The following is a 47,325-nucleotide window of genomic DNA, read 5'->3' as shown; positions in this document are numbered from 1 at the left end:
GAAACGTCTTACGCTGATGAGCGCGCGTCAGAAATTCGATGTGTTCTGTGCTGACCCGCTGGCTTGGAGAGGGCAGACGCAACCTGCCAGCATGATCGCCATGACGCAGCCGACGCCGATCGTCCAGTGGGTCGCGCAGTCCATCGAGTGTGCGGACCCAGAGTCGATGGCGGAGTTCTACATCGGGTTGATGGGCGGACGAGTCACCCATCGAAAGCCCGACTGGACCGGCGTGGAAGCCGGCGGACTGCGGTTGAACTTCCACCGGGCGGAGGGGCACCGGGCACCGACGTGGCCGTCGATGGAGGTGCCCATGCAGCATCACTTCGACTTCATCGTCGAAGATCTCGACACGGCGATCGGCCAAGCGCAGCGCCTTGGAGCGCGGCTCGCGGAATTCCAGGACGAGGACGATCCCGCGTACGCGGTGCTCCTGGACCCCTCCGGCCACCCCTTCTGTCTCATCAGCGCCAGCGTCGCAGCCAGGCCCTGACGCCTGCGATCCCGGGGCACGTGCCGCTCTCGTTGCCGATCACCTGCAACGACTCGAGTCGGAGCTGGACCGGACGCGCGCCGCGGTGATGTCGCTGCGCCGGCTGCTCCGGCCGGACCCGGCTCCGTTGGGTGTCGAGCTCCGCACGGTCCCGGCGACGACGGTGGCCGCGGTCGAGGACGACGTGGCGCACGAGGAGGTACTCGGCTGGTACGCCGGCGCCATGGCCGAGCTGGACGCCGTGGTCCGCCAGCCGACCGGTGCTCCGGGTGGGCTCTACGACAACGCGCTGTTCGAGGACGGCGGCGGGCACCTCCTCGTATACCGGCCGACGGCGGAACCGCCGCGCAGCGGCCGGGTGCACCCGGTCACTCTGCCGGCCGTCGAGCTCGCGGTCACCACCCACGTCGGCGAGCACGACGACATCGACGTCACCTACGGCGAACTGGGCGCCTGGGTGGTGGCCAATGCTCTGGCGGTGGCCGGGTCGGTGCGGGAGATCTACCTGGTGGGCCCGCGCGACACGGCCGACCCGTCCGCTTGGCGGACGGAGATCGGCTGGCCGGTCTTGCGCGTGGCCCCGCGTTGAGCCTAGAGGCCGGGCTTCTGCCCCCAGCAGTAGTCGCGGCTCGCCGGTAGCAGCAGCGCCACCACGAGCAGCATCCCGATCACGATCCCGATGACGGCGAAGATCCACCCACCGTTCGGGTCGTCGCCGACGAGGAACGCCAGCCCAGTGAGCAGAAGCCGGATGACGCCGATCGCCAGCGCGACGATCCATCCCACCCGGGTGCCTTGCCACAGCGCCACGCCGAGTACGAATGCGAGAAAGGTCGTGATGATATTCGCGCCGCTTCCCCCGGAGTCATTCAGGACAGCCAGGACGGCACCGATCACCGAGTAGACCACCAACAAACCGATCATCAGTACCGCGACGACAATCGACGCCGGACGGCGGCGCACTGTCGGAAGTGGAGGGGAAGTCACGGGCGGCTCAGTAAGTAGAGCGCTCGGTTGAGCCGCCAGGGCCGGGCTGGGCCGAGCCGGGCCAGGTCGGGTCGAGCGGGCCGGAATTGGGCGTCGTGGCCGTCCGCGCTGCCTGTAGCCGCAGTTTGTGGCGGCCTCGACGCAACCCGGTCACCAAGGCGAGAACGAAGCAGATGGTGAGGCCGAGGCAGGGCAAGCCCAGCAGCGCCGCCACGCCGCTGCCAAGTTGGAGCCGGTACCGGTTGTACGGCGGCGGGTCGCCGAACCCGAAGGTCGGGGCCTCACACTGCACGGAGTAGGTGCCCGAAACGCGGGAGACCATGGTCTCCACATGGACCCATCGCTGGCCATCGCGCGTGAACTCCAAGGGTTCCTCGTCGAGGGGCTTCACGGTTTCCGAATCAATGGTGCAGATCCAGGAAGCGTTTTCGGGCACGTATAGGGCATATTCCCGACGGGGCGCAATCTCTATTAAAGATGGCTCTTTGCCGGAGTAGGTCTGGAAATCCGGGTAGGTATTCTCCGTCCTGAGGTAAGCGATGGTCATGCCGCCGATGCCGAGAGCGATGAACAGGACCGCGATGAAGATCGCGACGCCGTACCAGCGGCGTCGCGGACGGAGCTGACGGGGGTCAATCGGCTGCGCCATCGAGCTACTTCCTTCGCGGTCCAAGTCCAGTCTGGTGTAGAGGGTCGCAGTCGGTGCCGACAGCGCGGACGGCGGCCCGCCCGGCCGCGGCCGGGCGCTGTCGACCGATGCCCAGGATCGCTGCGCGCTACCCACCCGCCACACGCACGACCACTACTTCTGAAGGAGGTTCAGCACGCAGGGTTGGCGCTACCTATCGGGAGAGGTCCACGCGTCGGCCCATGCCAAATTCCCCGGCCTCGGTGTCAGTGATCATCGCGAAAGCCCCTGCGGGCACACCCTCGAGCGCGGCGGTCCGGCGCGCTGCGGCCAGCAAAGCGTCCTCAGTCGCCCCCGCAAGGAAGAACACGTACACCTCCCCGAACTGCTCGCCGTCGTCGAAGACCTCGAGATCGTCGGCCTCCTCCAGCTGAAACAAGAAATCCTCGACCTCGTCAATCCAGTCGAACGGCTCTGACCCGGCCGGGAGCGGAACGTGAACCTCGACGAGAAGGGCCATGCGATCAGTCTTTCACGATGATCCCGACGTCCGTCCGCGAGGCCGCCCGTCCGAGCGGAGCACCGTTCGTGTCAACCAGGCGCCAGGCCACCCACCACATAGTCGCACCTCCGGGAACAGGCAGAGCATGGGCCACGGTTGGGTCGGCGCCGACCGATCTAACTGCCGTCCCGCCGACAGCGGTCGTCGGCGTGCTGCTCTGCTGCATGGCGGGGTCCCATCAGTTCGTCGGTTCTCCCTCAGCGTCGGTGTCGACCGGTCTGAACCCCCCGGCATGTCTGGAGGCTCTGATAGAGCCGATGGCCAGTGCGACGCCCGGCTGCCGGAGCGGACGGGAGTCGTGACGACCGTCGACTCATGAATCCTCGAGCCGGAACCCGATTTCAACGTGACCTGGAAGTGAGCTACCTCGCCGTTCTCGATGTGACCGCGGATCTGGCCGACTTCGAACCATTCGAGGTTCCGCACGGTTTGGTTGGCTCTGCGGATCGCCACTCGGATCGCGTCGTCCACGCTGGTTCCGCTACTGCCGACGATCTCGCTGAGCCGATACACGTGCTCGCTCATGGGGCTCCTCACGCTGACTTCGGTAACGCCCGGGTCGCAGTGCTCATCATTTGATTGCCCCAGGGCTCTTGAGTTAAGCGACCGAACTCGGCTCCGCCATCGAGTCCGCCTGCAGGGTGCACGCGAGCGCGGGCCCGCGGTCATGGATGTGGAGCGAGCGACGGCAGCGCGGTAGAGCACCTGGTCAGTACAGTCTCGTGACCTGCAAGACCCCTTTTTCGGGCAGTATTGTGTCTGTCTCTTCGCGATCCGATGGTCTCGAAGAGGGCTTACGGGAGGCTCGGCGTGATGCGCTGATCGCTCGCCATCGCGCTCGTGACGGGGCGCAGGCGATCGGTGAGATGGGAGCGTTTCGGGCGTCACTCCCAGGGGTGACTCGGACCGTCAAGACAGCTCTCCGGTGTGACGCGCCGCGGGCAGTTGCTGGGCGACCCTCCGGGTATGACTACTTCAGATATCCCCAGCAGGAACCGGGCTCGCTCCAGCCGGGCCCCGACCAGCCCTTCCGGTGTGCCGGCCTGGCGCCTGTCGCGCGTCGTGGCGGGGACGGCCGGCGGCCTGGCGCTGGCCGGCAGCGTGTTCGGAGGGGCGATATACCTCTACCGCGGACCCGAGCTCGGGCCGGTGCCCGGCACCTACGCATGGCTTCCCCACCTGTTCCTGACGGCCGTCGGCGCCCTGGTGCTTCTCCTCGTGGTCCGACGCAGGGGTGCGAGCACCCTGGTCGCCCCGCTGGGCCGCCGGGCCGCCGCGCGGCTGGCGGTCACCTTCCGCGCCGGTGGGCGCGGCCGGATGCTGCGTCGCGTCGCCGCCGTCCCGCTCGTCGCGATCATGCTCTTCAGCTGCTGGCGGGCGGGTGTCCAGGTCACGGCCGGGCTCGACCCCAACTTCACGGGCAACGCGTGGGGCGGGCCGACGTACATCGGTGCGATGTTCTGCCACTACGTCGACCTCGCCTGGATAGTCGGCGTCTCGGCCGCCCTGCTCAACCTCCTGCTCGTACCCACCGCCCCGCGTGCAGGCTTAGAGGTCTGAATTGCCACCGGTGTGTGGGGAGACTCAACGGGTCGGGTGCCGCGGCCTCGCCCGATGGCGGGCGCGATGCTCGGATCCGTCTCCACCGAGGCCTCCGCGCACGCCCTGTGCCCGGTCGTGGTGGCCCACGCGGACGACCTCCTCCACGCGGCCACCGCTGGTCGAAGCGCAGCTCACCGACCGGGTGGCGGGCGAGGTATCCGGCCGTGGCCGTACGCGTCGAGGTAGGCCACGACCGACCCGCGGCGCTACTGCTGGCATCCGCGCGGAACGCCGGCCTGGTCGTCGTCCATCGCGCGGACTGCCCGGTTCAGACGGTTCCGACCCCTCAGGAAGAACCGGCTGCCGAAATCCTGGGCGTAGGAGGCGAACGGCACACGCTCGACGCCGAGCGCGCTCCAGATCGGACGAAAGCTCGCGTCCAGATCGGACGCGCGGTTTACGCTAACCCGGCTTAGCAGGCTCAGGCCGCCGCGCGACTGACCCACAGCTCTCGGGCGAGCCACAGTTCAAGGAGTCGGAATGACCATGCGCAAGCGCGTCGCCGTGGCGGCGGCCGTCCTCGCACTGGGAGGCGGCCTCGCCGTGCTTCCCTCGAGCCCGGCGGCCGCGGCCTACACGTGCCGCTACTCGGAGCGGGGCATCTACGCCTACGCCGGCTACTACTCGGGTAACACCGTGCAGCCGTCGTCGACCGGCGTGTCCAACGCCGGCATCGAGGCCCAGTGCCTGCTCAAGGCGTACGGCTACTCGCCCGGCACGATCGACGGCATCTTCGGCACCAACTCGCGGGCCAAAGCGAAGGCGTTCCAGAGGCACATGAACCTGGCGTTCGACGCGGGCCTCGTCGAGGACGGAAAGGTCGGCCCGGCGACCTGGCCGTGGCTGCGCGAGATGGTCGCCATCACCACCTCACCCTGACCCAGGGTCCCTGACGCTGCCGCCGGTCCCCGCCGACCGTGGTGCGCCGCAAGCCCGGCGTGTGGTCGCACCAGATCTGCCGCCACACGCCGGGCACATGATTGACGAGTAGATGAGCTACCCCCGCTTTCCCGGACATGATGGTTGAGGGACACGGGTTCTCGAGCACCAAGGCCCGGCGGGAACTGGGTTGGACGCCGCGTTACCCGTCGTGACGCGAAAGGTCTCGACACGGCCTCATGGGAGCCGTGTCCATCCGCACGGCCAGCACCGCGAGATACAGCTCCAACAGCGCTCGTGTGCTGGTCAGCTTCCTGCCGGTCAACGCCTCGATGCGGTGTGCCCGTTTGAGCACGGTGTTTCGATGGCAGTACAGCTTGCGGGCTGCGGCGGCGAACGAGCCGTCGGCGTCCACCAGCGCCTCGAGCGTGGCGAGGTAGATCTCCAGGTCTCCGGCGCGCATCGTGAGCAGGCCGCCGAGCGTGTGCCGCACCAGGACGTCGGACACCTCCGGCGCCGCGGCGATCATCGTGTGCGGCAGCCGGTCGGTCACCCGGGTTATGCCCTGGTGCCCGGAGGGCAGCGTGCGAAGTGCCAGCGCCGTCAACCGGTACGCGGTGGCGACGTCCTCGAAACCGTCGATCAGCGGTGAGACGGTCACCGATCCGGGCAGGCATCTTTCCAGGATCGCCGTGAGGTCCGGCAGGTCGTCGGCCGCCCCGCAGGCGATCAGCCCGACGTCCCGCGCGCCCTGGGTGACCCACGCGGAGGTGTAGCCGGCCGACCGCAGGGCGGTCGTCGGGTGGCCGGAGCCGACGGACGACACGACGACGACGCGCGGCCCGCGCGGCGGGATTCCCAGCACCTCGGCGGCCTCCTCGTCGGCGCCGTGCGCGGTGGGTGCTCGTTCGAGCAACGCGGAGAGCACCTGCTCGCGGCGGCGCTGTTCGGTGCGTCGCAGGCGCTTCCGCTCGATGCGGTAGGCCCTGGTCACGACCGTGGACACCCGATCGAGCGCGTCCCAGACGACGGCTGCCTCCTCCAGCAGCTGGTGGGCGCCGCCGTCGCCGGAGCAGGCTGCCTCCCTGACCAGTCCGTGCCAGATCGTGCGGGCGCACAGCCGGAAGTTGTGCAGCATCCACTCCACCGGCACACGCTGCTGCGCGCGGCGGCGGCCGGTATCGATCAGCGAGATCCGTTGGTCCTCACCGGTCAGCTCGCAGAGCATCTGCTCGATGCTCAGCGAGCACGCCTCGCGCATCTCGGCGACGGTGACGACCTCGGAGCCGGGTAGCTCGGGCAACGCCGCGAGGACCTGCTGGGACACCTCCGCCGTGAGGGCCGTGAGGCGTCGTTTCCGGAGACGGACGGCCAGCGCCGACACGCTCGAGCCCGCAGGCGCTGCCATAACCGCGCACGATACGCGTCGCCGACCGCCGGGACGGTGATTCGCCTGCCCGGCCGAGTGACGGGTGTGCACTCCGCACACCGAGTGGGTGACGGCGGGGTGCTGTCGTCACCCTTCACGCCACATGCGACGAATGACGAGCGATCCCCGCGCACACACTGTCGCAACCCCGCACCCAGGAGGTTTCTGTGGCACTGACCGTTGACGACCTCCATGTCTCCTATGGCGGCGCGGTGCGGGCCCTGCGCGGGATCTCACTCGCGGTGCCGGACGGCGCGATCGCGGCGGTGCTGGGCAGCAACGGCGCGGGCAAGAGCACGCTGTTGCGGGCCGTCTCGGGCGCGCTGCGCAGCCGCGGCGGACGGATCGACAGCGGCACCGTCCGCCTCGACGACACCGACCTGAGCAGGCTGGACCCCGCAGCCATCGTCCGCAGAGGAGTGGCGCACGTCCCGGAGGGCCGGCGGATCTTCGGCCGGCTGACCGTTGAGGAGAACCTCCGCGCCGGCGGCCTGGGCAACCCGTCCCGGGCCGCCCGCGCCGCCGCCCGCGAGCGCGTCCACGAGTTGTTTCCCATCCTCGCCCAGCGACGGACGCAACGGGGCGGACTGCTGTCGGGCGGTGAGCAGCAGATGCTCGCGATCGGCCGTGCGCTGATGGCCGGACCGCGGCTGCTGCTGCTCGACGAGCCGTCGCTGGGGCTGGCGCCGAAGGTCATCGGACAGATCGGAGAGGTCATCACCGAGATCAACCGGCAGGGCACGTCGGTCCTGCTGATCGAACAGAACGCGACGATGGCGCTGCGCGTGGCGTCGGACGCGTTCGTCTTGGACGTCGGGACCGTGTCGCTGTCCGGCAGCGCCGACGAGCTTTCCCGCAACGACGACGTCAAGCGGCTCTACCTCGGCGTCCGGCCGGAGAGCACCGAGGAACAGCCGGTTCTCTCCCGGTGGTCGGAATGATCGACCGCCTCGAGGTCGACGACGTCAGCGTGCGGTTCGGCGCGGTCGTCGCACTCCAAGGGGTTTCGTTCACGGTCGAGCCCAGCACCATCCATGCGGTCATCGGCCCGAACGGCGCGGGCAAATCCACGCTGTTCAACGTCTTGTCCGGGGTGTACCGGGTGGCCGCCGGGCAGGTCCGGTTCGGCGAGGTGCGCCTGGACCGCATGCGCCCCTTCCAGGTCGCCGGCATCGGCGTCGCCCGGACGTTCCAGAACATCGCGCTCTCGGCACACCGAACCGTCGCCCAGAACCTGATGCTCGGCCGTCACCACCTCACCCGGACCGGGTTCCTCGGCGGCGGCCTCGGCCTGCCCAGCGAACGCCGGGAGCGCCGCGAGCACGCGGCCCGGGTCGCCGAAATCGCCGAGTTCCTGGACTTGGGTGACGTGTTCACCACACCGGTCGGGGAGCTGCCCTACGGCGTGCAGAAGCGGGTCGAGGCCGCCAGGGCGCTCTGCGCCGAGCCGCGTCTGCTGCTGCTCGACGAGCCGGTGGCCGGCATGAACGCCGACGAGACCCATCGGATGGCCGACGCGATCCGATCCATCCGCGGGGCGCTGGACATCACGATCGTGCTGGTCGAGCACGACATGGGGATGGTCATGGCGCTGGCCGACCGGGTCACCGTGCTCGATTTCGGCCGCCGGATCGCCGATGGCACCCCGGACGAGGTGCAGTCCGACCCGGACGTGATCCGGGCCTACTTGGGGGCGACATGACGCAGTTCTTCTCGCTACTGCTGAACGGCGTCTCGCTCGGCGCCATGTACGCGCTGATCGCGCTGGGCTTCGTGATCATTTTCAAGTCCAGCGGCGTGGTGAACTTCGCCCACGGGTCGTTCCTGCTGCTCGGCGCCTACGCGGCGGTTCGGTTGTCGGGGCCACTCGGGTTCTGGGTGGGCGCTCTCGCCGGGGTGGCGCTCACCGCCGCGACGGCGTGGCTCATCGAGCGGCTCGTGCTCGCCCGCCTGCGGGGATCGTCCGACATCAGCCTCGCGGTGGTCACGATCGGCATCGACATCCTGCTGCTCACCGACCTGGTCCGGCGGATCGGCTCGGACATCCTCAACGTCCCGCACCCCTGGGGCGGCGACGTCGTCCGGCTGGGCGACGTCGGGATCAGCACCAACCGTGCGTTGGCGATCGGCCTGGCCGCGCTGCTGATCGGCGGGTTCTTCACCGCGTTCAAGTTCTCCAGCTGGGGCGTGGCGATGCGTGCGGTGGCCGAGGACGGCGACACCGCAGCGCTGATGGGCATCCGGCAGGGCCGGGTCTCGGCGATCGCCTGGCTGCTCGCCGGCGCACTCGCCGCGGTGGCGGCGCTGTTCCTGGTCGGCTCGCCGACGCCCGGCGTCAGCCCGGCCGTCTACACGGTCGCGCTCGGCGCGATCCCGGCCGCGGTCCTCGGCGGTCTGGACTCCACCGGTGGCGCACTCGCCGGCGGACTGCTCATCGGCGTCGCCGAGGCGCTCGCCGCCGGCTACCAGGACCAGTTGCTCTTCCTCGGACGCGGCTTCGGCGCGGTGGTGCCGTACCTGGTGATGATCGTCGTCCTGCTGGTCCGCCCGTCGGGGCTGTTCGGCACCCGGGAGATGACTCGTGTCTAGGCTGCGCTGGATCCTGCCGGCGATCGTGCTGCTGCTTCTCCCGTTCTACGTGGACGAGTTCTGGCTCCGGACAGGCTTCGCGATCTGCGGCGCCGCGGTCGGCGCGATCGGGCTGAACCTGCTGCTGGGGACCACCGGTCAGCTGTCGCTCGCGCACTCGTTCTTCCTCGCGGTCGGCGCGATCGGCTACACGTACCTCGCCGGCAGCCTGGGCTGGTCACCGGTGCTCGCGATGGTCGTCGCGGTGGGGCTGGCCGGATTCGCCGGGCTGATGTTCAGCCCGCTGGCGGCCCGTCTACGAGGTATCTACCTCGGTGTCGCGTCGCTGGCGCTCGTGTTCGGAGGCCAGCACGTCCTCAACAGCTGGACGTCGGTGACCGGTGGCTTCAACGGACGTTCGGTGCCGGACTTCGCGGTGTTCGGCTTCCCGTTCGCGGACACCCCGCGGATGGTGCTGCTCGGCGTCCCGTTCCACGAGGCCGAACGGCTCTGGTACCTCGGTCTCGTCCTCCTCGTCGGCGCGTTCCTGTTCGCACGCAACCTCGTCCGCAGCCGCCCCGGCACCGCGCTGCAGGCCGTCCGCGACAGCGAGATCGCCGCGTCGGTCATGGGTGTCGACGTTCAGCGGTACAAGGCCGGCGCCTTTCTGGTCAGCTCCGNCAGCCGCCCCGGCACCGCGCTGCAGGCCGTCCGCGACAGCGAGATCGCCGCGTCGGTCATGGGTGTCGACGTTCAGCGGTACAAGGCCGGCGCCTTTCTGGTCAGCTCCGCCTTCGCCGGGCTCTCCGGCGTGCTGTACGCGCTGTCGATCGGCAGCGTCGCACCCGAGTCCTTCGGACTCTTCGTCTCCATCCAGTACCTCGCGATGGTCATCCTGGGCGGCCTCGGGTCGCTGGGTGGCGCGGTCCTGGGTGCGGCGTTCGTGACGGCCCTGCCACTGGTTCTCCAGCGTTATGCGGACGAGTTGCCGCTGGTCACCGGCGCTGGTGGGGACGGTCTGGCCGCCGGAGAGGCCGCTCGCTACCTCTACGGCCTCGCGATCGTCCTGGTCGTCCTGTTCCAGCCGGCGGGCCTTGCCGGACTCGCCCACCGCTTCCGATTCCGTTCCGCTCACGTGCGAAGGGGCACACCTGATGAGAAGACCAGCCTTGATCCGAGTGGCGGCGATCGCGGCCGCGCTCTCGATGATCGTCACCGGGTGCAGCAGTAAGGCCGAGAACGGCTCCGACGGAGGGTCCGGGGACGTCGCCACCGATGTCGGCGTCGAGGGCGACACGATCACCCTCGGTGTGCTCACCGACCTGACCGGCGTCTTCGCCTCGATCGGTAAGGACATGACCAACGGCAACTCGCTGTACTGGAAGACCGCGAAGGTCTGCGACAAGTACACCGTGAAGCTCGACGTGCAGGACACCCAGTACGTGCCCCAGCAGGGCGTCCAGCTCTACAGCTCGATGAAGTCGGACGTCCTGGCCATGCAGCAGACGATCGGCTCCCCGATCAACGCGGCGCTGGCCAAGGACTTCGTGGCCGACAAGATCGTCAACTTCCCGTCGGCGCTGGGGGAGGGGCTCACCGAGATCCCCGGCACCGCGGTGCTCGGCCCGACCTACGACGTCGAGATGTCCAACGGGCTCGACTACCTCTTCCGGAAGAACATGCTGAAGGAGGGCGACACGGTCGGCCATATCTACTTCGAGGGCGAGTACGGCGAGACCGGCCTGGAGGGCACCACCCACGTCGCCAAGGTGAAGAAGCTGCAGGTCGTCGAAGCCCAGATCAAGCCCACCGACCAGGACATGAGCGCCCAGATCAGCCAGTTCAAGGCCCGCGGCGTCGACGCGATCGCGCTGACCGTCGCACCGACCCAGCTCGCATCCGTCGCGGCGGCCTCCCAGGCCCAGGGGCTCGACGTGCCGATCGTCTCCAGCGCCCCGGTGTTCGCGCCGGGTCTGCTCGCCGGGCCGACCGCCCCCTGGCTGAAGTCACACCTCTACGTGGCGGCGCAGACGTCCACCTTCGAGGCTCACCCCGACCTCTACGAGCAGTACACCAAGGCCTACCCCAAGGAGAAGAGCGCCAGCGCCGGCGTGATCTTCGGCTACGGCATGGGTGAGGTCATGAAGCAGGTGCTCGACGCGGCCTGCAAGAAAGGTGACCTGACCCGCCAGGGCGTGCTCGACGCGTTCGAGGGTCTGAAGATGGTCGACACCGGTGGGCTGCTGGTGCCGATCGACGGGTTCACGCTGGGCCGCTCGCCCAGCCTGTACAGCTTCATCTACCGTCCAGCCGACGTGCCCGGTGGCGCGACGATCGTCCAGGACGCGTTCCTCGGTCAGTTCGCCGAGGCGCTCGCCGGGAGCTGACTGAACACCCGCGCACCTGGCCGGGCCGACGGGATATGACGCCTGTCGGCCCGTCGCCATGGTGCGTGCCAGGCAGTGTGGCTACGAGGACACCTGGAACGCCTGGAACGTCACCCGTACCCTTTCGTCGCTGGCCGCGTTGGCCTGCTTGATTCGGGACCGCCGCCATTAGCCGCCAGCCGGAGAGCGGGCCGTCGCGCAGGCTCGTCTGCATGGACGGCGTGCATGCCTTCCTCGACCCTCTTACCGGTCGCGGCTCCGGCCTCCTCGTTCCCGGTCGCCGTGACCACACCTAGATCCATTGGATGACCTCGTCCGGAGCGGGTCGCCGAGCCGGGTGGAAATCCGTACCTTTCGTGTAGGCCACCGGCGTGAGCACCGCCTGTGCGACCGTTTCGTAGTCGAGTCCCAGGATTTCCGCCACGTCCCGCTCGCGGGCGAGGTGCATCGACGTCCACGCGGTGCCCAGCGCGCGGGCCCGGGCGGCCAGCATGAAGCTCCACGTGGCAGGGATGACGTTGCTCATGCCGGCCTCCGCCCACGCCCGGTTGGGGCCTTCGTTGCAGGCCAGCACCAATACGGGTGCGTCGCCCATGTGCTCGCCCAGGTAGTCGGCCGAGGTCGCCACCCGCCGCTGCACCGCGTCGCGGGCCTCGTCACCGGTGGGATTGCCGGGGTAACCCGGTGAGGCCTTGTAGCCCGCGTACACCTCGCGGTAGACGTCGCCGACCGCCCGCCGCTTCGCCTCGTCGCGGATCACGACGAACCGCATGGTCACGATGTTCGACCCCGACGGGGCCTGAAGGGCCATCGCCACGCACTCGCGGATCGTGTCGTCGGGCACCGGCCGGGTGAAGTCGAGACGTTTGCGGACCGCCCGCGTGGTGGAGAGCAACTGGTCCGGGGTGAGATCGAGCAAGGTCGTTCCCGTCATTGAGCAGCCAGCCGACAACGTGCGACTGGCGGGGTATGGGGGGCACAGGTTCTCGGGCCGATGATCACGGTCCAGTAGTGGCGTCGAGTGATCGGTCCATGGCGGCGATGTACTGGGTGAGGGCGTGGCGATGGTGCTCCAGCAGGGCGATGCGCTCGACCATCCGGTCGCGCTCACGCACGAGCATCGCGCGTAGCTCGGGGTCCGGATCGGCGACCACGATCTCCTGCGGCTGGTTGAGGCACGGCAGCATGTCGCCGATGATGCGGGTGGGAATTCCGGAGTCGAGCAGACCGCGGATTTTCTTCACCCGATCCACCAGGTACTCGTCGTACTCTCGGTAACCGTTCTGCTGCCGCCGCGGCGTGATCAGCCCTTGCTCCTCGTAGTAGCGCAGCATGCGCGTCGGGACCTCGGTGCGTTTCGCCAGCTCACCGATCTTCATGATCACCCCCGGCTGGACGTTACCACCATGTCAAGGTTTCCGGATGTGAGCGATGGCTCGTCGCACAGAGTTGACATTCACACCATGTGAAGGTTGCAGCATGGTCGCATGGCTTGGACCCACAACCTCGCACGATGCTGCCCGCAGAGCGTGATCCCGCAGATGATGCGGCGGGTACGCACATGACCGCCCCAGCGGAATTCGACGTCGCCGCTCCGGCACCGACGGTCCACTCCGGCAACCGGCTCCCCCGGGGCGTCGCCCTGGTCATCGGGATCCTGATCGTCTCGACGTTCATCGTCTTCCTCAACGAGTTGCTCCTGGGAGTCGCACTCCCGACGCTGATCGAGGACTTCGGGGTCACCCCGAGCACCGGGCAGTGGGTCACGACCGGTTTCCTGCTGACCATGGCCGTGCTGATCCCGGCCAGCAGTTTCGTGATGCGGCGGTTCCGCATGCGAACGGTCTTCCTGGTCGCGCTGTCGCTGTTCATCGCCGGGACGACGCTCGCTGCGATCGCGCCGACGTTCGGTGTCCTGGTGGCCGGCCGGATCGTCCAGGCGTCCGGCACCGCCGTCTTCTTGCCTCTGTTGATGACCACGACCATGCGCCTGGTCCCGGTCGGTCGCCGCGGCCAGATGATGGCAATCACCACGGCCGTCCCGGCCGTGGCGCCGGCGGTCGGGCCGGCGCTGTCGGGCCTCGTGCTGTCCACACTGAACTGGCGCTGGCTGTTCATCATGATGCTGCCGTTCGCGGTTGCTGCCCTGGCACTGGGCGCGTGGAAGCTGCGCGACACCACCACCCCGGAGCCGGCGGCCCTGGACGTGCCGTCGCTGCTGCTGTCCGCGTTCGGGTTCGGCGGCTTGGTCTACGGGCTCTCCCTGATCGGCGAGGCGTCCTCCGGGCACACCTCGATCTCGCCGTACCTGCCGCTCGCGGTGGGTCTAGTAGGCCTGGTGGCGTTCGTCCTGCGGCAGATTCCCCTGCAGCGTCGCGACAGCGCGTTCCTGGACATGCGGATCTTCCTGCGGAGGTCGTTCACCGCGCCTCTCCTGGTGATGCTCTTCGTCGCGGGCAATGGGATCGGCCTGCTGGTCGTGCTCCCGCTGGTGCTGACCGATGTCACCGGCCTGAGCACCCTGCAGCTCGGCCTCTTCCTGATCCCTGGCGGGGCGGCGATCTCGATCGTGGCGGCTGCGAGCGGACGGGTGTACGACCGCTTCGGCCCACGCCCGTTGATGATCCCCGCTGCGATCGTCTGGCTGGCCGTCCTGTGGTTCCTCAGCCGGGTGGACGAGAGCACGAGCGTGGTCGCGCTGATCGTGGCATGGCTGGTCTTCACCAGCGCGCAGGCCGCGATGTGGGCGACGCTCACGACCAGTGCGATGGGCGGCCTGCGCCCCGAGCTCTACCCGCACGGTGCCTCGGCGTTCGCCACCGCCCAGCAGCTCGCCGGTGCCGCATTCGGTGCGGTGTTCATCTCCGCCTACACCATCGGTTCCGGTGTCCGGGACGCCGGCGTGCTCAGCACCGACCAGGCCACGTCCGCCGGACACGCGGCCTTCCTGACCGCCGGGGTCGTCGGCCTGATCGTGTTGTTGGGAGCGTTCTTCGTCCGTCGGACACCGATTCCGGCCGCCGAAGGGACAGTCGTCGACGCGCCGGTCGCCTTTGCGCCGCTCACCGTCGAGACGGTGGCCGACACGACCGCCACCGACGGAGCGGTCGGGGAGAAGGTGGCCCGGTGACCATGACGGACAAGAAGCTCGTCCTCGGTATGGCGCTGATCGACGGATACGGTGGCCTGCACGGCGCCTGGCGCGCCCCGCACGTGGACCCCGGGACCTACGCCGACGTCGACGCCACCGTGCGTCATGCGAAAGCTGCCGAGCGTGGCAGGTTCACCTTCCTCTTCACCCCAGACTTCCCCGCTGTGCGCGGCAACGTCGAACACTCGACGATCAGCAACCTCATGGACCCGCTGATCCAGTTGTCCGCCGTTGCGCGCGAGACGACGAACATCGGCTTCGTCGTGACCGGGTCGACGACCTTCCAGGAGTCGTTCAACACCGCACGCCAGTTCAAGGCCCTCGACGTCCTGAGCCACGGCCGTATGGGCTGGAACGCCGTCACGACGAGCGATCCTGCCGTCGCCGCCAACTACGGCAGACCCATCGCCGACCGCAACGAGCGGTACCAGCGCGCACACGAGGCCATCCAGATCGTCCAGGCGCTCTGGGGCAGCTGGCAGGAGGACGCGTGGGTCAAGGACCAGGCAGCGGACCGCTTCATCGACCCGTCGAAGCTGCAACCGATCAACCTGCAGGGCCAGTACGTCGCGTCGCGAGGCCCCCTGGCGATCCCACCCTCGGAGCAGGGCCAGCCCGTCGTCTTCACCTCCGGTGGCCCCAGCCCGCACCTGCTGTCGATCGCGGGCCGCTACGCCAGCGGCTTCATCGCCGAGGTGTGGACGATCGAGGAGGCCCGCGCCCAACGCCAGCTCGTGCGGAACGCGGCACGCCGAGCTGGCCGCGACCCCGACGAGATCAAGTACTTTCCCGGCGTCATGACCACCGTCGCCACGGTCGTGGGCCCGGGGGAGCTGCACGCCGACCATCTGCAGGAGTGGTTCGAGGCGGGAGCCGCCGACGGCTTCTGGGTCACGCCCGACATCTACGAGGACGGCGTCGACGCCTTCGTCGACGAGGTCGTGCCGATCCTGCAGGAACGCGGCATCTACCCCACCGAGTACCCGGGCACGACCTTGCGCGCGAACCTCGGCGTGCCCTACCAGTACGGACTCGACCCACGCAGCACCAGCGCTGAGCAGTGACAAGCAGAACATCACGCAGAGGAGAGTTGATGAAGATCGGCATCTTGGGAGCAGGCAGTATCGGCGGCGTGGTGGCCCAGCGGCTGAGCGCCTCCGGCCACCAGGTCAAGATCGCGAATTCCCGCGGGCCTGAGACGATCCCGGCCGAGGTTCTCGCCACCGGCGCCCGAGCGGTGTCGGCGGGCGAGGTGGCCGCGGACGTGGACGTCCTCATCACCTCGGTCCCCCTGGTCCGGGTGCCCGACCTCAAGCCGCTGCTGGAAGACCTGCCCGCCGGCGCCGTCGTCATCGACACCTCGAACTACTACCCGGCTCGCGACGGGCACATCGAGGCCCTCGATCGCGGACAGGTGGAGAGCCGCTGGGTCGAGGAGCACCTCGGCCGTCGCGTCGTCAAGGCCTGGAACGCCATCACGGCACAGTCCTTCGTTGCCTACGCCGGCCCGAGCGGTACCCCCGGCCGGATCGCGATCCCCGTCGCCGCGGACGATGATGACGAGCGGGCCCTGGGCATGTCGCTGGTCGAGCAGACGGGCTTCGAGGGCTTCGACGCCGGCAGCATCACCGACTCATGGCGCCAGCAGCCCGGCACTCCCGTCTACTGCACCGACCTCACCGCCGAGGAGATGCCCAGCGCCCTCGGGAAGGCCATCGCCGAACGCTCCCCGAAGCGCCGGGACCTGGCGATGCACGTCATCGCCGAACTGATGGGGGACCCCACCAGCGAGCTCGGCAAGGACTTCCTGGTCCGCGTCAACCGCCTCATCTACGTGTAGTACGCAGCCGCGGCGACCGAGCGATCTACCGGAAGAAGTCAGCCGTGACGCGATCGTCGGCGCGACCTACTACCTCAGCACCGAAGCCGGCAACGAGGATGACATAGCGCGGATGATGTCGAAGGAACCGTAACGACCCATCGCTACGGAACCGTCGCCCTCGACGATCTTCTCTCCCAGCCGAAGAAGGCGGAGCGGAGCCGGCATATGCACCCTGGTGAACAACGCCGGCTACGGGGTCTTCGGCTCCATCGAAGAGACCCCGGGCGAACGGGTCCGGGCCTTGTTCGACACCAACGTCCTGGGTCTGCTGAACCTCACCCGGGCGGCGCTCCCGGTTCTGCGCAGACAACGCGCCGGGCACATCGTCACCATGGGCTCCAGCGCCGACTACCTCGATACGGTCGGGACATTGATACAGGCGGCCTCCACGTTCGACGGTCACGAGCCCGGGATCCCCAGCGGGCCGTCGAAGCGTCCGCGGCCTCGTCGACTCACCCAACCCCCACGGTGCCGGCCGCTGGGGCGCGACAGCGTCGAGCTCGTGGCGTACAAGTTGGCTCACGTCGCCGGCGAACTCGCGAGCTGGCGCGAGGTATCACTGTCCACGGACTACCCGAGCGGCAGCTCGTGACCGTATCGGAGTCATCCGCGCGGACGCCGATCCCCTTCCACCTCGACGTTCAACACGACGATCACTCTTCGGTTGACCCCTCCACCTGGCGGCGACGACACCAAGCCCATCGGCGAGGCCTGCCGACGAGCCTATCCGGACGGCCCAGGCCTGAAAGAAGCCTGGCGTCGACGCTGTCCGGCCACCGGTATCCCGGTGAAGGCGTGGGAGGGCTCGTGGGGCGGTCGCTGCGGCAGTCGGCGTTCCGGCACTCCCGCCGCGACCGGACCCGGGCACGTCTAGCTGCGGGGAGAGCTGCTGGGGTCGCCGCCGCGAGGGACGCCGCGCCGTTCGGCTGACGGCCATCAAGGCGGTGAATCCCAGGGCATACGGCAGCCGACCCGGACCGGTGGCTGACCGGCGTCCCCCGCCTGGGGCGGAAAACGGCGCCGTAACCCCACGCTCGACAGTGTATTCCCGGTGCGGATAACAGCTATTGGTAAGACGAATAGCGATTCATGTTGCAGTAGGTGCGGTAAGGGCTAGCCTAGGCCCTCGTTCATGCCGCGTTTCGCCAATTCGGAATAGTGCGTCGACGTCTTGGTCGAGCCTTGCCCTGGCGACGGATATGCCGAATCGAGCAGGAGGCGACCGTGCGCAATGATGCGTGGGGTATTCATGGTCAAGAATCGAATTCGAGCGGCAGGTCGGGCCCCCACTTCCCGTCCGCGACGCAAAGAGCGATGTCCACCCACGGGAATCCCGAAAGACGCCATAGAGCCGCGACGTCCGCCGCGGCGCTGAGCGGGAGGCAGCTACTCTGCATTGTCATCGCATCGCACGGGCCAGTCGTGCTCATGCTGGGTGCGATTCCCACGGGCTACCAGTTCTCCGGCTCCCAGGGCGTGCCTTTGGTCATGGCTATCGCCGGATTGTGTCTCTGCGCTTTCGCGGTCGGCAATACGGGCATCGCCGGTCGAATTCGACACCGTGGTGGACACTACGCCCTCGTTTCCCAGGCGTTAGGCCCGATTCCCGGACTCGGAGTGGCAACCCTGTCCCTTGCGGGATATGTCGGACTGGTGGCTGCTTTTCTCGTTGTGCTGGCGGGCGGTCTGACCGGGCAGCTTTCCGATGCGATCGGCCTCGACGCCCCGATTTCGTTACTCGTCGTGGTTCTCGTCGTCGTGCTGATCGCCTTGGAATTTGTTCCCCTGCGCGTTTTCACGAGATGTGTGGTCGTAGTCGTCATCCTCCAAGCTGCGGTGGTGCTCGCATTCGGTGCGCTGGCCGTCCTCCACCCTGCGGACGACACTGCCGCCGCCGCAGCGCTGGATCCCGCGGGCCTTCTGACCGGATCGTTCTCGCTGGCTCTCTGCGTGGCGGTCACGAACTTCGTCGGATCGGAGATCGGCCCCAACTTCTCCGAGGAGGTGGCCACACCGAGCCGAACCGTTCCCCGGGCGACGCTCGCGGGCTACGCCCTCACCACGGCGACGCTGGTGATCAGTGCGTGGGCGACCAGCGTCGTCGTCGGACCGGACAAAATCGTCGCCGCAGCCCAGGGGCAGCTGGAAGGCAGCACCGGGGGATCCGGGGAGCCGTTCACGGTCACTGTGGCGAGGCAGGCAGTCGGGGGAGACCACCTCGACGCCGTCGTGAACGCTCTGACCAGGGTGCTGATCCTCGGTGGCCTGGCCAGCGCCGTGATCTTCTGTCAGGTCGTCGCCCGTCAGCTCAGCGGCCTGTCCCGAGACAGAGTGATGACAGCGCGGCTACAGCCACGGCTCGACGGGGGCGCTCCGCTGTCCGCTGGGTTGATCGCGCCGCTGGCCGCGGGCGCCGTCGCCTTGCTAGCTGCCGCCGGTCGGCCCTCGCAGGTCGTCCTCTATCTGTTGGTCGGGGGTGGGTTGGCCATCACCGCAGTGCTCACCATCAGTTCGTTGGCAACAGTCGTTTGGCTCTTACGCACTGATGAAGGAGAGGCCGGCTTCTTCGGCTGGGAGGGCAGGCTCGTCGCGGCGATGTTCGCCTTTCTGACCACGGGGTTCGTCGTGGTCGTGGGAACCGTTCGGCTGCCCGCCCAGCTGCCAGCAGGCCAAACCTACGGTTGGCTGATTCCGGTGGGCATCGCCGGCGGCTTTCTCATCGGCCTCGTCTGGGCCGGCATGGTGCGCATCTCTCGCCCGGAGGCGCTGGCTGGCTTGGGTCGGCAGGTGCGCGCCGACTGATGGCCCGCACCGCGCCACCACGGCCCGGGGGAGGGTCGGCCACTGCTGCACCTGGCGGCCAGGACGTAGACCGGGAACGTTGGCCAGAGGGTGACGCCGAGCGCGTCGAGCAGGGGCATGAGCGCGTGGAGTTGGTGGCCGGCGAAGGCGCGTTCGTATTCGCCGACGACGATCGCGTCGAACGGCCGGTCGGGTGCGGATCCCTGACGCGTCGAGGACGCGAGGTGACGGCATCACGTGTTCCCGGACCAGCCAGCGTTCCTACACCCTGGCCATCTACTACCTCGACCGGATCACCCGGCGCCTAACCATCACCGACCCCCACACGAAGGCCTGATCGTCCCGACCGTGGGGTTACCGCCTGCAGGTTGAAACCCTTGTTGACCCTCGCGGGGGTACGGCGTCGCCTGCCGTCCGCTCTAAATGCTGCCTTCGGGTGCTGTTTTGGGACGGCTGGTTCGGGCACCTCATAGGTAGGTCGCCGCAGCACCGCGGCGCATGAAGAAGGAGTACGCCGCCGTGACCGTCACCGGCATCATCACCGCGCTCATCGTGGGTCTCATCATTGGCGCTCTCGGGCGGCTGGTCGTGCCCGGGAAGCAGAATCTCCCGATCTGGCTCACGATCGTCGTCGGCATCGTCGCGGCGCTGCTGGGCACTGCGATCGCCCGCGGCCTGGGGGTGGCCGATACCAAGGGCTTCGACTGGATCGAGCTGATCTTCCAGATCGCGCTCGCCGCCGTCGGCGTCGCGCTGGTCGCTGGTCTCTACGGGCGCCGTACGCACCGCACACGTACGCACTGATCCGGAGTTTTGGGTCGCCACGAATCCCCTGGAGGGGTTGGCGCGAAGGGTCGGCCGCATCTGCGGCCGGCCCTTCGGTCTGTTCGTGCCCAGGCTGGGTCGGACGTCCCGGTCGATGCTGTGCCGGTGGGCTACGGCGGCCGGCCACCGCAGCGTCCTGGGGCGCTGCCTTCCGCAGCTCCTGGACTCCTATCCACTTCGAGCCGGGCCGCCGTGACGCGTGGGAAGCGGCTACATGAGAGGCCGTCTGCGGGCGGCGAGAACGAGAGCCGTGGTCGGGCGTCGGTGCCCTCAGCTGCTCGTGCTCATGTGGACGCTGTTGTGTCGCTTCCGGCACTCGGAATCAGCAGTCCCGCCGCCGAATTGCTCTGTGGACCGTCGGGCATTCGTTCGGCCAACCGCTGCGCCAGGGCTTGTCGGCCGGCCACCAGATGACGCTCATGTCGTCGCCGTCGTTCAACTGGGAAGACCACCATCTGAATTCGTGTCGGACTCTCCGACTCATCTCGTATCAGGGTCAGGTTCGCAAGTGCGGGCAGCCGTTGGCCGTCGGCACCGGCCACATCGATCGCGAGTTCGCGAACCTCGCCCTCCAGGAACAACTGGGGACAGATGTGTGTGGTGTAGAAATATGCGCTAGCCCGAGCCAGCAGGGCCACGAAATGGCATTTCCGTAGCATCTGCCGTCCTCGGCGCCGAGCCATCCATCGCTCTCAAACCGCCGGCGCTGCCTGGCTGCGTCGCGAACGCCGTACCAGTTTGGCCTAGTCAGGCCCGCCTATACATCGAATCGGCACAGCATGTCCAGATCCGATTCCCGAATCGGCCGAAGCGCGACAGCATCGATTTCCATGCTGACGAGGCCAACGAGCGCCATCGGATGGGGGCATTCTCTTCTCGGTTCGCCACGCGGCTGGCATGTGCGTATGGTTCGCAACGGGAAGTGGGCCGGGCGGCGCCGGCATCAGGGGACTCACCGTTCGAACGGTCGAGGAATCAGCGTGTCCTGGTCGAACCCGTCCAATTTTTCCGGATCGTGGCCCGGTCTCCACAGGTAGAGCTGCTCGTTGGACGTGAACACCATTGTGTCGTCGTCCCAGAGCGGAGCCCGGTCCGGCACGGGGCCGCGCCGCCAGACGGCGCTCGTGAGTTTCTCGCCCACCGTGAACAGCACACCGTAGGGCGCGTCGGTCGGCCCGGCGGCGTCACCGAAGTACCGGCCGCTCGGGGAGAGCGACCAGCGTTGCAGGTCCAGACGCAGGTTCAAGTCGCACCGCTGCTGCGTCGGCGCCGACGCCGGGGCTACCGAGTAGGTCAGGCAACCGGTCCGGGCCGACTGATCCCCGGTCGTTCGCATCTGCTCCAGCACGTATGTGTCGTTCAGCACGGAACCGAATACGGCGGCCAGGTCGGTCGGCCAGATCGAGGTGCCACCGTCCCACGGGACGAATCCGAAGCTCGGCGCGACGTAGCCTTCCTGTCCGAACGTCCCCGTCCCGGGTCGGCGCAGTACCAACTCGGCGCCGGTGAGGAGATACGGCTGGGCGTCTTCCGGGATCTCGTTGATCGGTCTCCGCTCTCTGACGAGGCGGCCGTTCCGCAGCTCTGCCCGGCCGATCGACGGGCCGGCACGCCACGCGACTCGGGTGCCGGTGTTGTCGACGACGTAGGTCCGCACCTCGTCGGCGACCACCTCGGTCGACGCGTCCGGCCTGATCCAGGTGAGTGTGGCGAACTGCAAGCCGAGGAAGCCGCCCCGGAACTCGGTGACAGTGGCGTCGGTGACGTTCTCCGGCACGGTGATCGTGGTGTCGGCGGTACGGATCTGCTGGCCGTCCTTGACCGCGAGATCGATCGGCCCGCCGTGACCGCCCGGGGTGACGCCGACCGGCTCGATGCCGGAGATGAACGGCGCGAGCAGGAACCCGGTGAGCACGATCGCGAGGGTCACCGCGACGCCAGCCACGGCGCTCCGGAGGGAATCAGTGGTCACCCCGCATTTCTACTTACCCGGTTCAACGAGATGGTGGGCGGGCCCTCTGGTGTCGCCGTATGTGGCCGACTCGGCCCAGGACAGCGACCGGCTGACGACGCTCGCGGCTCACGCTCCGACGAGCAGCGAGCGGGCGTCCGACCGCGCCTCGTCGATCGCCGCTTCGGAGCAGCCGCACAGCCGCAGGCAGGAGGAGGCGACGGCGTCGGCATCGGCGGCGTCCGGACTGCGCGTGCGGCGGATCTGGATGACCACCTCGGCGACTTGGATGAGGAGCTCGCCGAGGCGCGGTTCGGCGATGGCGGCACGGACCTCCGCCCGCGCTGCCCGGAACCCCAGGCGACCGTAGATTTCCTGCAGCTCCTGGCGTTCGGTGCGGAAGGAGTCGTATCGCTCCTGCTGCACCTCGGGGAGCAGGTACAGCGTCCCGATATTGTGCGGCGTGCGGCCGAGGGTCTCGACGTCGACGCTGGCCAGAAGGTAGAGCGCCGCGGCCGCGCTCGCAGTGTCCGGGACCAGCGACTCGATGCCCCGGACGGCTTCCAGGCTCGGCCGCACCGACGTGGTGAGCAGCTCGATGAGCAACTCGTCCTTGCCGGCGAAGTGGTAGTAGAGCGAGGCCTGGCGGACGCCGACCCGTTCGGCGATCATGCGCGTCGTGGTGGCGGCGAAGCCGTGCTCGGCGAAGAGCGCCGCAGCGGCGTCGAGGATCTGCTCGCGCGCCGTGCCGGCCGGGGAGGCATCGGCCGAGGCGGTCGACGCCGACGTGTGCCTCGGCCGTCCCGGTCGGGCGTGCTGCGCCATGGGCGTCATCCTTCCACGGCGCGCCGCCGTCACTGGGTGGCGGTCGCGAGGTAGTCGCGCCACCCGCCGAGGTGGCTGATGTCGGGCGCATTCTGCAGCGCCGCGGGTTCGGCGACGAAGCCGCTGACCGAGGATCCGTCGGCGAGGACGACCGTGCCGATCGCCAGCGGCGCCGGAACCGCCGCGACGAACGCTCCGAATCCGCTCGCTGGCAGCCGCCACAGCTCACCCTTGATGCTGCTCCCGCCGCTGCCGACCCGAACCAGGCCGGGCTTGGGCGGTTCGGTGGCCAGCGCGTGCAGCGCGTACGCCGGGGCGGTGTTGGTCGACGCGACGAAGGTCCCGCCGGCGGTGACCAGCTCGACGTTGAGGGGCTGACCGGCGAGGTGGGCGCCGACGACGAAAACGTCGATGCCGGGGTTGGCGAACCGGCCGGCGAGCTCGGCCAACGCGCGGTCGCTGAACGCGGGACCGGTGAGCATCACGCCGAACGGCAACCCGTCGACGAAGCCCGCAGGGACGGCCAGTGACGCCATGTCCAGGAGATTGGCGTAGTTCGTGTAGCGACCCATGCGCGCGTTGGCGCCGATCGGATCCGCGGCGACGTCGGCCAGTGTCGGGTGCCCGGTCGTCGTCGGCGTGAGAAGGCCGACGCAGCCCGCGAGCGCGGCCCGGCCGGCACTGCCGAGCGCGGCCAGCCGTGCGGTGTCGTCGGCCCAGTCGGCAGCCGTCTTGTCCTTTCCGCCGAGAACGATGCCCGCGACGATCGGGTCCAGGTCGGTCCCGATCAACTCCGGATGTTTCTCGAGGTGCGCGCCCACCGCGGCGTAGCGCTCGGCGACGAACGCGCCACCGTAGAGCAGAGCCGCCGCTTCGAGCAGCGGTGCGATGTCGACCTCGACGATCTCGGCGCCGACGCTCGCGAAGCGCCGGACGGCCGCCGCGAAAGCGTCCTTCCACCCTGGCGCGAGCCCGTCGAGGTGCTCGGCCGCGGGTACGGCGAGGCGCGGGCGGGCCGGTGCCGCGGCCGTAGGCTGCGCGACGCGCGACAGCGGGTCGGCGGGGTCGACTCCCTCCATCAGCTCGGCCACGGCACGGCCCAGCGCGAGGTCGCGCGCGAAGACCGTGACGCAGTCGAGGCTGTAACAGGCGGGAACCACGCCGGTGACCGGGACGAGTCCCTTGGTGGGCTTGATCCCGACGATGCCGTTTAGGGCTGCGGGGACGCGTCCGGAGCCGGCGGTGTCGGTGCCGAGGGCGAAGTCGACCAGGCCGAGCGCCACGGCGACCCCGGAGCCGGACGACGATCCGCCGGAGATCCGCGCCGGGTCCCACGCGTTGCGTACCGCGCCGTAAGGGCTGCGGGTGCCGACCAGACCGGTGGCGAACTGGTCGAGGTTCGTCTTGCCGACGACGAGGGCGCCGGCGTCGCGGAGCCGCCGGACCGCGGTCGCATCGGCGGCCGGCCAGTAGGCGTAGGACGCGGACGCGGCGGTGGTCGGCAGGCCGGCGACGTCGATGTTGTCCTTGACCGCGAACACCAGACCGGCCAGCGGGAGTTCGGGGTCGACCGAGGCGGCTTCGCGGAGCACCTCGTCGCGGTCGCGTACCGAGATCCACACCTCGGGCCGGTCGGCGGCCTCGATCCGGTCGAACGCGGCCGCGACCCGCTCGGCGACGGTGCCGTTCACGACCGCACCGCCGCGACGATCTGGCCGGGCGCCACCTGCTCCCCGGAGCGGACGTACAGCTCGACGAGGGTGCCGGTGATTGGTGCGGTCACGGTCATCTCCATCTTCATCGCCTCCAAGGACATGATCGTGTCGCCGGCCGCGACGCTATCGCCCGGAGAGGCGGCCAACTGCCACACCGTCGCCGGGAAGGACGCGATGACAGCGGTCGCGTCCGTCGGCACGGTGACGGCATCGGCCGCGACGGGGTCGGGATCGTCGCGCCGGTCGAACTCGCCCGAGGCGCGCCAGCGTTCCTTCTCGGCCTCGAAGGCGGCCGACTGGCGGGTCCGGAACTCCGCGATCGAGTCCGCGTTCTCAGTCAGGAACGCCTGGTAGTCGGCGAGGGAGAACGTGCCGTCGGCCGTCGCGAAGTTCCCCCGGCCGGCGTCGGTCTCGGCGCGCAACTCCAGCAGTTCGTCCGCGGTGACGGGGTACCACTCGATGCGGTCGAAGAATCGCAGCGCCCACGGGTTCCCGCCGAAGAGCCCTCCTCGGCGGAACCGGTTCCAGATCTGCACGGTGCGGCCGACGAACTGGTAGCCGCCGGGGCCCTCCATGCCGTAGATGCAGAGGTAGGCGCCGCCGATGCCGACGGAGTTCTCGGCCGTCCAGGTCCGGGCCGGGTTGTACTTGGTGGTGACCAGGCGGTGCCGCGGATCCAGCGGCGTGGCGACGGGCGCGCCCAGGTAGACGTCGCCGAGTCCGAGCACGAGGTAGCTGGCGTCGAAGACCGTGCGGTAGACGTCGTCGGCGGTGTCCAGGCCATTGATCCGGCGGATGAACTCGATGTTCCACGGGCACCAGGGAGCGTCGTCGCGAACGCCGGCCACGTACCGCTCGATGGCCAGCCGCGTGGCGGGATCATCCCAGCTCAACGGGAGCCGGACTGTGCGGGAGGGCACGACCAGCTCGTGCGTCGGGGGCACCTCCGCCTCGAGGTCCTGCAGCAGGCCTGCGATGTCCCGGGCCTTGAGCTTGCGCGCGTCGGTGTGGATCTGCAGCGAGCGGATGCCGGGGGTGACGTCGACGATGCCGTCCGGCGCGTGCCGGGCGAGCGTCTCCTGCAGCGCGTGCACCCGCATACGCAGGGCCAGATCGAGCGCCATCGGCCCGTACTCGACGAGCACGTTGTCGTCGCCGTCGCGTCGGTAGGTCACCGACGGCCGGTCGTCGCCGGGCCCGATCCGCGCCAGAACTCCGTCGTCGCCGTCCCCGCCGGACGAGAGCAAGGCCGGTGCGCTGCGCGCGTCGACGAGCGTGGCGGCGTCGACCTCCTTGACGGGCACGAACCGGACGCTGTCGCCGGGCCGCAACTGTCCGAGTTTCCAGAGTTCGCCGCTGGCCACGACCGCGGGGCAGACGAAACCGCCGAGCGAGGGCCCGTCCGGGCCCAGGATGATCGGCGTGTCCCCGGTGAAGTCCAGCGCGCCGATCGCGTACGGGGTGTCGTGGATGTTGGACGGGTGCAGGCCCGCCTCGCCGCCGTCCGGCCTGGCCCAGGTCGGTTTCGGACCGATCAGCCGGATGCCGGTGCGAGCGGAGTTGTGGTGCACCTCGTAGGCCGTGGCGTACAGCGTGTCGATGTCGTCGCGGGTGAAGAACTCCGGTGCCGCGTGCGGACCCTCGGTGACGCCGATCTGCCAGGTGGACGTGAGGAACGGGCGTCGGTCGGCCGGCGTCGGTCCGGGTACCCGGCCCAGTGCGGCGTTGTCGGCGGAGTCCGGCGAACCTGGCCGCAGGACGTCGCCGGCGAGCAGCGCCCGGCCCCCGTGGCCGCCGAAGGCGCCGAGCGTGAACGTCGAGGCGCTGCCGAGGTAGGTGGGGACGTCGATGCCGCCGCGGACGGCGACGTAGCTTCGTAGGCCGGGGCCGTTCGCGGTGCCCAGAGTGAGGGTGCCGCCCGCCGGCACGTCGATCGCGGTCCAGAGCTCGACCTCCGCGCCGTCGAGGGTGACCGGAAGGTCCGAACCGGTGACGCTGACGACCGACGGCGTGGAGAACCGGAGCGTGAGGCCTCCCGCGGTGACCTCGAGCGCGGGCGCCTCCGCGGGGTTGCCGACCGCGAGGTTCGCCTCGGCGAACGAGACCGGGTCGAACGGACCGCTCGGCGGGACGCCGACGTGCCAGTACCCCAGGCGTCCGGGGAGATCCTGGACGGTGGTGAGGGGGCCGGGCGCCAGCACGTCGATCCGCGGGTCGGGATCGGTGGTGTGCGTCAGCGTGCTGGTCGAGTGGATGGCGGCGCGCAAGTCGACCTCGTCGGTGAGCGCGCGCAGCAACCCCAGGTTGGTGACGATCCCGTCGACGCGGGTGGCGTCCAGCGCCTCGCCGAGCAGGTCGAGGGCGTCATCGCGGGTGTCGCCGACCGCAATGACCTTGGCGAGCATGGGGTCGTAGAACGGCGACACGTCCAGGCCGGTCTCGACGTAGCCGTCCACCCGCACGCCGGGCAGGGCAGGGAACACCGCCCGGGTGACCAGGCCCGAGGACGGCAGCGAGTCCTTCGCGGGATCCTCGGCGTAGACCCGTGCCTCGACGGCGAAGCCGCGGGGCGTCCAGGGCCGCGTGAAAACGTCCTCGTCCACCACCCCGTCGCGGGCCAGGAGAAGCATCAACGCGACTAGGTCGACGCCGAAGACCTCCTCGGTGACCGGGTGCTCGACCTGCAGCCGGGTGTTGACCTCGAGGAACGAGGCTTCCTCGCGAACCGGGTCGTAGACGAACTCGACGGTGCCCGCGCTGCGGTAGTCGACGGTGGCCAACAGGTCGCGTGCCGCGGTGTGCAGTGACGCGCGGACGTGCGCGGGCAGGGCAGGTGCGGGCGCCTCTTCGATGACCTTCTGGTTGCGCCGTTGGAGCGAGCAGTCCCGGTCCCCGAGGATCGCGATGCGCCCGTGGCCGTCGCCGAAGACCTGGACCTCGACGTGGCGCGCCGGCCGGACGAGTCGCTCGAGGAAGACGCCGGCGGAGCCGAAGTTGGCCGCGGCGAGCGCGGCGACCCGTGCGTATGCGTCCCGGACGTCATCCACTGTGGCGCACGCCTGCATGCCGATGCCACCGCCTCCGCCGGTGGCCTTCAGCATGACCGGGAGCCCGATCGCCTCCGCGGCGGCTGCCGCCTCGTCGGCGGAGGAAAGCAGGCCGGTACCCGCGAGCAGCGGGACGCCGGCGGCCTCGGCCAGTGCCCGCGCCGTGTGCTTCGTGCCGAACGCGGTGATCTGGTCCGGGGCCGGGCCGGCGAACCGGATCCCGGCCGCCTCCACCGCGTGCGCGAAGTCGACGTTCTCCGAGAGGAATCCGTATCCCGGGTGGATGATGTCGGCGTTCGTCTTCCGGGCAGCCTCGAGGATCACGTCGTGGCGCAGGTAGGACTCGCGCGCCGGTGCCGGGCCGAGGTGGACCGCGGCGTCGGCCTCCCGGACGTGCGGCGCCGCGCGATCGGCGTCGGAGAAGACCGCCACGGACCGCATGCCGAGTTCGCGGGCCGTCCGAATGATCCGGCGGGCGATCTCGCCGCGGTTGGCGACCAGGACGGTGTTCACGGCTCCACCACGATCATCCGCAGCGGCGTCGGATCGAAGTCGTTGCACGGGTTGTTCATCTGCGGGCAGTTGGAGACGAGCACGAGCACGTCCATCTCGGCGCGCACGGCGACGCGCTTGCCGGGCGCGGACATGCCGTCGACGATGCCGAGGGCGCCGTCCGCCTCGACCGGAACGTTCATGAACCAGTTGAGGTTCGACACCAGGTCGCGGGCGTCGAGACCGCGCCGGGACCCCTCGGCGAGGAAGTTCTCCCGGCAGCCGTGCTGGTATCCGACGTGGTGGCCGTACCGCAGTGTGTTGGACTCCTTGCCGCAGGCGCCGCCGATCGTGTCCTGGCGGTCGATCTCGTTGGCCACGACGGTCATCAGTGGACGGCCTTCGTTGCTGCGCAGCACGGTGCCGGTGCGCACGTAGGCGTTGCCCTGCCAGGCGACGGTGTCCGGGACGCTGTAGCGCTCGGCGAAGTCGTGCGCGTTGTAGATCAGGCAGTCGGCGGACTGATTCCCGCCGACGTCGACGATCGTCAGCACCTGCCCCCGCGTCACGACGCCCGACCAGGGCGCGTTCGGGGCGATCCGGTCGTCGAGCACGACGGTGCCCGGGACGAGCGGTGCACTCCAGTCGAAGGGGGAATCCGGTGCGGCGGTTTCCACGGTCACAGGCCTCGTGCCTCCGCGTAGTCGATCGAGTTGAGGTACGCGCGGTTCCGCTCGGGCGTGGCGGTGAACCGCTCGTCGCCCGGGCCGGTGGCCGGGCCGCGCCACGCGTGCACGCGTAGCGGACCGACGACGTACTCCGGGCGGGGGTCGAGCGGGTGGGCGACGTTCGCGAGCAGCACCAGCAGCGGCAGCTCGGCCACCAGCTCGACCGAGGTGCCGGGCCCGGCCGAGCCGAGCCACGTAAAGCTGCCGTCGGCCCCCACCCGGACGCCCTGGAAGAACGAGACGCTCGGCGGCAGGTCCCGCCGGCTCAGGCCGTGCTTGGCCGCGGCCTTGACGAACAGGCTCCGCCCGGCCGGGGACGGTCCCTCCGGGCGGGCGTCGCCGTACTTGCGGTCGTTCCACGCCTCGGTGGTCGTGCCGCAGAACGCGTCGTGGTGCGCCGAGGTATCGGCCACGATCGTGGCGAGCACCCGTCCCTCGCCCGACAGCAACGGGTGTCCGGCGCCGAGGTAGGCCTGCCACGGGATCTTCAGGGTGTCGGCCACGTTGAGCCGTTCGACGGGTTCGAGCGCGTTGTGGACGACGAGGTGCGCGCACGCGTCGCCGGTCGGGTCGTCGAGGCGCAGGCGGGTTCCCCTGGCGAGGACCTTGTGGGTGTAGCCGCCCGGCGCCACGGTCTCGGCCCACACCAGGTCGGCCGGGTCCACGCCGGCCGGCGCGAACGGGCTGCCGGACGCCGGCAGGTAGGGCATCCACTCGCTGGTCAGACCGGTTTGCGCGCGGGCGTCGGCGCGGGCGTTGCGGACGCTGTCGGTCAGGTGCTCGCCGCGGGTCGTCACGCGTCCGCCCCCTCGGTGGCGACGTGCGTGTGCGGAACGTGGACCAGGTCGATGCGGGTGTGCAGTCGCCGGTAGCCGAAGTAGCCGGCGCCGATGGCTACGGTCAGGCCGACCAGCAACAGCGCGCTGTACTGGAGCGCCCAGTTCCCGTTCGTCGAGAGGTCGTAGATCTCCGGCCGGGGCCACATCAGGTTGACCACCATGATCGCGCCATAGACGACGGCGAGGACGTTGACGGCGATGCCGAATCGGCCCATCGAGAACAGCGGCGCGCCGTCCTCGTCGTGCCCGGCCGGGAAGTGGTCGGTCGCGCGGTGCTTGATCCGCACGACGAGCAGCGGCAGCGTGACGCCCAGGTAGGCGATGTAGAGCATGGCGATGCAGATGCTGGACAGGGCCGTGAAGATCGTCGTCGAGTTGATGTTGACCGCGAGGGCCAGCGCGGCGCCGACACCGACCACGATCGAGGTGACGACCGGCGTGCCGGTGCGCGGCGAGACTCTCCCGAGCGCGGAGGAGAAGGGGAACGCGCGCTCCCGGGACATCGAGTAGATCATCCGCGCGCCGGACGTCTGGACCGCGAGCGTGCAGGCGAAGACCGCGACCGCGACGCAGCACAGCATCAGCCGGCCCAGTACGTCGCCGAGGCGCTCGGTGATGACCCACGAGAGGCCGAACGTCGACAGGTTGCCGTCGGTCAGGCTCGGTGCCGCCATCAGCGCACCCAGGATGAGCAGGGCGCCGCCGATACCCGAGATGACCAGGGCGCGGATGATCGTCTTGGGCGTCGTCTTGCGAGGGGCGTAGGTCTCCTCGGCGAGCTCCCCGGCGGAGTCGAAGCCCACCATCACGTATGCGGCCATGAGCGAGGACGCCAGCCAGGCGAAGAAGTAGTGGCCGGTGCCCTCCCAGCCGGTGTTGTGCAGCACCACGGACGGGCCGCGCTCGGAGAGCGCGAACAGCACGCCGATGAGCACGACGACGCCGACGATCTCGATGGCGACGCCGACGCTCGTCGTCGCGGCCATCTGGCGGATGCCGACGATGTTCACCAGGGTGGTGAAGACGAGCACGATGATGCCGAGGATGACGGCGTTCTTCGCGCCGGTCGGCGACAGAATCGACGGGTCGGCGCCGGAGCCGCCCACGAGTTGGAAACCCGACCAGATGGCGGGCAGCACGGCTTGCATGGCGATCGCGGCCACCGCCACCGTCAAGATCTGGCCGATGACCATTATCCAGCCGGTGAACCAGCCCCAGGTCGTGCCGGCCAGGCGGCTGGACCACTGGAAGATCGCGCCCGACACCGGCCAGCGGCCGGCGAGCTCGGCGAAGCAGAAGGCGACGCAGAGCTGGCCGGCGAAGACCACCGGCCAGGTCCAGAAGAACGACGCGCCCCCGAGGAGGAAGCCCAGCCCGAACAGCTGGAACACGGTCGTGAGGATCGAAACGAACGAGAAGCCGGCGGCGAAGGAAGCGAAGGTCCCCACCCCGCGGTGCAACTCCTGCTTGTAGCCGATGGGACCGCGGACCGTGCTGTGTTCCGTCCCCAAGATGGGCGCGGACTCGGCTGCGCTCATGACTCCACCCTCCAGAGCGGCCAGGTTTACCTGTCAATCGATAGGTAATGGCGTAGAGGGTGGTGTCCATGTGTTCCGGAAGCGGTCCCGGCGGGTTAAATCCTGATGACCTGAGTGGCCGCGTCGGGGCTGCGGGCAAACGGCCTCAGTGCGCGTCGGTTCGGCCAGGCGATTCAGCCGGAGAGGTTGGTCGGCTGGGAGGCTGTGGCTCGTAGTCGCTGACCGATCCGCCCCAACGCGGCCACGAGTTCCGGTGGCTCGACATCGCTCAGGCCCGTGTCGAACGTGATGAAGAGGCCGGCGACCCCGGTCCAGGACCAACCGCAGAGGGTGAGCCGACTGTGGTGGGGGTCGAGCGGTTGAACGACGGAGCCGCCGGGTGCCCAGCGGGCGACGACGCCGGCGGGTAGCTCGAGGGTCGCTGACCCGACGCACTGCCAGGGACCGGGAGTGTCGCCGCGGTCGGGATTCTGCACGACGAGTCGGGTGAGGTCGTCGTCGGTGAGGGGGTGGGGCGTGAAGGCCACGCCGGCGGGGGAGCGGTGGTGGATCCGGTCGACGCGGTAGGTGTGCCAGGTCCGGTGCCGGTGCTCGCGGGCGATGAGGTACCAACGGCCGGCCCAGACGACCAGGTGGTGGGGCTCGACCTCTCGGGGTGGGCGGAAGCCGGGCTGACCGGGCGCGGGGATCGCGCCGGTCGGGTCGCGGTAGTCGAAGCGTAGGACGCGGCTGGTGCGGATCGCGGCGCCGACGGTCTGCAGGGTGGCGATGTCGATGGGTGGGGCCGAGAACTCCCAGTAGTTGCGCAGGCTGGTCACCTCGAAGGCTTCGCTCGCGGCTCGCAGCCGGGTGGGCATGACCTGACGCAGCGTGGTCAGCGCGCGGGTGACGGCGTCGTCGATTCCGGTGACGGTCGCCGGCGCGGTCTGCAGAGCCAAGGCGATGGCGATGGCCTGGTCGTCGTCGAGGACGAGCGGGGGGAGCTTTCCTCCACGCCCGAGCCGGTACCCGCCGCCGGGGCCCTTGGCGGCGTCGACGGGGTAGCCGAGCTCCCGCAGCGTGTCGACGTCGCGCCGCAAGGTGCGAGCCGACACGTCGAGCCGCTCGGCGAGCTCGGCTCCGGGCCACTCCACCCGCGCCTCGAGTAGGGACAGCAGACGCAAGATCCGTGCGGAGGTGTCGGCCACGAGTTCCACCGTCGCAGAAATGGCGGCCATTCCGTGGCCGCTATCGATGTCACGGTGCGGTCATGACGCAGATTTCCTCACCTCCCGCTTCGTCTGATCAGTCCGCGCCGGTCGCGGGCCGACGCGCGTCGCTGGCGCTGCTCGTCGTGCTGTTCGCCTCGTTCATGGACCTGCTCGACGTCACGATCGTCACCGTCGCCGCCCCCGACATCGCCACCGATCTGCACGCCACGCAAGCGCAGTTGCAGTGGACGCTCGCGGCCTACACCCTGGCCCTGGGATCGGGCCTGATCATCGGCGGACGGATCGGGGACGACTACGGCCGCCGCAAGGTGTTCCTCGTCTCCCTGGCGTGCTTCGCGGTCGCGTCCGCGGCGTGCGCTCTCGCCCCGTCGGCCGAGGCGTTGATCGCGGTCCGGGTGGTGCAGGGCCTGGCGGGCGGGTTCATGGTCCCGCAGGTGTTCGGGATCATCCGGTCCTCGTTCGAGCCGGCCGCGATGGCCAAGGCGTTCGGCGCGTTCGGCGCCGTGCAAGGCTTGGCCGCGGTCGCCGGGCCACTGCTCGGCGGCGCGCTCGTCGACGCCGACCTGTGGGGCCTGGGCTGGCGCACGATCTTCTGGATCAACGTCCCCGTCGCCGCCGTCGCCCTGCTGCTGGGAGCGCGGGTGCTGCCGGAGTCCACCGCACCGGTGCGGGCACGCCTGGACTTCACCGGTGCGGTCCTCGCCGCAGCCGCGGTCGTGCTGGTCCTGCTGCCGCTGGTGCAGGGCCGGGACTGGGGCTGGCCGTGGTGGGGGTGGGCCCTCCTCGCGGCCGGGGTGGTCCTGCTCGCCGTCTTCGTGGCTCACGAGCGGCGCGTCACGTCGCGCGGCGGGCAACCGGTCCTGGAGCCCGCGCTGCTGGCCGTGCGCCCGTTCACCGCCGGCCTCGCGGCGTCGGTGCTGTTCTTCGGGGCACTGGCCGCGTTCTTCCTGGTCCTGTCGATCTACCTGCAAGCCGGTACCGGACGTTCGGCCTGGGACACCGGCCTGGTGCTCCTGCCGTACGCGCTCGGGTCGATGATCACCTCCGGGGCCGGAGTCGCCCTCGCGGGCAAGGCCGGCCGCGCCCTGCTCGTCACCGGGTCCCTCATCCTGGCCGCATCGCAGGGCCTGCTGTGGCTCCTCGTCCGCGACGGCGGCACTCCGGGCTACTGGTCCCTGGCCGGGGTCATGCTCCTCGGCGGACTCGGGCTGGGGCTGGGCGCTCCGATCCTGGTCAACGTCGTCCTCGCCGGCGTCCCCGATCGGCACGCCGGCGCCGCAGGCGGGGTGCTGTCCACCGTCAACCAGATCGGCGGAGCCGTCGGCGTCGCCGTCTTGGGAACCGTCTTCTTCAACGCCCTCGTCCCCACCGACAGCTCGACGGCGGGGGACACCGCCGTGGTGTTCGGGCACGCCCTCGCGCAGGTTCTGCCCTGGCAGGTCGCCGCCTACCTCCTGGCCGCAGCCGTGATGCTCGCGCTTCCCAAGACCGCCGCCACCCACCAGCACTGACCAGCGTCCACGAGGAGCTCACGATGGCTCAAGACCACATCAGGGTGCGTGGCGCCCGTACGAACAACCTGCGCGGCGCGGACGTCGACATCCCCAAACGCCGGCTGACTGTGCTCAGCGGGGTGTCCGGGTCGGGGAAGTCGTCGCTGGCGTTCGACACGGTCGCCGCGGAGTCCCAGCGGCTGCTCAACGCGACCTACCCGGCGTTCGTGCAGAACCTCCTGCCGCACCTTCCCCGCCCCGACGTCGACACCCTCGAAGGGCTGTCCGCGTCGATCGTCGTGGACCAGGCGCCGATGGGCGCCAACCCGCGCTCCACCGTAGGCACCGCCACCGACGCGTGGTCCCTGCTGCGCCAGCTCTACGCCACTCACGGCAGCCCACCCGTTCCCGGACCGCATGCCCTGTCGTTCAACGCCGCCGCCGGAATGTGTCCCGACTGCGAGGGCACCGGGCGGCACGCCGCCCTCGACGTCGACGCCGTCATCGATCGGAGCCGGTCGTTGAACGAGGCCGGGCGGACGCCTTCGTCCTGACCGGCCACGCCACACCCGGGCTTCAACGTGTCACGGGCGGTCTGAGCAGTTCCTCGGTGGTTGCCCAGAGCCGCGTGCCGAGATCGGCATCGCGCGCTTGCGCCGACGTCGAGGCGTCTGGCTTGAGCTTGTTGAAGTACTGGCCGTTGACCGTGCGGGGGTCCGTGTCGGCGGCGAGATGGACCAGTGGGCGGGCGCCTTCGTCGTTGTCGATCGTGAAGAGACGTCGCCCGAGCGCGGTGTTGTACACGAGTCCGGCGGGGCCGGTCGCGCCGCGACCGAAGTCGGAGGCTACGGCGCCTGGGTGGAACGCGACCGACGTGATGCCGGTCTGTTCTGCGTGTCGTGCGATCTCACGGCTGAAGAGCAGGTCGGCGAGTTTCGCCGCGCCGTACGCGGCGCCGGCGGAGTAGCGGCGCTCCCGGAATTCGAGGTCGTCGAGTCGGATCTTCCCGGCCCGGTGCGCGACGCTGCTGGTGACGATCGTGTGGGCCCGGGATTCGGCCAGCCTGTCGTGGAGGAGGGACTGCAGGAGGAACGGCGCGAGGTAGTTGGTCTGAAGGGTTGTCTCGTGGCCATCCGTGGTGTCCGAGCGCACCGGCACCATGCCGCCGGCGTTGTGGACGAGGACGTCGATGCGCGGACAGCGGTCGAGGATTCGCTCGGCCAGTGCCCGGACGTCGGCGAACCGAGCGAAGTCGGCGGTCAGTACCTCCAAGCCGAGCTCTTCGGACAGCGCGGCGGCCCGCTGGGGTGAACGTCCGGTCGGGACGACCGTCGCGCCCCGCTGCGTCAGGGTGTGCGCCGCGGACGCTCCGATTCCTGACGTGGCGCCGGTGATCACGATCGTCTTGCCGGTGAGGTCACCGGTCATGGTCAACGCCTCCGAGGCTTGAGTGCATTCGAACGCCACCGTATTCGGGCCCGGGGGGTCAGGCGTGCGAGCCGTAGGTGAACGCGTCGTGTCGCCTCGCATCAGCCGACGCCGGACGGCTCCGGCTCCGGCGTCAACGCCTTCGCCGAGGTCAGCCGGTGCATGGGCAGGAGCAGCAGGACCAGTGCGACGGCCGCGGGATACAGCGCGGGCACTGCTCTGGGCTCGCCGGTCAGACCGCGCCAGAACGGCTCCTGGACGTAGTTGTGCGCGGTGGTGACCCCGTCCGGCAGCATCCGGTAGAGCGTCCAGGCCAGGCCCGGGACCAGCAGGACGACCGTGGTGCCGAGGAGCACGAGAAGGGCACCGCGCCACAGCAGGTGTCCGCGCGTGCGACGGGCCCCCCATCTCACCAGTGCCAGCCCGAGTGCGGCACCGGCGAGCGCGCCGCCGAGCCCGGCGGCCTTCACCAGCGGTGTCTGCTCCCGGAGCACCTTGGCCGTGAGGCCGCCGCCGCCCTCGCCCGCACTGGACCAGTACTCGTCGATCACGAACACCCGCAGATGGCCCTTCCTCGCCACGAAGTACGTCTCGGTCGAGCGGTACCTCGACTCCACGACGACGTGCGTGTGGTCGGCCTCCTCGACGATCTCCCAGCCAGCCGCCCTCATCCGGTCCCGGATCGGATCGATCGACCGGTTCGGGTCCGGCGCGCTGGTGCCGTACCTCACGATCGGCACCAGCGTCCCGGTGTCGGCGATGTCGTCGCGTACCGGGTCGGCGCCTGCGAACGGTGCCGCGTCGTCGGGGCTCACCAGCCGCCCGAGCTCGGTGAGCTCCGCGGCCGTCGGCAGTGGGCTCGCGGCCTCCCAAGCACGCCAGGACGCCAGCGCGCCACCGATCACGGCGAGGATCGTCGCGACGAGGACTCCCAGGACGATGGGGAACTGACCGGGCCAGGTGGACGTCATCGGCAGATATTACGACCGCCACCTGGATGGCCTCCGGCACGTAGCGCGAACGCGCGCCCGTCCCGCGGGCGTACTCGTCCAAAAAGGATTTTGACGGCGCGGGTAGGTTGCCGACGACTACCACGGGGGCCAGGAGGACGGATGATCCAAGAGTTTCGCCAGTTATCGGCCGTCGTGGGACGCCGGACCGCGCTCAAGTACGCCGGGCTGGGCCTGATCGCCGCGACGCTCAGCGCGTGCGGCGGCGACGGATCGGACTCGGACGGCAGCCCGAAGAAGGCCATGCTGACGGCGTTCGCCAAGGGGAAGTGGAAGGTGGGCGCCGAGGGCGGCACCGGCGTGCTGGCCGTGGAGGACGGCAAGTGGACGCTGGAAGGCAATTCGCCCCCCGGCCAGGACAGCGGCCTGCTCAACGATTCGCTCTACGGCACGTACCAGTTCGACGCCGGTGTGCTGACCGTCTCGGTGCAACGGGACGAGTCCGACGAGCCGAACATCGGTACCGCCACCTCGGTTCCGAACGAGGTGTCCGACAAGGAGAACTTCAGCGCGTCGTGGAGCTACGACCAGGACGGCTTCACGGTGCCGGTCACGTGGGACGGGAAGAAGATGGTCGTCCAGGTCACCCACCAGCAGTACGGCGGACTGATCGTCTTCACCGCCGAACGGATGTGACGCGGGACCTCACCCCAGCCGGCTGAGCAGCGTCCGGGCGATCGCCGCGACCGCGAACTCACCCGGGATCGGCTCGTCGACTGCTGTTCCGGCACTTCCGGCCGTGCAGGTGCGCTCAGTTCGGACGCGCGGCTGCCGATGCGGGGTGCACGACGCCTTGAGGGGAGCTGGTAGGACGACCATGTGGCCGCAACTGATGACGCTCGCCTACGGGTTGGTTGCGTCCATCGGCGCACACACGGTGGTGGCGGCGTGGCACATGCGCGCACACCGCACGGGCGCACGGCCCCTTGCCGGCCTCGCCGCCGGCATCGGGCTGTGGGCCGTTCTCGCCTGCGCGTCCACGCTGACCACCGACGTTTCGACGCTGCGGATCCTCGCGATCGCCGGCATCCTCCCGCAGGGCGCGCTGATCGCGTCGTACGCCGCACTGGTCTGGACGATCGGCGACCCGTCGTGGCCGACTCGGCGGCGGATCGCGCTGCTGTCGGTCGAACCGGTCGTCTCCACCGCGCTGGCGGCCACCGACGGATGGCACCATCTGTTCTTCGGTGAGGTCACGCTGAGCCCGCTCGACGTGTGGGTCGTCCAGCTCGGCCCGCTCTACTGGGCGCACATGATGTTCCTGTACTTCCTGACGATCTGGAGCACGCTGCAGTTCGGGTTGGCCGACCCCGCGGCGCCGCAGAAGAAGAACCGGCACCTGGGCTGGATGCTCGCGATCGCGCTACCGCCGATCGCCGTGAACCTCCTCGCGTTGGAGGTGTTCGCGCTCGGTGTCGAGTTGACGCTGATCGGGATGGCGTCCACGGTCGTGGTGCTCCGGATCGCGCTGGACCGCCACTCGTTCGACCTGCTTCCGGTGGCAAGGGAACAGGTGATCGACGAACTCTCCGACTACTTCTGCATCGTCGACCGGGCCGGCTACGTCCGGGACCTCAACCGGGCGGCCCGGCAGCTGCTGGCGCGCCTCGCCCCAGGTTCGGACCGGCGGCACGACGTCCGGATCGAGGACTTCGGGCTGGGCCTGCACCCGGACCCGGAGCGCGACACCACCAGGCTGGTCGAGGACGCCACCGTCCTCGGGATCGATCTCGAGACCCGGCTGATCGTCCTTCGCGACCGTGCGGGCTCCTGCGTCGGGTGGGCGATGGTCAGCCGCGACGTCACAACGGCCAACCGGCAGCAGCGGAGCCTGGAGGCCGCGAACGACCGGCTGCGTACTCAGCTCGACACGATCGAGGCGCTCCGGGCCGAACTCGCCGAGCAGGCCGTCCGCGATCCGCTGACCGGGCTGCACAACCGCCGCTACCTCACCGACGCGCTGGCCATGCGCTCGGCGGACACCACGGGGGAACCGATCTGCCTCGCTTTGGTGGACGTCGACCACTTCAAGCGCGTCAACGACACGTACGGCCATGCGGTCGGCGACGACGTGCTGGTGGGCGTCGCCCAGGAGCTGGCCGAGGGACAGCCGCCGGGTGTCGTAGTGGCGCGGAACGGCGGCGAGGAGTTCGTGCTGGTGTTTCCGGGCGCCACGGCGGATGAGGGCCGTGCGCGGGTCGAGGCGCTGCGGGAGCGAGTGGCCGCGCGCCGGTTCACGGCCGACGACGGAACGCTGCGGGTCACGTTCAGCGCGGGCATCGCCGCGGGCAGCGGACGCTTCGACGCGGAGACCCTGCTCGAAGGCGCCGACCGGGCGCTCTACCGGGCGAAGGACGGCGGCCGGAATCGGAGCGAGACGGCGTCGGCGGCGGAGCTCGTAAACGCGATCTGACCGAGATCCGGCCCAGTGGTCGTGGCGGCGAGCCGCGCGCCGCCCGGTTCTGCCGAGAGGATCAGGCTGCGTGACCCGTTCGGCACGCGTTAGCAGCGTAGGTCCATGGCGAGGAGGACTGCGAGGATGCCGAGCATTGCCAGGTACCGCAGCGCGCGTGTCCCGACGCCTCGTGGTCGGCATTGACCCACGTCGTCTAATGTTCGTCTCTGCGAAAGGGCGTGCTCGTGACCGACTCCGATGAGGTCCTGCTCGAGGTCGAGAGCGGGGTGGCGGTGGTGACGCTCAATGCGCCGGACCGCCGCAACGCGCTCACGCCGGCGATGGCGACGGAGCTGATCGCGACGTTCGACGAGGTCGACGGCCGGTCCGACGTCGGCGCGCTGGTCATCACGGCGGTCGGCAAGTCATTCTGCGCCGGCGGTGACATCGCGACGCTGACCTCGGCCGGCCAGGACCCGGCAGCGCCAGCGGCATACGAGGGCATGGGCACGATCTACGACTCTTTCTACCGGCTCGGACAGGTGCGGGTACCGACGGTCGCGGCGGTCCGCGGCTCGGCGGTCGGGGCCGGCATGAACATGCTGCTGGCCGCCGACCTCCGGATCGTCGCCTCGAATGCGCGGTTGCTGTGCGGGTTCCTCAAGCGTGGGTTGCACCCGGGTGGTGGGCACTTCGTGATCTTGTCGCGGCTGATCGGCCGCGAAGCGGCGGCCGCGATGGCGCTGTTCGGCGAGGAGATCAACGGCACGCGCGCCGCCCAGCTGGGGCTGGCGTGGGAGGCGGTGGACGACGAGATGGTGGAGTCCCGCGCGCGAGAGCTGGCCGGTCGTGTCGCGGCTGATCCGGACCTGGCCCGAACGGCCGTGGGCAACTTCCGCAAGGAGGTCGTCAACGGCGCGGTGGGCTGGGATGTCGCGATGCAGTACGAGCGGCCGGCCCAGATGTGGTCGATGCGCCGGTCCGCCGGGACTCCGTAAGCACTGGACGGACTGAACGACCTCCGTTCGGCCGCTCGGCCGACACGAGCTGTTCGGCCGTGGCCGGCGCCGCCCGCGTAGCGCTGCTCGGCACCCGCCCGGCCGGGAAGACAATTGCGCCGCTAGCGATAAAGACCAGGCAACGTAATGGCCACCATGTCCCTCTCTGGGCCTCATCTCGGGACACCACGTCGGTCTCACGCGCGCGCCGCAAATGGTGCACTCAATGCGCACCAAAGGCGGCGAATGCCGTCGAACGAGCGAGCTCCCGGATCCTCCCCAGATCGGAGACCCATGTTACGGAGAGCAATTGTTTGGTTGTTCGCGACGACCCTGGTGGCTGGCGGCCTGGCTATCGCCGCGCCGGCGCCCGCCTCGGCCACGGGTTCGGCCGCGGTTTCGGCGTCCGTGCCCGAGGCGGCGGCCGTGGCACCCGGCCTCCGGATTTACACACCCAAAGCGCCCCGCTACCAGGCGAACTGCTTCGGTCGCATCGGGACCTTCCGTCCGGGTTCCCGGGTCTTCATCGTCGACTGGGAGCGTAACGGCAGCGAGGACGAGTGCTTCGGGATCGGTACGGACCGCAAGGTCTTCCACATTTGGTCCACGTGGACGGCCTGGAGGCAGATGGATACCGCCAGCGCCGGCCCCGGCATCGCTGACGACATCTACAAGATCCGTACCCGGCAGGACGGTTGGCACGAGGTCATAGTGCGGATCGGCGCCAACGACCTCTGGATCACGTCGGGCGCTACCGGCCTCGGCTGGAGCGCTTGGATCCGCTGCCCGACCGGCTACTGCTGACCTACCGCGACCCCACGATCCAGGCCCCCGGTCGGCGACGGCACCCCGTGGCCGGCCGGGGGAGCAGGGCTGGTCACCGCACGGAGTCCGAGACGCGGTGACGGAGGCCGCCGACGACGAGGGCTCGCGCTGGTTCTACGCGGCTGTCGCACGCAAGTCCTGAAGCGAGCGGGGGAGCGCCGCGACGGCCAGCAGGAGCACGAGGGCCAGGCCGACGATGACGACCGCGATGTGCTGGACGACGTCGGTGAGCGCCTCGGGAGTGCGGTGGCCACTTCCGAGGGCGGCGTTGGCCAGCGCACCGAAGACCGCGACTCCGACCGCGCTGCCCATCGAACGCAGGAACATGTTGTTCGCGGTGACCACCCCACGCTCTCCCCACCCGACGCTGGACTGCGCCGCGATCAGCGTCGGGCTGTTCGTGAGCCCCATGCCGACGCCGATCAGGAGGCACGTGCCGGCCACCTGCCAGACGCTCGTGTGCTCGTCCAGCAGGAGCAGCAGCAGCGATCCGCCGAACGCGATCGACGTGCCGATCAGGGCGCAGACGCGGAAGCCGAACCGCAGGTAGATCCGGCCGGACTGGGAGGCCGCGACCGGCCACCCGATCGACAGCGTGGCCAGCGCGAATCCGGCGACCAGCGGTCCGTACCCGAGGACCTCCTGCACGTACGTCGGAATGTAGGACGTGAGCCCCAGCACCACCGCGCCGATCGCGGCGGAGGCCACCCCACTGCTGACCAACAGGCGACGCCGGAACACCCAGAGCGGCAGCACCGGCTCGGCCGCACTCCGCTCCACGAACGCGAACGCCACCAAGAGGACGAGGCCCCCGGTCGCGATCCCCAACCCGGCCGGCGACGTCCACGGCCACAACTGCCCACCTTCGAGCAGGGCCAGGATCACCAGCGTGAGTCCGCCGGTGAGCAGCGTGGCCCCGGTGTAGTCGATCCTCGGGTGGACGCGTTCGACCCGCTCGGCGAAGTTGCGCATCACCATCGCCGCCGCGAGCAGGCACAGCGGGACGTTGACCAGGAAGATCCACCGCCACGAGGTGTATTCGCTGAACACACCGCCGAGCGTCGGTCCGACGACCGAGGCGACGCCCCACATGCTCGCGAGGTAACCCTGGGCCTTCGCGCGCTCCTCGGTCGTGTAGATGTCGCCGGCGATCGTCATCGTCATCGGGGCGATCGCGCCGGCGCCGAGGCCCTGGATCACCCGGAACCCGATCAGGGTGCCCATGTTCCACGCCAGTCCGCAGAGGACGGAGCCGAGCAAGAACAACCCGATGCCCACGAGCATGATCGGCTTGCGTCCGAACTGGTCGGCCAGCTTGCCGTAGAGCGGCACGGTCACCGCCTGCGCCAGCAGGTAGACCGAGAACAGCCAGGGGAACTCGGCGAAGCCACCGACGTCGGCGACGATCGACGGGACCGCGGTCGCGAGAATCGTCGAGTCGAGCGCGATCAGCGCCGTGGAGAGCATCATCGCGAGCAGGACCGGCCCACGGTCCGAGCGCAGCCCGACGCGGGCCCGGACCGACGACGTCGTCCCGCTCACCGGAGGCTCATGCGTGGTCCCGTCGTACCGTCCGGTGGCGTCATGGGAACCTCCGCGCTCGTCTCGGTGCCGACCGTAGGTCAGTCGCGGGTGCCCGATCCGACGCCTGGGGAATCAGTGCGGCGCCCGGAAGAAATCGAGCGCTCGCCGCACTGCGCTCGGGCCCCATTCGTCGGCGGCCGACCGGGTCAGCGAGTCGAGCCGGGAATCGGTGGGCGGCAGCCGGAGGATCTCCGGTAGCCAGCCCAGGCTCCGCAGGAACGCGATGAGCGACCGTTCGTGGGCGGTCGGGTCACCCGCTTCCGCACGGAGCAGGTCGGTCCGGACGCCGTCGGCCGACCGGCGAACCGTCGTGTAGCGCGTGGCCCGCAGGAAGCCGCCCGGCTGCACGGTGAGCGTCCCGGTCTCGACGAGGTGGCCGAAGACCGCTCGGCGAGCAGTGCCGGCCACCGTGGCGATCGCTCGCTCGATGCGGACGTTCGGACCCGGCCGCCCCAGCCGGCGCACGGCCTCGTCCAGCACCGGGTGTCCGGTCGGCTCGACGTCCCATCCGCGGAGCGTGCGATCGTCGGCCTGCACCCGGTTCTGGTGGCGCAGCTCGGCGAGCGCCGCTCCGGCGAGATGGAAGTCGAACTTGGTGCGCTGTACGTTGAGCCGCCCGGATTCGTCCAGTGCGACCACGGCGATCTCCTCGCCGACCACGAGCTCGCCGTTCATGTCGATCGGGCCGTGCGACCGGCGATCTTGAGCAGCGCGTCCATGTGGGCGCGGAAGGCGTTCCGGCCGGCCGGTGTCATCGACAGGTAGGTCTTGCCCCGGCGCCCCACGAACGTCTTGCGTACCGCGACGTAGCCCGCCGCCTCCAACGCCGCGACCTGCTTGGACAGCGTCGAGTCCGACACCAGGACCAGATCGCGGACGGTGGCGAAGTCGGCTTCGTCGACGGCGTCCAGGGCCGCGACGATCGACAGCGCGACCGGTCGGTGGATGAGCGGATCCAGCGAGTGCCGTGGGTGCGCCTCGGTCATGACCGCGCCCGGCCGTCGTCCCCCACGGCCGAACGGTTCCGGACGAAGGCGCCCAGCGCCACCATCGGGACACCGCTGAGTACCGCGCCCGCGATCCACCAGGCCGCCGAGTCCGGCAGCGCGGTCTCGCCGACGGTCACGGTGAGTGCGACGATCGCCGCCGTGACCCCGGCGGTGATGCCGAAGGCGGCTCGACCGTGACGCGGTGTGCTGGGCCGGCTTCCGCCGTAGACGCCGGCGACGACCAGCACCATGACCGCGAGTGTGGGGATCAGCCCCGGCAGGACGTCGATGTCGGCGATCCGCCGCCACAGGTAGGGCTGCACGACCACGAGCATCTCGACGACGCCCAGGAGGACGAACGGGGCCGCGCGGTAGTGGCGTTGCGCGCGGGCGCGCTGGGCGGCACCGGTGGCGGCATCGAGCATCTGACGGGGGCTGGCCTCGGTCATGTCCTCACCTTCCTCGTCGATCCTAGACACGGGCGCCGTCGTCCCAGCGGAACGTGACCAGGGTCGCGACGGCGAACGCGACCGTGGTACCGACCAGCACAAGCACCGACACCCAGGCAGGATGACTCGGACTGCCGGCGGGCACCAGGTGGAGCAAGAGGTCGCCGAGCGAGCTGGACGGAATCCACTCGAAGAACGTCCGCACCCCGGACGGCAGGATCTGGGGCGGCAACGCGAGCCCGCTCATGAACAGCGCCCCGAGCTGGATCAGCGTCCCGACGTTGGCGGCGACCTCGGGAGAGCGCAGGCGTCCGCCGATCAGGTAGCCGATCGCGCCGAACAGCACGGTTCCGAGCAGCGACACCCCCAGCAACGCCGGGAGCTGTGTCACCCGGATGGACCCGAACGCCATCGCGACGGCGAGCAGCGCACAGATCTGAACGATCACGAAGGCGAGTCGCACCGACACGTGCGTCACGAGGAACCGGCCGACGCCGAGCGGTGTGGTGCCCAGCAGGCGGAGGGTGCCGCGGCTGCGGAGCCCGGCGAGTGGCCCGGCGGTGATCGTGAGTCCGACGCTGCTGGCCGCGAGGAACAACGCGATCGGTACGACGACCGGCTTGAGGTCGGGGCCGCCCGGGTTGCTCGGCACCACGCTGCTGAGGAACAGGAACAGGCCCAGCATGAAGAAGGGGAAGATCAGCGCGAACCAGAAGTACCGGCTGTCGCGAAGCAGCTCCCGCGCTTGCAGGCGGACCATCTCTCGGTTGAACAGCGGGCGGTTCACGACATGCTCCCCTCGAGAACGGGCGATTCGACGGTGTATTCGTGGCCGGTGAGGCGCCGGAACACTCCGTCCAGCCCTCCGCTGCGGACGTCGATGTCCCGGGCCCCGAGGGTTCCGGCCAGCATCGCGATCGTGGCGTCGGAGTCGAGCGAGTCGACGTGGACGCGAGTGGCCCCACCGGCGGCCGGTTCGGTGTCGACGACGGTGGCGATGCCGTCCAGCCGGGACAGCCCGGTCACCGAGTCGACCGTGAACGACAGGGTGCGGCTGGGAGCGTGGGCGTGCACGAGTTCGGTCGGCGTACCCGTCGCCACGACTCGACCACCGAACATGATCGCGATGCGGCTGCACAGCTGCTCGGCCTCCTCCATCGCATGGGTGGAGAGCAGCACCGTGCCTCCGTTGCGTCGGTACTCGCGGAGCAAGCGCCACAGATCGGCGCGGGCGTTGGGATCCATGCCGGTGGACGGCTCGTCGAGCACCAGCAGTTCCGGATTGCCCACCAGCGCGAGCCCGACCAGGACACGCTGCTGCTGGCCACCGGAGAGCTTGCCCACGCGCATGTCGCGGCTCTCGCGCAACCCCAGATCGGTCAGCAGCTGCTCCGGGTCCCGCGGAGCCCGGTAGAACGAGGCCCAGGTACGGAGCAGCTCGGCCACCGTCTGCTGCTGGAACACCGAAGCGTGCTGGGGCTGGATCGAGACCCGCTCGCGCAGCCGCGGGCCGTCGGCGAGCGGGTCCATGGCGAGGACGTCGACGGTCCCGGAGGTCGGCCGGCGGAGGCCGACCAGGATTTCGATGCTCGTGCTCTTGCCCGCCCCGTTCGGGCCGAGCAATCCGAAGATCTCGCCGCGTTCGACGTCCAGGTCGACACCGCGAAGCGCCTGCACCCGGCCCGACGAGCCCTCGTAGGTCTTGGTCACGTTCCTGAAGCTGACGACTCGCTCTGTCGGCATCTCGTTCTCCTTCCGGACTGTGATGACCTCGACGCTACCGAGCACTTTCCACTGTTGCAAGTGCTTGCCGATGCGGAAAGCGTGCGGCGGCGATCGATCCCAGCAAGCACTCCTCCGGCGGGAGGAAGCCCCACCGGTTCAGGTCCAGGTGGAGGTAGTCGAGGACCAGTCGTGCGCGCGGCACGGCGACCCCGGCGGCGACCGCGGCGTCCGCCGTCGCGCGAATCCGGTCCGCGTGCTCCCGGACTTCGGCGTCGAGGCGGCTGACCGCCGATGCGGACGTCTCCACGGCGGCCGCGGCCACCCGGCTCAACTGCCGTAGCTCCTCGTTCCCGCTGACCGCGCCACGTAGGTGGAACCCCCACTGCCGACGGTGAGCGGCCCAGAAATCGCCCTCTTCGCCGGGCAGAGCCGCCTCGACCGCGCACTGGAGCAGATGGACCGCCAAACCCGCACGTTCACCGAGTGGGTCCAGCGCGCCGACGTCGTGCTCGAGGTACCAGCGGGTCGAGGCGGTGAACAGGTCCTCGGCGAGCGTCACGCCCGCGCTGCCGCCGTACTTGCGCAGCTCGGGGGAGTAGAACGAGGAGCGGACACGCCGGGCACCCGGCGCACCGTACGCCGCGCTGCCCGGCACCAAGCGAGGACCGGAACCGGTGTCCGGTAGTCGGTCGAGTAGCGCTGTCAGTTCGGGTATCCGTTCGTGCAGCCGGTCGGCCCCGGCGGCGGAGCACCGCAGCCGGAGCCGCAGGTGCTGCCCGGTCATGTCCAGGTACCGCATGANCGCCGCCGACGCGTGCTCGGCGCCCGCCGCGTCGCGCAGCCACGGGAGGAGCAGCGAGGCGGCGGCGTCCATCAGATCCAGCCGGCCCGGATAGGCGCGGACGTACCACCAGTCCGGGTCGGAATCACGTGTGGTCATCGTGTCCTCCTGGTCGTGGCCACGCCATGAGCAGCGCGTGTTCGGTGACCCGCGGTCGTCCGTCGCGGTCGGTCGCGTATCGGCCGTCGCGGCCGGGAAGCGCCTCGACGACGCGCAGATGTCGGGTGTCCGGATGGAGCCAGTTCCGGAACACGGTGAGCGCCGTCGGCGAGTCGAGCGCGACCCAGAGCGGCTTGCGCACGCCGGACATCGCGAAGCCGACCGAGCCCAGCTGGTGCACGAAGACCTCGCTCGGAAGGCCGTGCCGCTGCCGGAAGGACGCCATCGCCAACAGCCGTTGGGTGTCGTTGCCGGCGAGGTCGGCCAGCGGTAGGGCGTCAACGGGCACGATCCACGACCGGCGCCGCACGACGATCCGGCCGTGTTCGACCCGCTCCAAGTGCCGGACGTCGTCGCCGCAGTGCGCGGCCAGCTCGTCGAGGCGAGTCATCGTGTAGTCGGTGTGCGGGCTGGCGTTGATCCACGGATCGGCGAGCACCGCCAGCAGCCGCACGTACGACTGCAGCAGGTGCTGGGGGATGAGGCTCAGGTAGCCGAGGCCGAGAGCGACGCCGTCGGAGGTGGTGAGCGACAGCGTCCCGGTGTGCGGGTCGTGTCGCAGCTCGGTGTCGGCGAGCCGGAGGGCGTCCGGTCCGCCGACCTCACCGGGCAGCAGTAACGGCGGCAGCAAGCCGGCGCACTCCGACTGCACGGTGTTGCACTCGGTCCACAGGTTCAGCTGACGTACGGGGACGCCGGGCCAGCACCGGCCGGCGTACTCCCGCAGCCGGGTGGCGAACTCGGGGCCCAGCAGCGAGACGAAGCGGCTGAACAATCCGCCGGTGCCCGCGCTGAAATGGTTGACGACGAGGCGATGACGTCCGGCGCGCACGGCGTCCTCGTCCAGCGCGTCGAGCTGGAACAGAATGCCCGCGGTGGGCGGCGCGC

At 69.7% G+C, this 47,325-nt stretch carries 45 protein-coding genes and 2 pseudogenes (1 of these 47 cut by a window edge); 21 read left to right on the top strand and 26 right to left on the bottom strand.

Going from position 1 to position 47,325, the window contains the following annotated elements:
- Positions 1-493 (top strand): VOC family protein (locus ABEB28_RS19015; protein ID WP_345729461.1); only part of this gene is annotated, 493 nt, incomplete at its 5' end.
- A gap of 7 nt (positions 494-500) precedes the next feature.
- A pseudogene (locus tag ABEB28_RS19010) lies at positions 501-1,082 on the top strand (GyrI-like domain-containing protein); the annotation flags it as partial.
- 2 nt (positions 1,083-1,084) lie between these two features.
- Here the strand turns inward: ABEB28_RS19010 and ABEB28_RS19005 are convergent.
- The 4 genes from ABEB28_RS19005 to ABEB28_RS43170 form a co-directional block, all read right to left on the bottom strand.
- The gene (locus tag ABEB28_RS19005) at positions 1,085-1,456 is read right to left on the bottom strand and encodes a hypothetical protein (protein ID WP_345729460.1); all 372 of its coding nucleotides are present in this window, start codon (positions 1,454-1,456) and stop codon (positions 1,085-1,087) included.
- Positions 1,457-1,487: 31 nt separating this feature from the next.
- Entirely contained in the window at positions 1,488-2,129 is a 642-nt protein-coding gene (locus ABEB28_RS19000; RefSeq protein WP_345729459.1) for a hypothetical protein, read from the bottom strand.
- 193 nt (positions 2,130-2,322) lie between these two features.
- Entirely contained in the window at positions 2,323-2,628 is a 306-nt protein-coding gene (locus ABEB28_RS18995; RefSeq protein ID WP_345729458.1) for a hypothetical protein, read from the bottom strand.
- A 12-nt stretch (positions 2,629-2,640) separates the two neighbouring features.
- Positions 2,641-3,195, bottom strand: coding sequence for a dodecin (locus ABEB28_RS43170; protein WP_425558968.1), 555 nt, complete (start codon positions 3,193-3,195; stop codon positions 2,641-2,643).
- Between the two features lie 441 nt (positions 3,196-3,636).
- On the opposite strand from ABEB28_RS43170, the gene ABEB28_RS18985 reads away from it, so the two are divergent.
- A complete protein-coding gene (locus ABEB28_RS18985; protein WP_345729457.1) occupies positions 3,637-4,230 on the top strand; it encodes a hypothetical protein in 594 nt (197 codons plus the stop codon).
- Positions 4,231-4,752: 522 nt separating this feature from the next.
- Positions 4,753-5,151 (top strand): peptidoglycan-binding domain-containing protein, encoded by a 399-nt coding sequence (locus ABEB28_RS18980; protein ID WP_345729456.1) that lies wholly within the window; start codon positions 4,753-4,755, stop codon positions 5,149-5,151.
- A 202-nt stretch (positions 5,152-5,353) separates the two neighbouring features.
- Here the strand turns inward: ABEB28_RS18980 and ABEB28_RS18975 are convergent, their stop codons facing one another.
- Entirely contained in the window at positions 5,354-6,559 is a 1,206-nt protein-coding gene (locus tag ABEB28_RS18975) for a PucR family transcriptional regulator (RefSeq protein ID WP_345729455.1), read from the bottom strand.
- Positions 6,560-6,747: 188 nt separating this feature from the next.
- Between ABEB28_RS18975 and ABEB28_RS18970 the strand changes: the two genes are divergently transcribed.
- The 5 genes from ABEB28_RS18970 (at position 6,748) to ABEB28_RS18950 (ending at position 11,535) form a co-directional block, all read left to right on the top strand.
- The gene (locus ABEB28_RS18970) at positions 6,748-7,521 is read left to right on the top strand and encodes an ABC transporter ATP-binding protein (RefSeq protein ID WP_345729454.1); all 774 of its coding nucleotides are present in this window, start codon (positions 6,748-6,750) and stop codon (positions 7,519-7,521) included.
- Complete coding sequence (locus ABEB28_RS18965; protein WP_345729453.1) at positions 7,518-8,282, top strand: ABC transporter ATP-binding protein; 765 nt, start codon at positions 7,518-7,520, stop codon at positions 8,280-8,282. Before ABEB28_RS18970 ends, ABEB28_RS18965 begins: the two co-directional genes overlap by 4 nt.
- Positions 8,279-9,169: a branched-chain amino acid ABC transporter permease gene (locus ABEB28_RS18960; RefSeq protein ID WP_345729452.1), complete on the top strand. Its 891-nt coding sequence runs from the start codon at positions 8,279-8,281 to the stop codon at positions 9,167-9,169. The genes ABEB28_RS18965 and ABEB28_RS18960 overlap by 4 nt, the downstream gene beginning before the upstream one ends.
- On the top strand, positions 9,162-10,379 hold the full coding sequence (locus ABEB28_RS18955; RefSeq protein WP_345729451.1) for a branched-chain amino acid ABC transporter permease: 1,218 nt from the start codon (positions 9,162-9,164) through the stop codon (positions 10,377-10,379). Before ABEB28_RS18960 ends, ABEB28_RS18955 begins: the two co-directional genes overlap by 8 nt.
- A complete protein-coding gene (locus ABEB28_RS18950) occupies positions 10,303-11,535 on the top strand; it encodes an ABC transporter substrate-binding protein (protein WP_345729450.1) in 1,233 nt (410 codons plus the stop codon). The genes ABEB28_RS18955 and ABEB28_RS18950 overlap by 77 nt, the downstream gene beginning before the upstream one ends.
- Before the next feature lie 292 nt (positions 11,536-11,827).
- Here ABEB28_RS18950 and ABEB28_RS18945 read toward each other — a convergent pair whose 3' ends face one another.
- Positions 11,828-12,469, bottom strand: a complete 642-nt coding sequence (locus tag ABEB28_RS18945) for a nitroreductase family protein (protein WP_345729449.1) — start codon at positions 12,467-12,469, stop codon at positions 11,828-11,830.
- Positions 12,470-12,533: 64 nt separating this feature from the next.
- Positions 12,534-12,914: a MerR family transcriptional regulator gene (locus tag ABEB28_RS18940; protein ID WP_345729480.1), complete on the bottom strand. Its 381-nt coding sequence runs from the start codon at positions 12,912-12,914 to the stop codon at positions 12,534-12,536.
- 182 nt (positions 12,915-13,096) lie between these two features.
- On the opposite strand from ABEB28_RS18940, the gene ABEB28_RS18935 reads away from it, so the two are divergent.
- From ABEB28_RS18935 to ABEB28_RS18910, 6 genes are all read left to right on the top strand, one after another.
- Positions 13,097-14,665, top strand: coding sequence for an MFS transporter (locus ABEB28_RS18935; RefSeq protein ID WP_345729448.1), 1,569 nt, complete (start codon positions 13,097-13,099; stop codon positions 14,663-14,665).
- Positions 14,666-14,667: 2 nt separating this feature from the next.
- Positions 14,668-15,750, top strand: a complete 1,083-nt coding sequence (locus ABEB28_RS18930; protein WP_345729479.1) for an LLM class flavin-dependent oxidoreductase — start codon at positions 14,668-14,670, stop codon at positions 15,748-15,750.
- Between the two features lie 29 nt (positions 15,751-15,779).
- The gene (locus tag ABEB28_RS18925) at positions 15,780-16,526 is read left to right on the top strand and encodes an NADPH-dependent F420 reductase (protein ID WP_345729447.1); all 747 of its coding nucleotides are present in this window, start codon (positions 15,780-15,782) and stop codon (positions 16,524-16,526) included.
- Between the two features lie 217 nt (positions 16,527-16,743).
- Positions 16,744-17,160 carry an SDR family NAD(P)-dependent oxidoreductase gene (locus ABEB28_RS18920; RefSeq protein ID WP_345729446.1) on the top strand — a complete coding sequence of 139 codons (417 nt, stop codon included), beginning with the start codon at positions 16,744-16,746 and terminating at the stop codon, positions 17,158-17,160.
- Between the two features lie 722 nt (positions 17,161-17,882).
- A complete protein-coding gene (locus tag ABEB28_RS18915) occupies positions 17,883-19,370 on the top strand; it encodes an amino acid permease (protein WP_345729445.1) in 1,488 nt (495 codons plus the stop codon).
- Positions 19,371-19,889: 519 nt separating this feature from the next.
- On the top strand, positions 19,890-20,174 hold the full coding sequence (locus ABEB28_RS18910; protein ID WP_345729478.1) for a GlsB/YeaQ/YmgE family stress response membrane protein: 285 nt from the start codon (positions 19,890-19,892) through the stop codon (positions 20,172-20,174).
- Between the two features lie 305 nt (positions 20,175-20,479).
- Here ABEB28_RS18910 and ABEB28_RS18905 read toward each other — a convergent pair whose 3' ends face one another.
- The 9 genes from ABEB28_RS18905 to ABEB28_RS18865 form a co-directional block, all read right to left on the bottom strand.
- A complete protein-coding gene (locus tag ABEB28_RS18905) occupies positions 20,480-20,833 on the bottom strand; it encodes a hypothetical protein (RefSeq protein WP_345729444.1) in 354 nt (117 codons plus the stop codon).
- Positions 20,834-21,147: 314 nt separating this feature from the next.
- Complete coding sequence (locus tag ABEB28_RS18900) at positions 21,148-22,167, bottom strand: hypothetical protein (protein ID WP_345729443.1); 1,020 nt, start codon at positions 22,165-22,167, stop codon at positions 21,148-21,150.
- A gap of 108 nt (positions 22,168-22,275) precedes the next feature.
- Positions 22,276-22,971, bottom strand: a complete 696-nt coding sequence (locus ABEB28_RS18895) for a TetR/AcrR family transcriptional regulator (protein ID WP_345729442.1) — start codon at positions 22,969-22,971, stop codon at positions 22,276-22,278.
- A gap of 29 nt (positions 22,972-23,000) precedes the next feature.
- The gene (locus ABEB28_RS18890; protein ID WP_345729441.1) at positions 23,001-24,662 is read right to left on the bottom strand and encodes an allophanate hydrolase; all 1,662 of its coding nucleotides are present in this window, start codon (positions 24,660-24,662) and stop codon (positions 23,001-23,003) included.
- Positions 24,659-28,246 (bottom strand): urea carboxylase, encoded by a 3,588-nt coding sequence (uca, locus tag ABEB28_RS18885; RefSeq protein WP_345729440.1) that lies wholly within the window; start codon positions 28,244-28,246, stop codon positions 24,659-24,661. The genes ABEB28_RS18890 and uca overlap by 4 nt, the downstream gene beginning before the upstream one ends.
- Positions 28,243-28,902, bottom strand: coding sequence for an urea amidolyase associated protein UAAP2 (locus tag ABEB28_RS18880; RefSeq protein WP_345729477.1), 660 nt, complete (start codon positions 28,900-28,902; stop codon positions 28,243-28,245). Before ABEB28_RS18880 ends, uca begins: the two co-directional genes overlap by 4 nt.
- A 2-nt stretch (positions 28,903-28,904) precedes the next feature.
- Entirely contained in the window at positions 28,905-29,750 is an 846-nt protein-coding gene (locus tag ABEB28_RS18875; RefSeq protein ID WP_345729439.1) for an urea amidolyase associated protein UAAP1, read from the bottom strand.
- Positions 29,747-31,330 carry an APC family permease gene (locus ABEB28_RS18870; protein WP_345729438.1) on the bottom strand — a complete coding sequence of 528 codons (1,584 nt, stop codon included), beginning with the start codon at positions 31,328-31,330 and terminating at the stop codon, positions 29,747-29,749. Before ABEB28_RS18870 ends, ABEB28_RS18875 begins: the two co-directional genes overlap by 4 nt.
- A 173-nt stretch (positions 31,331-31,503) precedes the next feature.
- Positions 31,504-32,517 carry a helix-turn-helix transcriptional regulator gene (locus tag ABEB28_RS18865; protein WP_345729437.1) on the bottom strand — a complete coding sequence of 338 codons (1,014 nt, stop codon included), beginning with the start codon at positions 32,515-32,517 and terminating at the stop codon, positions 31,504-31,506.
- A 62-nt stretch (positions 32,518-32,579) separates the two neighbouring features.
- Here ABEB28_RS18865 and ABEB28_RS18860 point away from each other — a divergent pair, with 62 nt between their 5' ends.
- Together ABEB28_RS18860 and ABEB28_RS18855 are read left to right on the top strand one after the other, a co-directional pair.
- Positions 32,580-34,052 (top strand): MFS transporter, encoded by a 1,473-nt coding sequence (locus tag ABEB28_RS18860; protein WP_345729436.1) that lies wholly within the window; start codon positions 32,580-32,582, stop codon positions 34,050-34,052.
- A 23-nt stretch (positions 34,053-34,075) separates the two neighbouring features.
- Positions 34,076-34,564: pseudogene (locus ABEB28_RS18855) on the top strand (P-loop NTPase family protein); the annotation flags it as partial.
- Between the two features lie 46 nt (positions 34,565-34,610).
- Here ABEB28_RS18855 and ABEB28_RS18850 read toward each other — a convergent pair.
- Both ABEB28_RS18850 and ABEB28_RS18845 read right to left on the bottom strand, forming a co-directional pair.
- Entirely contained in the window at positions 34,611-35,462 is an 852-nt protein-coding gene (locus ABEB28_RS18850) for an SDR family NAD(P)-dependent oxidoreductase (protein ID WP_345729435.1), read from the bottom strand.
- A 101-nt stretch (positions 35,463-35,563) separates the two neighbouring features.
- Positions 35,564-36,433, bottom strand: a complete 870-nt coding sequence (locus tag ABEB28_RS18845) for a hypothetical protein (RefSeq protein ID WP_345729434.1) — start codon at positions 36,431-36,433, stop codon at positions 35,564-35,566.
- Between the two features lie 141 nt (positions 36,434-36,574).
- Between ABEB28_RS18845 and ABEB28_RS18840 the strand changes: the two genes are divergently transcribed.
- The 4 genes from ABEB28_RS18840 to ABEB28_RS18825 all read left to right on the top strand — a co-directional run bounded on the left by ABEB28_RS18840 (position 36,575) and on the right by ABEB28_RS18825 (position 40,669).
- Complete coding sequence (locus tag ABEB28_RS18840) at positions 36,575-37,108, top strand: hypothetical protein (protein WP_345729433.1); 534 nt, start codon at positions 36,575-36,577, stop codon at positions 37,106-37,108.
- A gap of 181 nt (positions 37,109-37,289) precedes the next feature.
- Positions 37,290-38,885 (top strand): histidine kinase N-terminal 7TM domain-containing diguanylate cyclase, encoded by a 1,596-nt coding sequence (locus ABEB28_RS18835; protein ID WP_345729432.1) that lies wholly within the window; start codon positions 37,290-37,292, stop codon positions 38,883-38,885.
- Positions 38,886-39,112: 227 nt separating this feature from the next.
- Positions 39,113-39,865 carry an enoyl-CoA hydratase/isomerase family protein gene (locus ABEB28_RS18830; protein WP_345729431.1) on the top strand — a complete coding sequence of 251 codons (753 nt, stop codon included), beginning with the start codon at positions 39,113-39,115 and terminating at the stop codon, positions 39,863-39,865.
- A 318-nt stretch (positions 39,866-40,183) separates the two neighbouring features.
- Positions 40,184-40,669: a hypothetical protein gene (locus ABEB28_RS18825; RefSeq protein WP_345729430.1), complete on the top strand. Its 486-nt coding sequence runs from the start codon at positions 40,184-40,186 to the stop codon at positions 40,667-40,669.
- A 135-nt stretch (positions 40,670-40,804) separates the two neighbouring features.
- Here the strand turns inward: ABEB28_RS18825 and ABEB28_RS18820 are convergent, their stop codons facing one another.
- The 8 genes from ABEB28_RS18820 to ABEB28_RS18785 form a co-directional block, all read right to left on the bottom strand.
- The gene (locus tag ABEB28_RS18820; RefSeq protein ID WP_345729476.1) at positions 40,805-42,160 is read right to left on the bottom strand and encodes an MDR family MFS transporter; all 1,356 of its coding nucleotides are present in this window, start codon (positions 42,158-42,160) and stop codon (positions 40,805-40,807) included.
- A gap of 186 nt (positions 42,161-42,346) precedes the next feature.
- Positions 42,347-42,949: a GOLPH3/VPS74 family protein gene (locus tag ABEB28_RS18815; RefSeq protein ID WP_345729429.1), complete on the bottom strand. Its 603-nt coding sequence runs from the start codon at positions 42,947-42,949 to the stop codon at positions 42,347-42,349.
- On the bottom strand, positions 42,946-43,260 hold the full coding sequence (locus tag ABEB28_RS18810) for a winged helix-turn-helix domain-containing protein (RefSeq protein ID WP_345729428.1): 315 nt from the start codon (positions 43,258-43,260) through the stop codon (positions 42,946-42,948). The genes ABEB28_RS18815 and ABEB28_RS18810 overlap by 4 nt, the downstream gene beginning before the upstream one ends.
- Complete coding sequence (locus ABEB28_RS18805) at positions 43,257-43,712, bottom strand: hypothetical protein (RefSeq protein WP_345729427.1); 456 nt, start codon at positions 43,710-43,712, stop codon at positions 43,257-43,259. Before ABEB28_RS18805 ends, ABEB28_RS18810 begins: the two co-directional genes overlap by 4 nt.
- Before the next feature lie 22 nt (positions 43,713-43,734).
- Positions 43,735-44,499 (bottom strand): ABC transporter permease, encoded by a 765-nt coding sequence (locus ABEB28_RS18800; RefSeq protein WP_345729426.1) that lies wholly within the window; start codon positions 44,497-44,499, stop codon positions 43,735-43,737.
- On the bottom strand, positions 44,496-45,455 hold the full coding sequence (locus ABEB28_RS18795) for an ABC transporter ATP-binding protein (RefSeq protein WP_345729425.1): 960 nt from the start codon (positions 45,453-45,455) through the stop codon (positions 44,496-44,498). The genes ABEB28_RS18800 and ABEB28_RS18795 overlap by 4 nt, the downstream gene beginning before the upstream one ends.
- Before the next feature lie 34 nt (positions 45,456-45,489).
- A complete protein-coding gene (locus ABEB28_RS18790) occupies positions 45,490-46,377 on the bottom strand; it encodes a thiopeptide-type bacteriocin biosynthesis protein (protein WP_345729424.1) in 888 nt (295 codons plus the stop codon).
- Positions 46,364-47,325, bottom strand: the final stretch of a protein-coding gene (locus tag ABEB28_RS18785; RefSeq protein ID WP_345729423.1) for a lantibiotic dehydratase family protein. It continues 1,507 nt past the right edge of the window; only the last 962 of its 2,469 coding nucleotides appear in the window; its start codon lies beyond the right edge, outside the window — the gene reads right to left on this strand; it ends in the stop codon at positions 46,364-46,366. The genes ABEB28_RS18790 and ABEB28_RS18785 overlap by 14 nt, the downstream gene beginning before the upstream one ends.

The organism is Cryptosporangium minutisporangium (assembly GCF_039536245.1).
GTDB classification, from domain to species: Bacteria; Actinomycetota; Actinomycetes; order Mycobacteriales; family Cryptosporangiaceae; genus Cryptosporangium; species Cryptosporangium minutisporangium.
The sequence above is the reverse complement of the archived record's forward strand: the minus strand, read 5'-3'. Positions and strand labels throughout refer to the sequence as shown.

Bases quoted from the DNA above. Each gene is read 5' to 3' on its own strand.
- ABEB28_RS18795 (WP_345729425.1), bottom strand. From the start codon at position 45,455: ATGCCGACAGAGCGAGTCGTCAGCTTCAGGAACGTGACCAAGACCTAC.
- ABEB28_RS18835 (WP_345729432.1), top strand. From the start codon at position 37,290: ATGTGGCCGCAACTGATGACGCTCGCCTACGGGTTGGTTGCGTCCATC.
- ABEB28_RS18945 (WP_345729449.1), bottom strand. From the start codon at position 12,469: ATGACGGGAACGACCTTGCTCGATCTCACCCCGGACCAGTTGCTCTCC.
- ABEB28_RS18845 (WP_345729434.1), bottom strand. From the start codon at position 36,433: ATGACGTCCACCTGGCCCGGTCAGTTCCCCATCGTCCTGGGAGTCCTC.
- ABEB28_RS18840 (WP_345729433.1), top strand. From the start codon at position 36,575: ATGATCCAAGAGTTTCGCCAGTTATCGGCCGTCGTGGGACGCCGGACC.
- ABEB28_RS18935 (WP_345729448.1), top strand. From the start codon at position 13,097: ATGACCGCCCCAGCGGAATTCGACGTCGCCGCTCCGGCACCGACGGTC.
- ABEB28_RS18985 (WP_345729457.1), top strand. From the start codon at position 3,637: ATGACTACTTCAGATATCCCCAGCAGGAACCGGGCTCGCTCCAGCCGG.
- ABEB28_RS18965 (WP_345729453.1), top strand. From the start codon at position 7,518: ATGATCGACCGCCTCGAGGTCGACGACGTCAGCGTGCGGTTCGGCGCG.
- ABEB28_RS18995 (WP_345729458.1), bottom strand. From the start codon at position 2,628: ATGGCCCTTCTCGTCGAGGTTCACGTTCCGCTCCCGGCCGGGTCAGAG.
- ABEB28_RS43170 (WP_425558968.1), bottom strand. From the start codon at position 3,195: ATGAGCGAGCACGTGTATCGGCTCAGCGAGATCGTCGGCAGTAGCGGA.
- ABEB28_RS19000 (WP_345729459.1), bottom strand. From the start codon at position 2,129: ATGGCGCAGCCGATTGACCCCCGTCAGCTCCGTCCGCGACGCCGCTGG.
- ABEB28_RS18895 (WP_345729442.1), bottom strand. From the start codon at position 22,971: ATGGCGCAGCACGCCCGACCGGGACGGCCGAGGCACACGTCGGCGTCG.
- ABEB28_RS18960 (WP_345729452.1), top strand. From the start codon at position 8,279: ATGACGCAGTTCTTCTCGCTACTGCTGAACGGCGTCTCGCTCGGCGCC.
- ABEB28_RS18850 (WP_345729435.1), bottom strand. From the start codon at position 35,462: ATGACCGGTGACCTCACCGGCAAGACGATCGTGATCACCGGCGCCACG.
- ABEB28_RS18805 (WP_345729427.1), bottom strand. From the start codon at position 43,712: ATGACCGAGGCCAGCCCCCGTCAGATGCTCGATGCCGCCACCGGTGCC.
- ABEB28_RS18950 (WP_345729450.1), top strand. From the start codon at position 10,303: ATGAGAAGACCAGCCTTGATCCGAGTGGCGGCGATCGCGGCCGCGCTC.
- ABEB28_RS18975 (WP_345729455.1), bottom strand. From the start codon at position 6,559: ATGGCAGCGCCTGCGGGCTCGAGCGTGTCGGCGCTGGCCGTCCGTCTC.
- ABEB28_RS18870 (WP_345729438.1), bottom strand. From the start codon at position 31,330: ATGAGCGCAGCCGAGTCCGCGCCCATCTTGGGGACGGAACACAGCACG.
- ABEB28_RS18820 (WP_345729476.1), bottom strand. From the start codon at position 42,160: ATGATGCTCTCCACGGCGCTGATCGCGCTCGACTCGACGATTCTCGCG.
- ABEB28_RS18815 (WP_345729429.1), bottom strand. From the start codon at position 42,949: ATGAACGGCGAGCTCGTGGTCGGCGAGGAGATCGCCGTGGTCGCACTG.
- ABEB28_RS18940 (WP_345729480.1), bottom strand. From the start codon at position 12,914: ATGAAGATCGGTGAGCTGGCGAAACGCACCGAGGTCCCGACGCGCATG.
- ABEB28_RS18925 (WP_345729447.1), top strand. From the start codon at position 15,780: ATGAAGATCGGCATCTTGGGAGCAGGCAGTATCGGCGGCGTGGTGGCC.
- ABEB28_RS18810 (WP_345729428.1), bottom strand. From the start codon at position 43,260: ATGACCGAGGCGCACCCACGGCACTCGCTGGATCCGCTCATCCACCGA.
- ABEB28_RS18915 (WP_345729445.1), top strand. From the start codon at position 17,883: ATGTCCACCCACGGGAATCCCGAAAGACGCCATAGAGCCGCGACGTCC.
- ABEB28_RS18930 (WP_345729479.1), top strand. From the start codon at position 14,668: ATGACGGACAAGAAGCTCGTCCTCGGTATGGCGCTGATCGACGGATAC.
- ABEB28_RS18980 (WP_345729456.1), top strand. From the start codon at position 4,753: ATGACCATGCGCAAGCGCGTCGCCGTGGCGGCGGCCGTCCTCGCACTG.
- ABEB28_RS18860 (WP_345729436.1), top strand. From the start codon at position 32,580: ATGACGCAGATTTCCTCACCTCCCGCTTCGTCTGATCAGTCCGCGCCG.